This window comes from Paenibacillus sp. J22P218, from assembly GCF_056269195.1.
This window is the reverse complement of record NZ_JBWDNL010000010.1, coordinates 1-57,671: the sequence shown is the minus strand read 5'-3', so window position 1 is coordinate 57,671 and position 57,671 is coordinate 1. Positions and strand designations below refer to the sequence as shown.

The window sequence follows — 57,671 nt, the reverse complement described above, 5'->3', positions numbered from 1 at the left end:
CATTTGACAATGGCGATCACGATTTTGCTCAGTAAAAAGTAATATACGATGACGCCGATAGCTAGTCCAATGAATACGTACGCCCGCACCTCGCCATTGTTGCTTGCGTACAGTACCCGAAATACGGCCAGTGCCGCGGCCATCCAATAAACGATGTCGAGCACCGGCAGCCACCAGCGAGGGAACTTCAGCTCGTTCGATACGACGCGATATCCGTCGAAGACGACGCCCATCCCAATCCCCGACAGCAGCATGGCGGCCATCGTCATCCATTGTACGGTTAAGGTCACTTGAACAGCTTGCCGAACAAGCCTTTGGTCTTCGTAGAGGCGTTGCCGTCCAGATAGGCGAGCGAATGGACGAGCCCCTCGATGGCTACAAGGCCTTGCTCAAGGCTTAAATGCTTCATATGCAGGTTCTGTCCCTTGACCGTTAAGAAGCCTAGCTCGGTCTCTAACAGAAACTCCTCGCTATCAAAGCTCTCTACGTTAATGACGCCGGTCAGCTCCAGCAGCTTGCGGTTTAACATCTTCACTTCCTGACGCTTCTGGCTCTTGTTTTGGTCCACCATAGACTCGTCCTCCGCTAATCGCTATATTTTAAATTCGCCGTTTACGCTTGAGACTAGCTTATGGGCGTGGGACGAGTTTTAGAACTAGCTTTGACATGCTTAAGCTGGGCAACGATGATGACGCTGATGACGATCAGCAGAAACCAGGAGCTGATCTTGCTCAAATGGACGAGCGTCCACGCCTTCTGCTGATCGGGGTATGTCCATGCGCCCAGCAGCGTTGATATATTTTCGGCGATCCATATGAACAGCCCGATAAGAGCGAATGACAACACCATCGGCATCCGATAGATTCGTTTATCCACCGTATAGGAAACCGTCGTCCGCCAGAACACGAGCAGCAGCGCCCCCGTCAGCAGCCAGCGGAAATCCGGCAAATAATGATGCGTGAAGAAGTTAGCGTATATCGCCGCGCAGAGCGGAACGGATAAGTAAAACGGAGGCCAGTGCTTCAACTTCAGATCCATGCGCCTCCATGCCTGGCAGAGGTAGCTTGCGACGCTCGCATACATGAAACCCGAATAGAGCGGTACGCCGAACAGCTTCGTCCAACCTTCATCGGGGTATGACCACGAGCCCATATGGACTTTATACAACTCAAGAGCAAGGCCGATGAGATGGAACACGCATATAACCTTCAGCTCGTCGATCGTCTCCAACTTCGTAAGCACCATAACCGCTTGCATCAATAGGCAGACGAGCAAAAGGAAGTCGTAACGAGGTATGTACGGGACATCGACCACCTTGGTGAAGGCCATAGCCGCAAAGATTACGACAGGAAACAAACAGGACAACGCCTCCTGCCAGCCAAAATGAACGAGAAAGCGGAATGCTTTTTTTTTAGACGGCATTGTTGCTCAGCTCCTCCCTATCTAACATGCTTACGCTGTTCCACAAGTAGGGAGTACGCTCTGTATGGAAAGAAGTCGCATTTTTTGTGGGAGAGGAGGCCGATTGGCTGGTGACGTCGGGCTGACAGCTTAATTTTAACTTTAATGGCATTTTGGGCAACTAATTGGGGGTATGCGGTTGGCAGATGTCGTTTAGTTCGATTTGGGGACGTTAAATTCGAGTTCTTCGGCTTATTAGGCGGGAAAGTGAAAATTAGTTCGATGAAATGCAGCTATTCACCGCATATTCCGAATTCGCTCTGATTTAGTTCGACAAAATGCCACTACAGAGACTTGGGCGCTTGGAGATATAAAAAAACCGCCCGGCAAACGTAACGTTTACCAGGCGGTTCCCTGCGCATAAGCGCTTATCGTCTTATTTCTCCCACTCAAGAACATTCTCGCGCGGGCGCTGCTCTTCTTTCACCAAAGTGTACAGCTCTCCGGCTTCATCCTTCCGGGTCGATTCCGAGATCCGCTCAACGCGTACCGTCACAATCTTCTGCCCGTACTGGATTTGGAGCTCATCCCCCACCTTAACGGCGCTGCTCGCTTTCGCTTCGCGGCCATTGATCCATACGCGACCCTGCTCGGATACATCCTTCGCAACGGTGCGGCGTTTGATCAACCGGGACACTTTGAGAAACTTATCAAGGCGCATTAGACTACTTGATAGCTTCTTTCAGCTTGTTGCCTGCTTTGAAAGCAGGGATTTTCGCTTCAGCGATCGTGATTGGATCGCCAGTTTGCGGGTTGCGACCAACGCGGCCGGAACGCTTGCGAGTTTCGAAAGTACCGAAGCCGATCAATTGTACTTTGTCGCCGCCAGCAAGTGCGTCAGTTACTTCGCCAAGAAAGCCGTTAAGTACAGCTTCTACGTCACGTTTAGTCAATCCGCTTTTTTCTGCAATGTTGTTGATCAGGTCTGTTTTGTTCATCATTAAATCCTCCTAATTTCATACCGTTATTTGGGGTCAGCGTTCTGCACGCCGCCATGGTTGGAAATTTTTACTCCACATGCAGAATACATATTCTGCTCGAGAGCAAAAAAATCCTGCCGCTATTTGAAATTTTTTTGTACATAGTGAGGAATAAAGGCGATTTGTGACGAAACAAGCGTAAACGGCAGTGCCGACGTTAGAAGGCACAAGCTTTCGTTTCGCGTAGAATTCTATGGCTTTTATAAGATTGAAACTTATAAATGCGTAGAATTCAAGCTATCGTTTCGCAAGAAATATAAGCACGGTATAGACACCAAATCTATACTTTCTCTTATATTTGAGAGCTATGATTGGCGCTTTGCCTCTTCCCACCAGCGATCCATTTCTGTTAAATCAGTTTGGTCAAATTGTTTGCCGCTTATACGAAGCTGCTCCTCAATATACGAAAATCTGCTATAAAATTTTTTGTTCGTACGAGAGAGAGCCTCCTCGGGATCGGCATGGATGAATCGCGATGCGTTCACAACGGCGAACAATAGATCGCCGAGTTCCGCAGCCTGCTCCTCCTGCGACTTGTCCGTAATCGCTTCGCGAAGCTCAGCGAGCTCCTCCTCGATCTTGGCAAGCACAGGGCCGAGCTCATCCCAATCAAAACCGACTTTAGCCGCTTTTTTCTGCAGCTTATAAGCCTTCATAAGAGCTGGAAGATCGGACGGAATGCCGTCGAGCACCGATTTGCGGCTAGCATCGGTCCCTTTCATCCGCTTCTCTTCAGCCTTCATTTGCTCCCAATTGCCTAGCGCTTCCTCGGCATCGTCCGCGTTCTCGTCGCCGAACACATGCGGATGGCGGAATATGAGCTTCTCGTTCAACGACTGGATCACATCGTAAACGGAGAACGCGCCCATCTCCTCTTCCATCTGGCTATGCAGCATCACTTGGAGAATAACGTCGCCGAATTCCTCCTGCATGCCGTCCGGGTCATCGTTATCGATCGCTTCAAGCGCCTCGTAAAGCTCCTCGATAAAGTTTTTCCGGATCGACTGATGCGTCTGCTCTTTGTCCCATGGACAACCTCCGGGACTGCGAAGAATCGACACGATCTCATGCAGCCGCTCAAACGTGCGGTTGCGAAGCGAGGCGTCGTCCGAACGCGGAATCCAGATGAGCGACAGGTTGCCGAAGCCCGGCGTACGGTCAAGCTCATAGAGCGGAACACGAACGATCTGCTGCTGGCCAGATACGCCAAGAGCATGGCCTACGACGACTTCAAAATCGTCGGGATAGCGCTCCATTAAGGCAAGCTTCACGTCGGAAGCAGTAAAAGCATCATACACTTGTCCAATAACAGTATGCAACTGCGGCTGCACCATTGACGGCTGCAAATCGGTCGCGTCGAGCAGCGCAAACCCTTCAATCGGGTCGAATCCAAGGCTCACGAATGCTTGGTCGAGGAAGCTCTCGCCTCCTAGAATAAGCAGCTCAACTCCTGCTTCCGGACAGTTCTCGCGCAGCAATTGAACGGTACGCTCGGCGACCATTGGATGACCGGGAACGGCGTATACGATCGGTGTTCCCGCACTCGCCTCGCGTATAAGCGTATCTGCAATGGCTGCGTACACATCGGGGAACGATTCAAGCTGCTCGTAAATGGAGTCGAATGACTCGAACTGGATATTGTTATCCCGAAGCATTGCCATCATCGGGTGCTCAGCGGTACGGACATAGAGGCGCTCCGCTTGCTGCAGTCTGCGGAATGCGCCGAGCGTCAGTTGATCGGGATCTCCCGATCCAAGCCCGATGACCGTAATTGAAGTTGTTGCCATATGTAACAGCCTCCTAAATTCAGTTCGTATTGTGAAACGTATGGTGAAGCGGCAACGATGGTCAACACCCGCTATTGATGGCGGATGTAACTAGTTGTCGCTACGTGTCGGTGATGATGATAACGTTGGTGGTGCTGACGGTAAATAGCGAAAGTTTGTTTCGTTATTTCGGCTGAGACAGATGGGCTGGGCGGAGTGTGCCGCCCCGAAAGGGAGCTAGCGCGCTGGCGGGATCAGCCGCCAGCGCCTCAGCCGGGCGGCCCATTCGCCGCCGCCCGGCAACGCGCGCCATTCGCGCGCGCTAACAGCGCCGCCGCGCAATGCCGCGGCGCTGAAGGCGCAAGCGCCGACGGCTACGCACGTCAGCGCAAGCGCAGCCGCTGCCGCCCGAGGCGGCAGCAAGCCTCCGAGCGCGGCGCCCAGCGCGCGCTCGATCAGCACGAGCGCCGCGGCCATGACCGCGAGCGCGAGCATAAGGGCGGCGGCGGAACGCACGCCGGCCCGTGCCTTTGCTGCGCGCGCCGCCGACACCGGCGCGCTGCCTGCGCTTCCGGCGGCGAACATTCGCCAGCCGATCCGCGCGCCTGCTTGCGCGGCGGCATAGCGCACCGCAGCAGCGCTTAGCAGCGCTGTCGCGCCTAGTGCGGCAATGCCCGCAACTGCCGCCCCTTCTGCTCCATAGGCGGGCACAAGCGCCGCATTAAGAACAACCTTGAACAGTGCCGCGGTTAACAGCAGCAGCGCCGGAGCCCGCACAGCGCCGAGACTCTGAAGCACCGGCGTAGCTATCGCATTGACGCTGCCAGCGAGCGCCGTAACGCTTACGAGCATGAATATAACCGTTCCTTTCGAATCGGCATACAGCATAACATTAAGCGGCTCTGCCAACAAGACTAGACCAAGGCATGCCGCAGCTCCTATTCCCCAAGCCGCGCGCATGGTTACGGCAAGCTGCCGGCTTAACTGCCCATACGCCCCGCGCATTCTGGCGAGCGCTAAACCCGGCACGATTGCCGCTGCAGCCGCTCCCGCCATCATGACAACGAGCTGGACGAGCGGCTGCGCTCGGCTGTAGACGCCGAATACGCTCATCGCTTCCGCCTCGGACATGCCGCTCTCATGCAGCAATCTCGGTACAGTGAACGCGTCCACCACGCCAACCGCCGGCACAACGATCGCGCCTAAAGCCGCGGGCATCGCAACAACCGCCAGCCGCTTCATATCCCTCCACAGAGTTCCACCTTCACGCGGAATACGCCCCTTACTCCCATCGCGCCACGCATACAGCGCCAGGAACAGAAGCGCTGCGACGCCTCCAACGGCCGAACCGCTCATCACACCCGCCGCAATATCAGCCTCTCCCCACCCTGCCGTCCAGCTCAGCCATAATACGAATACCATAACGCCAACACGAATAAGCTGCTCAACAAGCTGCGACATCGCCGACAACGACATTCGGCCATATCCTTGAACATAACCTCGCAAAGCTGCAACAAGCGGAACGAACAGCAACGCAGTCGATACCGCGCGGATCGCCCTTGCCGTCTCCCTGTCGCCTATCAGCACGGATAGCTCGTCCGCTCCCGCCCATGTCAGACCAAATACGATAATGCCCGTACATCCAAGCAACAGCATCGCCGCTTGCAAAATCCCCCGTACACCGCCGGAATCCTCGCCTCTGCGAAGCCTCTCTGCAATTAGCAGCGATACAGCCGTAGGCAGACCCGCCGTTGCCAGCACAGCCGCAAGCTGGTAGAACGGATAAACGGCGTTATAAATGCCGAATACCCTGTCCCCTGCGATATTTTGCAACGGTATTTTCTGAAATACTCCGATAAGCTTGGATAAAAGGGCCGCCCCGGCCATAAGCATGACGCCGTTCTTCCAAAACCTGCCGGCCGGCTTACGATCCATTGTTCCACGCCCCCGCCTGTCGATCCTGTATAGTTAGTTAAAGCCTATTATACCTCACAAAAGGGGGTTATGAGCAAAGCAACAACGGTCAGCCGAACGTCCTTTTTCATGCAATAACAGGAATATCTCCTGTTAAAATCCGGATTCTCTCCCCTCCGATCTACATTAGCTGGAATATATCCTGTTATTTTCTGCAAAATTCGACCCTAAACCGCCACCAAACCATATTAACTGGACAATTTCCATCTATTATTTAATTCTTAGCATTTTCTCGATAAATAACAGGAGGTTTTCCCGTTAAAGCATCGCTACTATGAACCGGTATGGCCGCATTCATTCATACCAACCCCATTTCAAAGCTAAATAGAAAAAAAAGCCCCCCGGCTCAGATTGCTCTGTTCCGAAGAAGCTGTTCTCTCGCCCGCTTATGTGCTTGTACGCCGCTTTCTATTCTGTATAGCCCCCGGCCACCATTCAGCCAACAAGGCTGACTATGTTCCAACCCTCTGCCTAGCTGTAGAGGAGCCGCTGCTGCTCCATCTGCAACCCAGTGAGGCTGGGCTACTGCTACTGCTCCATCTGTTTTGCTAGGAAGCCCGCCGCTGTCTCCGCCATCTTCGTTTCCATATTTGCCATCTTCACAGATTCGTCCTTGCTTAGCAAGACGACCGTGCCGATCGGATCACCGCCCGCGATGATCGGCGCTGCTACGACGGAGCTATACGTCTCTTGCAAATCCTTCACGACCTCGAATGTGCCTCCGCTCGCTTCAACGAGCGTTTTCCGGTTTTCCATACAGCTCTCCAGAACCGAGCCGATCTGCTTGTCCAACAACTCTTTCTTGGAAGCACCGGCGACGGCAATGACCGTGTCTCTGTCGGTAATCATCGTAACATGGTTCGTGCTTTCGAACAACGACTCGGCATACTCCTTCGCGAAGTCGCCAAGCTCGCCAATCGGCGAATACTTCTTCAATATAACTTCTCCATCTCGGTCTACAAATATTTCCAGAGGGTCTCCCTCGCGAATACGCAATGTACGGCGGATCTCCTTCGGAATCACCACACGCCCGAGATCATCGATGCGACGTACAATTCCAGTTGCTTTCATTTCATGTTGCCCCGCTTTCCTAGAGGATTTTGAGTCTACTGGACATCTGCTGCTCGTTTATAACGAAGAGGAAAGATCCTTGAAAGTGATTTTGAATCTGACCATAGTATTCATCGACTCCCATATTCTTATGCACGCCGCTCGGTTGCAGCCAATCGCCCCATATTTCTGCAAAAGGCTCTATTTAAGCCTATTTTTAAGGCTTTATTGTCCCAATGAAGGTGCTGGAAAATCAAGGCTTAGCGCTAGTGCAGCCCGCCTAGGGAATTCACTTCGATTTATCCTGCTGTGAAGCCTGCTGATCCCGCTTGTCCCCCGCATTGTACTGTACCTGCTGCTCGCTCCTCACCATTAGCTTCCAAATGTGCTGCGCGGCTTCAAGCACCGTCTTCGGCTTCAAGCCGCCTGTGCCCTGAAGCACGCGGAAGGGCCGCGCAAGCCGCGGAAGATGAAGATCGGCTTTCGACAGCAAGCTGTCGTCGAATAGCAGATCGGTCGTCCCTTCGGCCAGCAGTCCGCCGTCCTTAAGCAGCAGCACACGCTGCGCCCATTCCGCGGCGAAATCAACATCATGTGTTGCAACGATAAGCGTGATGCCCGTTTCATGCATCGCCTCAAGCAGCCCCTGAAGGTCGTCCCTGCTCTTCGGATCGAGGAAAGCCATCGGCTCATCGAGCACGATAATGTCCGGCTCCATCGCAAGCACGCCCGCAATTGCCACCCGCCGCTTCTGACCGTAGCTGAGCTCGAACGGCGAACGGTGTCGATACTCCAGCATATGGACAGCCCCTAGAGCCTTCTCCACGCGCTGCCTGATCTGCTCATCCGTCAGCCCCATATTGCCCGGACCGAATGCAACGTCCTCCTCGACGGTAGTCGAAAATATTTGATCGTCGGGATCTTGGAATACAACGCCGAGACGGCTTCTAAGCCGCTTCACTCCGCCTTCGGCCAGCGATTCGCCCAGCAGTCCAACTGATCCCTCAGACGGCTGCTCAAGACCGCTGAGCAAGGATATGAGCGTTGACTTGCCCGCTCCGTTAGGTCCCATCAAGGCGACCTTTTCTCCTTGTTCGATACGGAAGCTGACGTTATGCAGCGCCTCTACAGCGCCATATCGATAGGAAACGCCGATCACCTCAATAGCCGCCTCCTTGTCTCCCCTCTCCAGCATGCCCAATCTTCCCCTTTCGCTTGCATCATCATGGCCGGCGAATCCACCTCGTGCCATGATTGAGCGGTATATCCGCTCACTCCGTCCTTGCGAGCGAAGGAAAAGGACGCCGAGCAGCTCTCCGAAACGCTTATACGTTCTACGGCTCCATAACCAGCCGTCAAGGACAAGACCTCGTGAGCGCTGCGCCTTCACCATGCTCTGAGCCTCCGCTTTAAGCAAATAGAAGTAGCGCAGCATCAGACTAATAATTTCGATCAGCACAGCCGGAATGCCGACAGCCCGCAAGCTCTTAATCAACAGAAACTGGGGCGTCGTTGCGCTCAAATACGTAATGAGCAGATTAGCGCACACAATCTTCAATAAAATCAATTCCGCTTGGCGAATGCCTTCCGCGCTCGCCGTCTGACCGAGTAGAGTAAATACCGGCTCTCCAGCCGTATGGAACGGCAGCAGCACGACCGCGCCAAGCCCAAAAGGAATAATGAGCAGCAGCCGCTTCACGATTATCCGAAGCGAAACTCCCGCCCAGAGCAGCCCAAATAGAAAACATCCTGCCGCCCCCAATAGAGCCGCAGGATGTCGCAACAACACAGCTACAACTAATAATCCGAATACCGTCAATAAACGCCGCTTTGCTTGCCTTAGCGTAGATCGTGTTGCCTCAGAGCCGTCCCGCTCCATCTCCATGTGACTGTGCATTCGCTCTCCCCCTCCGTGACGCCAGCCCCTTCATCGAAGCCCACAGAACGACGGCCATAATGCCCGCGCCGATCACACCTGCTAATCCAACGCGAACCGCCGTCCACGGTATGCCCGCTACCTCGTAATCGGGAATCGGCGCCCATTCATGAACAGCTCCCGCTTGATCAATGAAGCCATGGTCTTCCGCCACCCGCTCCAGACCGTCCGGATGCGGCGATGCCCAAGGCGACAGCAGCCCTGCCGTAACGAGTGTAATGATTAGCAGCATGATCCACTTGCCTTTACTTGCCGTAATTTGGAATTCACTCATTGCAATGCCGCTCCCTTCACTTGCACTTTGCTTCGCTCGAGCAAATAGCCTGTTACGAGCGTCGTAATGAGGCCTTCTCCTAAGCCGATCAACATATGCCAGCCGACCATCGCTTTCAGCGCCAAGCCAAGCTCGAACGTGCCCGACCAGGCGAGCAGCAGTCCTACCCCTGCCGATGCCGCTACGATAGACAGCCATGAAGCCATGAACGTAATGAATATCCGACCTTTGCCGCCAAACAGCTTCATGCCTGCCTTATATACGCCATAACCGACAAAACAACCGATGAAGCCCGTACACAAAATATTCGCGCCAAGCACCGTAATGCCTCCGTCTTGGAATACAAGCGCCTGAATAATTAATACGGCGGCCATGACGATCGTCCCGATCCAAGGCCCGAACAAAATACTCGTTAACGCTCCGCCGAGAAAATGCCCCGATGTCGCACCGGCAATCGGGAAGTTGATCATTTGCGCCGCGAAAACAAAAGATCCGATCAGCGCCACCATCGGCACCTGCTTGGACGACGATACCGCTAATTTTGTTTTATTCAAACTATAGGCTACCGCGGCAGCCCCCACCGCTGTCGTCGTAATCCATGCCTTTGCATCCAAAAATCCGTCAGGTATATGCAATTGAAATCCCCTTTCCAGTATCGGCATGTCATCTTTCATGACACCCTTCTTTTTCCTTATTATCAGTTAGGCGGATTTTTTCGTCAAGACATATCCAAGTGGGGAAGTGTGAGCCGAAGAGGCCGCATCTATTTCATTTGAAACTGAGGGAGTAGAGGAAAGAAAGTCTGACATTATGAATTAAATTCACGCTTAGCAACTTATTAGGCTAACCTCGCGTCTATACACGTATCCAATTTTGTTAATTTAAGGAGACCCTATGAGAAAATTATACGCACTAATCGCTATCCTTCTTTCCGCCTCCTTGCTCTCAAGCGGGAACAGCACCTTCGTGTATGCCGCGAAGACAACGATGTTCACCTCATTGCCGCTCACCGGCATCATCGATATCGATGACCGAAGCCATGCCGACAACTTCTACGCGCTTCAAAACGACGGAACCATTTGGATTGGAAACGGCAGCAAACCAGCCATAAGAGGTCCGCAAGTTCCCGGCGCTGTCAAAATTTCCGGTCAGCTTGTTCTTACCTCAGCCGGCGAAGTATGGACATGGGAGAACGCTGGGGATACGCCGAAGCGTATTGTCGAATTGTCCGGTATAAAAGCTATAAGCTCACGGGATGCCAGCATGGCTATTAACAACAAGGGGCAGGTTTACGTTTGGGGCAATACTTGCCTAACTTCTCTCATAAGACCTGACTTTGAGGATAATCGGGGTCTATGCGCTAACGCCTACCACAACAGCCCGACCCCGGCCGATGATAAGCTGGCGAGCATGCCTAAACTCGCCATTGAGGGAGCGAAAGGGATTAAAGCATCCCTGCAATATATAATGATTCTAATGGCCGACGGCAAAACGGTTAAGGTATACGGCAATACCACAAGTATGAGTTACGGTATGTATGAACGTGTTTTCGATAAACCGGTCGTCGATTTCGACGGTTACGACAAAGACTATACCGGTTACTCCACCTACATCACCATTCCTAATGACATCTCGAAAAATGCGGGCAACTATGTCCAGGTGAGCCAAGCCTATGGAGGCAGCTATAAGCTTCTATTGCACAAAGACGGTACCGTATGGGGCGATTCGGTCTGGAGTGAAGACACTACACGGCGCATAGCTCCGCTCAAGGATATCATTAAGGTTGCGGCTGTCGCCTATAATAGCGGTACGGCCTTGGACAAATACGGAAAAGTATGGACATGGGGCACCCGCACCAACATTCCGTACCAAGAAACGTCAGAGAAACTGCTGACTAACGTCAACGCTAAGCCCTCTCAGAAACAGCTGTCCCTACGGATCAACGGCAAGTTCATCGTTACCGATCCCGGCCCAATCCAAACGAACGGAACGACCTTCGTGCCGATACGCTCTTTATTCGAATCAATTGGCGCGAAGATCGGCTACAACAACGATAACATCACCGTCTCTTACCGTAAGCAACTGCTTGCCTTCAAGGTATACGATACGAAAGCGACCCTCGATGGCAAGAGCGTTGTGATGCCTGCAGCGTCACTCTCTTATCAAGGAAGGACCTACGTGCCTCTCCGCTTCCTGGCGCAAGCGTTCGGCGCTAAGGTGCAATGGAACAACAACATTGACGGCGTTGATGTGCAGTTCCCTGCGGCGGGCTAGCTTATCAATCCAAAAGGCGCGGCTGCGCATGTTCCGCATGAAGCGGAATTTGTGCAGCCGCGCCTCTTTCATTAGCCATCCAGCTTCAGAATGACAATAACCTTGAACAAGTCTCCGTCTGTCTCGATAACGAGACGACCCTCATGGAGATCGACGATCGACTTGGCGATCGCCAGACCAAGGCCCGAGCCATCCGTATGCCGGGACGTGTCGCCGCGTTTGAACCGTTCAAGCAGCTCCTCGCCATCCTCGCTATACTCATATTTGGATATATTTTTGAATGTGACATGTACGTGTTGGTCTTCTGTACGTATCGCTATATAGGCTCGCGAGTGGTCCAATGAGTACTTCACCATATTGCCGATCAAGTTGTCGAACACGCGCCACAGCTTTTGGCCATCTACCCTCGCATACAGCGGCGTTTCAGGCATAGAGATGCGGAAATGAACGCTAGAGCCTTCGATAACATCGTTATATTCACCGAGCGCCTGCTGCAATAACTGGACAAGATCGGCCTGCGCAAGGGTCAATTCCACGTTGCCGCTTGCCATCTTCGACACTTCGAACAGATCGTCGATCAGCACCTTCAGCCGCTTCGACTTCTGATCGATGATATCGATATAAGCCAATCTTTCCTCGCTCGATACGTCTTCCGCTTTCAATAGTCCCGTATAAGTAATGATCGATGTAAGCGGCGTCCGCAGATCATGGCTTACATTCGTTATTAGCTCTGTCTTAAGCCGCTCGCTCCGCGCCTGTTCATTCTGCAGCGTCCGAACGCCTCGTTTCAATACGTTCATATTGGCAGCCATCGCAGCGAGCATCGATTTGCCGCTTACCGGCAGCTCCTGTCCCATGCTGCCTGCTGCCAATTCGTCTGCCGCTCTCGCTACTCGGTTCAGGTAGCCTACTTTCTTCACGAGGACAATGACAACAGGAATTCCTATGAATGCAAGCAGAGCCAAATAAACAATTGCCGTAGCGGAATCTAATTTAAAATAGCTGCCATAGAACAGCAAGTTGCTGGCGGCGCCCAAACCAAATACAATCAGCAACAAAATCACGAGCAGCACACCTGTGCTTTTGATGAGAAATGCATCTTTCATACCATTGTATAGGTGTACGAAGTAAGACCTCACATGCTTGCCTGCCCGGTATGACAAGCCTTGCTTCCATTGCTGCTTGGCACTCTCTCTATCCAGTCGCTCTGCCGCCAGCAGTTGCGCTTGCATGATTACAGCAGCCCAGCATAAGGAGGCCATTATGATTATGACGGTAAGCTTCCTGCCGTAGATCCATGGCTGCTCGAATATCATTTGGAATTGTTCCGACACGATAACGAGCAGCCCCATTGCGAGTAACCCCGTTGCCAAGAGCAGCAGACCTTTGGCATCGATAGGCAGCTTGCTGTAATAGAGCGCCCAGCTTCCTTGCTCTGCCGGCATTGCCTTCACCTTCTTGAAGTGATAGACACATCCGATAAACGCCGCTAAGCCGAACACGGCATAGAGAAGCAATAGGATTTGTTCCTGCCGATAACGATCTGCTTCGTCAACGATGCGACTCTTATCCGACACCCCTACAATCCCTTCATACGAGTCGAATGGGGGGTGGATCAGATCATGGTTCGAAATCCATTCATGAAAGGGTAGATTCGAAGATACCGTATAGCTGGTCGTGAACTTGTCGTCAGCAATCATCTTGCGGTTAGCTAATTGTTCCTGCAGAATGCCAAGATTCGTAACCACTTTCCCGTTCATGCTGTTTTTGAAGTAATAATCGAACTGCATCTTGAAGTCGTTATATTCGCCGCGGAAGTTTTCCCGCTCCTCATAATAGATTTCAATCCTTTGTAACTTATCTTTCATGAGTACGGATCTGACATACTCGTCATCTTGAAAGGCCCTTGTGGCTTCTTTTATTCTCTGATCCCGCTCCGCCGTGTAGAAATCTACCGCTTCTTGATTGCCCGCCGCCAGCGCTTCTTCAATCCGAGGTTCGTATTCGATCTTGACATTAGCCATCGTATCGGTGAACGAACCAAGCCCGTTGCGATACTCGTAGATCTCATCCTCGCTAACCGCAATAGACGCCTTCGCATCCTCGGGCGATACCGCATTCAGCTCGAACAAGTTCAAAAATTGAGCGAACCCGTCCAGTTGGTTTTGAAATTCCGGCGTATGGTAATAATTGCGATGCATATAGTTGTCGCTCAAGGAGATCAATGTCAACGGTCCGCTTAGGCCGACAATGAATAACAGCGCGTAGACAAACACGGTTAATCTATTTCTCCATTTTGTATCCAATTCCCCACACCACCTTCAAGTATCTCGGATTTTTGGGATCGATTTCGATTTTTTCGCGGATTTTGCGGATATGTACGGCAACGGTATTCTCAGCATTGTAGCCTTGCTCATTCCATACGCGCTCGTAGATCTCGTTAATGGAGAAGACCCGCCCGGCATTCGTCATAAGCAGCTCCACAATTTTATATTCGATCGGCGTCAGTTTGACCGGCTCACCGTGAACGGTCACTGCCTTAGCCTCCTTATCGAGGCCAAGTCCGTTCAGATCAATCGCCTTGCGTATACCTTCATAAGCTCCTAAGTTCACATATCTGCGCAATAGCGACTTTACGCGGGCTACAAGCTCCATTGGATTAAACGGCTTCGTCACGTAATCGTCCGCCCCTACGTGAAGCCCTAATATTTTGTCGACATCCTCGCTCTTAGCGCTCAAGATAAGAATCGGTATATTCTTTTTCTCGCGAATCTTATAGGTAGCAGCTATTCCGTCCAATCTAGGCATCATAATGTCCAAAATAATAAGGTGAACAGGATGCTCATTAATTACATCCAGAGCTTCCATACCGTCCTTCGCCTTGCGTACGGAGACGCCCTCATTCTTCAAATAAATCTCGATCGCATCGCGTATTTCCTGATCATCGTCTACGACAAGCACAACGTACTGCTCCATGCCCTTCCTCGCTTTCCCAGCAGCTATTCTCTTTCCATATTTTAATAGTAATCGAGATTTCTTAATATCCTTTCACGATAATTATGAAGAACTTCTTAATAAAAAGAAAAACGAGCCTGGAATTGCTTCCAAAGCTCGTTTCTTGTTGATTCAACCTAAATACCCGCTACTCCGCCTGCACGGCATCGCTCTTCTGTCTGAACTCCGATGGCGTTTCGCCGTATTTCTTGCGGAATAGCTGGGAGAAGTGTCGGATATCCTGGTATCCAATTCGTTCCGCGACGTCGGCAAGCTTAAGTTTCCGATTAAGCAGCAGCTGCTTCGCCTGCTCCATTCGCAGACCGATGACATATTCCTTAAAGCCCAGGCCCGTCTTCTGCTTGAACAGCTGGCTGAAGTAGACCGGATTCAAGTAAACGATAGAAGCCACCTTCTCAAGCGACAGATCGGCATGATAATGGGTGCGGATATATTGCTGGGCGACTTCAATGGCTTGATCGCCTCCGCTCGCATAATGCTCATATACCTGTGTCGAGGAAGCCTGCCTCATCCGGTGCACCTCGGTCGGTATCGCATTAACATCCTCGATCTGTTCCGTATGCATGATCTGGAAAGGGACGCGCAAATATTTGATGAGGTGTGAACGCAATTCCTCGAGCAGCGAAGCCAGCGTATGCCCCTCCTCAAGCGTAATGAGACCGAGCAAGCTCTTATTATCATGAATAGTCACGAAACCCTTGCCGTAACGACCGATCAGCTCGCTAAGCACATTCTCGATAATGAAATGCTCCAAGTGGACTACCTTCTCGCTATCCATCTTCACCATAATGAGATGAAAGTGAGGATGGCTTTCCATGAACGGGTTTACATCGATACGCCCAATGTCGAGTCCCGACGCCCAGCGCTGGAACACCGCCTCGCGCAAGTAGTTGCGGTTCACCTTCAGAAGCTCGGCGTCCAGCGTCAATTCCTTCTCGCGCATAATTTCCTCGCCCAGCTTCTCGATCATCTCAATCAATATTTCTTTACCGATCGGCTTGAGCAAATAATTTTTTGCGCCAAGCCGAACCGCTTCCTGGGCATATGCGAATTCAGAATGAGCCGAGATGACGACCCACTTCATATGCGAATAGTTGTCTGCCGTCAGCTTCATCAGCTCCAGCCCCGACATGCCCGGCATCAATATATCGGTTAGCACGACATCGATCCGGTCACTGCGCAGCCGCATCACCGCTTCTTCCGGGTTGCTCGCCAGAAATACCGCATGATCTTTAAAGTGGTTCTCAAGCGTCCGCTTGATCCCCTCCCTGATTACCTTCTCGTCATCTACAATCAAAATATTCATCTTACCATCCTCCTTCCTATAAGACGGGAAGCGGCATAACGATTACAACCGTCGTCCCTTCCTCCTGTACGCTATCAATGCGAAGCCCGTAAGACTCGCCGAACATTATGACCAGCCTATGATGAACGTTCGGAAGACCAATCCCGCGCCTTACAGGCTCGATCCCCGGTTCGCTCTGCGTACTTCTGCCGAATACCGGCTCTTTAATCAATCGTCTAATATGTTCAAGCGTTTCCTCGCTCATGCCTATTCCGTTATCAGATATAACGATGCGCAGCTCTCTAGCTTCCTCATCCGCCTCCGCGTATACCCGCAATATACCCGGCCGACCCTGATCAAGCGGTTCAAGACCGCTCTTCACCGCATTCTCGATAATCGGCTGCAGCGTCATCTTCGGCATCGGCGCGTCGAGCCAGCGGTCCTCGACCTCGATCTCCGTCGTTACCCGGCCTTCAAGCCGATTCTCAATAATGGTCATATAATGACGCATCTGATCAAGCTCCTGCCGCAGCGTCGTCTTGGATGCTTCCTCCCAGTGGCTGCTGTAGCGGAACATTTGCGACAAAGAAAGAATCACGCGTCCGAGACGGTCATTCTCCCGCTCGTCCAGCATCCAGTAAATCATATCAAGCGTGTTATATAGAAAATGCGGGTTCACCTGCGACTGCAGCGCCTGCAGCTCTGCGTTCTTCTCACTAATAGAGGAGAGTGTTATTCGTTCGATCAATTCGTCCATCCGCAGCACCATCCGATTGAAGGACGATACGAGGCTGTTGATCTCCTCGTACGAATTAACGTTCACCGCACCGCGGAAGTTACCCATCTCGACTTGTCTCATCTCACGAATGAGCAGCTTGAGGGGCTTCGCGATATTGCGCGAGATTAAGCTTGCCAGCACTGTAGACAGAACGATGACGGCCGCTATAACGATCAATAAATATAGTCTAGTCTGTGCAAGCTCCGCGCTTATATCCGCTTTCGGGGTTAATCCGAATACGGTCCAATTAGCCATCGCCGCGTTAGCCGATACAATAAGCTGATCCGTTCCGTTGTCGATGACGATTTCGTTTCCGATTGGCCTAGGCAACCCGTTGAAGGACGGATACTGCTTCTGCTTATCATCGTCGGTGGAGATACCTGGATCGGTCGTCGCAATGACACGATTGTCGGGATCTACGATATAAACTCTACTATTGGGACTGATCGTAACGTTAGACAGGGCCGACATAATCGGCTTCGGATCGGTCTCGATTAGAAGGATGCCGATTGGCTTGTAATTGTTGAAATCATACAGCTGACGACCAAAAACGAATACGGTATCCTGCTGCAAAATGCTATTAATCAACGATCCCTGCGACAACCCGAGCCAAACCATTTTCCCGTTCGATTCGACGAGCTTCCGGTACCAATCGGTCGAGCTGTAGTTGCGATCGACGATGCCGGCGAATCGGCGTTCATAGCTGTACACCTTGCCGCCCGTCGATATAATATGAATGCCGATAATATCATCCCGCGAGTAATACGCCGCACCGAGCAAATTCGTAATCGATCGTTCGCTAATAAATCCAACCTCGCCGTTAGCCTCTTCCTTATCCTTCTCCATAATGAGCCGCGTCAGTTCTGAGTTGCTGCTCAGCGACTTCGTGACACTGTCATAGCCCTCCAACAGCAGATTGAACAGTCCAACCGTCTGCGAAATATTTTTCTCAGCAAGATCGCTGATCTTGGAATGAATGATTTGGGTCGTCTTCTGGTAATAGAGCACGCATACGAGAATGAGGAGGGTCATCGTCGATATGAGAAATAACAGAAATAGCCGGCTTCGAATGGAATGCCGGTTCCACCTTCGCAACATGTCCGCTCCCCCTCTCTATTGCTGGTTGAAATATAAGCCTAGTATAAGAACATAATATTATACTATCTTATATTTGCACAAAAGCCGCACGACATGTGCAGCTCACGGCCTTGCTGAAACGACAAAAACGGCGAAGGGGATTAACCCTTCACCGCACCTGCTACCATGCCCTTCGTAATCTTGTCGGCAAGTAGGAAGTAGATAATGATTACCGGCAACGCGCCGAGTACGAGGAACGCCCCGATGGCACCGTAGTTGACGGAATATTGGCTGACGAAGCTGTTCACCCCGAACGGCAGCGTCTTAAGCGCTTCGGACGAAATGAATGTGGATGCGAGTATATATTCGTTCCAGATGTTGATGAACGTTAAGATACATACGGTCATCATCGGCGGTATCGATACCGGCAGGATGATGTTCCAGAAGATCCGGAACACGCCCGCTCCGTCCACAACGGCCGATTCCTCGATCTCATGAGGAATGGTTCTCATGAAGCCGCTGAGAATGAACACGGCAATCGGTGTTTGGAATGCGATATAAGGCAAAATGATCGATGCATGCGTATTAAGAATATGGATGTTCTTGAAAATCAACATCAGCGGAAGCAGCGTCGCTTGCATCGGAATCATCATCCCGATCAAGAAGATCAGCATGACCGCCTGCCCGTATTTCCAACGGAAGCGGCTAATTGCGAACGATACGAGCGAGGCTAACAGCAATACCCCGACCATTGTAATCGTCGTAACGAACAAGCTGTTGTACAAATATTTGAAGTAATTGCCCGACTCGACAGCATTGGTGAAATTGACCCATTGCGGCGATGCCGGAAGGGCGAAGAAGCTGCCCGACAATATTTCCTCATTACTCTTAAGCGAATATATGGCTAGCCAGAGGAGCGGATACAACTGGGTAACGAGCAGAATGCCGAACAAAATATACGATACGATTTTGCCGATACTAAAGCTCCGTTTCCCTCTCACTCTCGCCTGTGGCTTAATTGCGCCGGCCCCGATTGATTGACTCATGGTTGTTCCCTCCTTACGTTACGTGTATTTCCGTTCTACTTTGTTGAAGACGAAGTTGATAATGAACGTTGCGACCAAGCAGACAAGGACTAGGAATGCCGCAATAGCACTTCCGTAACCGTACTTCATCGACAGGAACGACATATTGTACATGTGTGTCGAGATGAGGTCGGTCGCATGCGCTGGACCGCCGCCCGTCATAACCATCGTTAAGTCGAACGCTTGTAGGGAACCTATAAATGCAAGAACGATCGATATCTTAAAGATCGGAATATTCATTGGGAAGGTGATGTACCAATCGGCTTTGAGCCCGTCGGCACCATCGATCTTAGCCGCCTCGTACACATCGGCCGGAATGTTCTGAATACCAGTAAATTGAATGAGCAAGTGGTAGCCGAAGTATTGCCATAGGGCTACGAAATACAAGCTGTACATCGCAATGCTCGGATCTGTGAGCCAAGCCTGCGTCCAAGAGCCTAATCCAACTGCTTCTAGAACCTGATTGAGCATACCGCCCATCGAAGCCGGGTTATAGATGGTTTTCCATAGTTGCCCGATAATAACGACCGACAAAATAATCGGCAGAAAATAACTCGACACGAGGAAATTCGGTTTTTTCACGTAACGGTTCAACAAAATAGCAATAAACAGCACGACTGGAATCTCCGCCATAGAGAATACGGCGAACATCAATGTGCGGCGCACAGACGGCCAGAATACGGCATCGTCAAAAAACATCGTTTTAAAGTTGGCCAAGCCGACGAACTTCGATTCTCCAATACCGTTCCAATCCAGCAAGCCGCTGTACATCGATACGATTATGGGAACGAATACAAGCAGTACGTATAGCAGCAAACATGGCAGTACGAACAGCGCAATTGTAAATTTAGAAACCTTCAGTACGTTCATCTCGCGCTCCTCCTTATAGAAAAATGACAAAAACAATCCATCACAGTTATGGTTCGCTTACGGGCGAAATGTGTATACACGATAACGGAGGGGGTCTTAAAACAAGAACCCCTCCGCTCCGCGTTATCTCTACTTTTTTTTGTTTAAAGCTTAGTCTTATTTCTTGTTGCTTTCGTAAGCCGATTGATGCTCTTTGGATACTTTTGCGGACTCGACTTTTTGAACGAACAGGTTTTGGATGCTCGTCAAGTGACCTTGAGCTGTACCAGGGTTCATCGTGTTATCGAACGCAAGGTCTCCGCCTTTAACGTCTTTGAACATGCCCAGAACTTCCATTGCCATATCGGAGTAGCCGGCAGCTTTGAAGTCGCCTTCTACTTTTTGTGCAAGACCTACTGCGCCTTTAACTTCGAAAGCTTCTTTAGGGAAGTTCAGCATGAAGTAGTTCAAGAAATCTTTTGTTTCTTCCAGGTGCTTGCTGTCTGCCGAGATCGCGAACGCGCTGCCTGGTGCAAGCATGAATTCGTTAGGATCGCCTTTGCCGTTTACGGTAGGGAATTTGAATACGCCCACTTTGCCGTTAACGGACGAAGTTTCGATACCGCCAGTTGCCCAGCTGCCCATGTAGTACATAGCTGCTTTGCCTGTTTTGAACAGGTTCTCGCCGGCATTGTAGTCGAACGATGTTGCGCCTTCTTGGAATGCGCCAGCTTGGATCAAGCTTTGGAATGCTTCAACAGCTTCCGTGAATGCTGGATCTTCGAACGTTTTCTTGCCGTCAATAACTTCTTGCAGGAAGCCAGGGCCGTTCGTGCGAAGCAATACGTTCATGAACAAGAACGAACCTGTCCAAGTGTCTTTCTCGCCGATTGCCATTGGCTGAATGCCTTTAGCTTTCAAATCTTTAACGACTTGTACCATTTCTTCGAACGTTGTTGGCACTTTCACGCCAGCTTGGTCGAACAGCTCTTTATTGTAGTACACAAGGCCGATGTTGTTGCCGTCCGGCAAAGCGTACAGGTTGTCGTCGAACGAGTAGAAATCAAGAATACCTTCTTGGAACGTGTCCTTCAGACCATTCTCCGCTACCATGTCGTTCAGTGGAGCGAACAGCTTCGCATCTACGAAAGGTTGCATTTGTGCAGCAGGGTTAACGACCGTAATGTCTGGAACTTCACGGGAAGCTGCTTGTGTTTTGAGCTTCACTTTTTGTTGGTCCGTATTTAGCGAGTCGAGTTCGATCTTCACGCCCGGATGATCTTTTTCGTATTGAGCTACGATTTTTTTCATCATGCCGTTTTTCGGATCGGTAGGGTCCGGATAAATGTTTTGGAACGTGATTGTGATGTTGTCTTTCTTACCGCCGTTGTCGGTACCACCGTTCGTGCCAGTGTTCGTGCCTTCGTTGTTGCCGTTGTTAGCTCCGCATGCCGCAAGGCTAAGCGCCAGCGTACCTGCCATAGCTACTTTCAATATGCCATTCATTTTGTTCATTTGTGTATCCCCCTTATTTGTGGATGTGTTCATTATGCTCTGATCTGCAACCCCTTACAATGCGCGAACTTAGGATAAGAGGTGTGTTTTCTTTAGGTCGTTTCGTTTTCCCACATTACATAAATAGTATTGTTGTGAGGCCTTTGCAATATGCGGGAATAATGTAATGTCTGTCCGTTCCAATATTTGAAAATAAAAAAAGACAGGTGACCGATTAGGTTTCGGTCACCTGTCTTCTCTTTCAATTTCAAGCTTGATGCTCTTCATCTGAATCGCTCGGAGGCATAGGAGGACGTGCAGCCTTCAACCGGCCCGCCTTGCCTAACGCCTCGCGCAGCAGAAACTCAATATGGCCGTTCACGCTGCGGAATTCGTCCGCAGCCCATAGCTCAAGCGCGCGATGGAGTTCGGGATCTAATCGGAGCGCGAATGCTTTCTTTTCTTTTCCCATTCGATTGGCCCGTTAGGTGTAGAGCGATCCCGTATTAATTACCGGGGTAGCCGAACGATCCGATACGATCGCTACCATCAGATTGTTGACCATTGCCGCGCGCCGCTCCGTATCAAGCTCGATTCCGTTCTCCTCCAACTGCTTAAGCGCCATATCCACCATACCGACCGCCCCTTCGACGATCTTCTGTCTTGCTGCTACGATAGCCATTGCCTGCTGCCGCTGAAGCATGGCGCTTGCAATCTCAGGCGCATAAGCAAGATGCGTAAGTCTCGTCTCCAGCACTTGTACGCCTGCAACAACTAGCCTTGTTTGCAGCTCTTTAAGCAGCTCGGCTGCTACCTCATCCGCATTGCCGCGCAGCGACAAGACGTCATCCGATCCATAGGTGTCATACGGATATTGAGCCGCAATATGCCGCACCGCCGTCTCGCTTTGAATCTCGACGAAGCGTTCGTAATTATCGACGTCGAATGTCGCGCTCGCCGTATCCTGTACTTTGAAGACAACGACTGCTCCAATCTCGACCGGATTGCCTTCGGCATCATTGACCTTAAGCGTCTGGCTATTGAAGTTGCGCACCTTAAGCGACACTTTTCTCTTGTTTGTCAGCGGTGCTACCATCCATAGCCCACTCTCCACGATTGTTCCCAAGTAGGTCCCGAAGAACGTTATAACCTTAGCTTCGTTAGGCTGTACAATCGTTAAAGACGTCAAACAGATTATCGCAAAAAAGAAAAGAAAAATCCCGATGCCGATCAGCAATGGAGACGGATCGATTTCCGAAGCTCCGTTAGCGATCAGTACAATGCCGCCAATTACAGCTATTATCGAGACCAGCAATGCCATATATCCGCTTACGTACCACGACTTTTTCTCTTTCATAAGCGCCACCCCTTATATTCATATTGTTTTGATATTTTTATGATATCACTTTTTACAAATAGTTGCAAATGGTTTCGTTGATCAAATTTAGCGAGGGCTCGGAGCACGATTGTTGCTCGTTTGCTGGCGAATAGCGAAATTATGTTTCGCTATTTCGACGTAGAGGCATTGGTTGGTGCAAATAGCGAAAAGGGTTTTTCGCTATTGAGGTCAAGGTGGGGGCTCGGAGCTCCATTTGTGCTCGTTTGTTGGCGAATAGCGTAAATTTATTTCGCTATTTCAACGTAGATGATTAGGTTGGTCCAAATAGTGAAAGGGTTTTTCGCTATTATGGCCAAGGCGGGAACTCGGAGGGCGATTGGAGCTCGATTACGCGCGAATAGCGTAAATTTGTTTCGCTATTTCGACGTAGAGGCTTTGGTTGGTGCAAATAGCGAAAGGGTTTTTCGCTATTGTGGCCAAGGCCATACTCGAAGCGCGACTGGAGCTCATTCGCAATAGTAACGCCGAAATAGCCAGCAAAAAAATCTATTGACCCTGACAGTAATGTCAGCGTTTATACTTACATTAAACCATTCCAGGCATGAGGCGTTTTAGACGCCTCATTGTTTGGAACGTCATACCCCGGGGGCTTTTTATGATGCAAATTGGTCAATTATCGCGTGAGACGGGAGTCAGCATCCGTTCCTTGCGCTACTACGAGCAAAAAGGGCTTATTACGCCTATTCGCCAAACAAACGGCTATCGCGAATACTCGCCGCTTACCGTCCAAACCGTTGAGACGATCAAGCTGTATTTAAATTTGGGCTTGTCGACGGAACAGATCGCCAGCTTCCTTACGTGCGTCCTTCAAAATAAAGAGGCATTCTGCACACAGGTGATGCCAATCTATCAGCGAAAGCTTGAAGAAATCGAGCGTCAGATTGTTGAGCTTAATCAAATTAAAGCGAATTTGATCGATCGAATCGCTTCGCTTCAGCAAGATACAACACCATAACCATCTTTCAATGAAAGGAACGTGATTACAATGGGTCTTCTGAATGCCGAGAACGAAGCCGTTCTACGCGCAACCATTAACGAAGGAGTTACTCTTGTTGACTATAACGCACCTTGGTGCCCGCCTTGCAAACCATTGATACCTATATTGGAGGAGCTAAACGAGGCCTACGCTGATTCCATCCGCATCATTAAAGTAAACTGCGACGATCTACCCGGCGCTGCGTCGGAAGCAGGGGTGATGAGCATGCCGACCGTTATTCTCTACAAAGACGGAGTGCCGATGGAGAAACTCATTGGGCTGCGGCCGAAAGCTGCCTATCAAGCCATAATCGACAAGCATTTATGATCGGCTTCCCTAAAATACACAAAGAGCGCCGCCCCTATCCAAGGAGTGGCGCTCTTCCTATTCCCGCAACGATCATACCGTCAAATATTTGCGAACAACCTCGTCATTCAACGCATCCAGTCCGCCTTCCCAAGCGATAGCGCCCTTCTCCAAAATGTAGAAGTAATCACCGATGCTCTTGACGAACTCCAAGCTCTGCTCCACGAGCAGCACGGCGGTCTTGCCGTCAGACTTGATCGAGCGGATAACGTCGCGAATATCATCGACGATTGACGGCTGAATACCTTCGCATGGCTCATCAAGCAGAAGCACTTCCGGCTTAGAGGCCAACGCCCTTGCGAACGCAAGCTGCTGCTGCTGCCCGCCGCTTAGATCACCGCCGCGCCGCGTGTACATGGTCGGCAATACCGGAAACTTCGCAATCGCTTCTTCGGGAATCGAAGTCACCTTCGTCTTCGATGCTTCCAGCCCAAGCAGCAGATTCTCATATACCGAGAGCTGCGCGAATATTTCCCGGCCTTGCGGAACGTAGCCGATGCCGCTTTTCGCCCGCTGCCCAGGAGCACGCTTCGTCAGATCCGCTCCATTATAGGCAACAGAGCCGCCGCGCGCTTTTAACAACCCCATAATGCTCTTCATTAGTGTCGTCTTACCGACGCCGTTGCGGCCGAGCAGACAAACAACTTGCCCCGGCTTCACCTTAAGCGTCACATTGCGCAAAATAATGCTTTCGCCATAACCCGCCTCAAGCTGTTGAACGGCTAACATCGGCATCCCGCCTTTTCCCTAAATACACTTCCGCTACCCGGTCATCCCGCTGCACCTCATCCATCGAACCTTCCTTGAGCAGCCTGCCCTCGTGCATAACCGTCACTTTGCTGGCGAAGTTGCGGACAAACTCCATGTCATGCTCCACAACTACGATTGAACGCATGCGGGCAATCTCATGCAGCAGTTCGCCCGTCTTATCCGTTTCCTTATCGGTCATTCCGGCTACAGGCTCGTCAAGCAGCAAGATCTCCGGCTCCTGGAGCAGCATCATGCCGATCTCCAGCCACTGCTTCTCTCCATGCGACAAGCCGCCGGCGCGCCAGGACGCCTTGTTCTGCAGACCGATCATCTCTAATTGATGATCGATCCGCGACCGCTCGTCATCGCCCATCTTCGCGAACATCGTCGCGAACACAGATCGCCTCTGGCGCATCGCAATCTCCAAATTCTCGTGCACCGTCATTGAAGGAAAAATCGATGGCGCTTGGAACTTGCGCCCGATGCCGAGCTCGGCAATCTGATGTTCTTTCTTCCGCGTAATATCGATCTTCCCGTCAAACGTAACCTTACCGCTGGAAGGGCGAACTTTACCGCAGATCACATCCAGCATCGTTGTCTTGCCTGCTCCGTTAGGCCCGATCAAGAAACGAAGCTCTCCCTTCTCCAGCTTGAGATCCATTCCTTGAATCGCCTTGAAGCCGTCAAACTCCACCGTCACATCATCACACTGCAGGATTGCGGACTCCCTCATGCTCCTTCTCCTTCCTTTTGTTGCGGAATTTTATTTGACTGATTAAGCCCGAAATGCCTTTTGGCATAAATACGACGACGACAACGAATAATCCACCCATGAAGAACAGCCAGCCTTCCGGATATGCGGTACTGAATTCGCTTTTTGCCCAGTTCATAACGATAGCTCCCAGCGCAGCGCCGATCAGCGTGCCCCGTCCTCCAATCGCTACCCATAGCACCATCTCAATCGACGGTACAATGCCAAGCATGGATGGAGAAATAATGCCGACATGAAGGATGAACAGCATGCCCGCAATACCCGCGATGCCCGCAGAGATCGTGAAGATGACCATTTGATAAATCGCCGGATTGTATCCGATGAACCGTACGCGGTTCTCACCGTCACGAATCGCGCGCAGCACCTTGCCGAAGCGGCTGCCGACAATATAACGGCATAGGATGAACACGGCGATCAGCACGGCGGCCGTAATCCAATACAGCACGCGCTTCGTATCCGCAGATCCAAGGGATGCGCCAAGAATCGTCGAATAACCCGTAATCCCGTTCGTCCCCCCTGTGAAGGCTTGTTGTCCCACGAGCAGCGTCGTCGTAATAATAACGAGCGCTTGGGTCAGAATCGTGAAGTACACACCTTTAATCCGATTACGGAAGGTAACATAGCCGAGCACAAGCGCGAGAACCGACGGAATGAGTATCCCCATGGCGACCGCAAAGCCGAAGTTCTCGAACGGTTTCCAAAATAACGGAAGCTCTCGCAGGCCGCTCCAGCCCATGAAGTCAGGCGGCTTGCCCCCGCTTGCCTCCAGCTTCAAGTACATGCCCATCGCATAAGCGCCAAGACCGAAGAAAATGCCGTGACCGAGACTTAAGATGCCGGTATAGCCCCATATGAGATCAAGGCCGAGCGCCACAATCGCAAAGGCCAGAAATTTCGCAAGTAAGTTGAGTCGAAAATCGCTTGCGAACATCGGAGCAGAAAATAATGCCGCCGCCGCTGCTGCGTATCCGACTAATAACCAAATGCGCTGAGGTGTCCATTTTTGCTGCAGCATATGGTTTCCGCCTTTCTATCCGTATTTAATCGAGTGAGCGAGAGCGCATAGCGACGAATCCCATCGGTCTCCATTGCAGGAAAGCTACGATGCAGACGAACACGAGCACTTTGCCAAGCGATGCGTTGGTCCAATATTCGAACAGTGTATTGAACATGCCTATTCCCATTGCGCCGAGCACCGTGCCGACCAGCTTGCCGACACCGCCAAGGACGACGACCATAAAAGCATCGACGATATAATACGTGCCTAGGGAAGGACCAATCGAGCCCATCAGCGTGAGCGCACAGCCTGCAATGCCTGCAATACCCGATCCGATCGCGAATGTCATCGCATCTACGCGGCGGGTCGATACGCCAAGACAAGCAGCCATATCTCGGTTTTGCATAACCGCTCGCATTCTTCTGCCTTCATGACTGCGATAAATATAGAAGTACATGGCGACGAGGCAGGCAATAACGAGCCCAATAATGAACAGCCTCTTGTACGGCAACAGCGTGCCGTCCATAATCTGTAATCCTCCATCGAGCCAGGAAGGGCTCGTTACAGCAACATTCGGCGCGCCGAAGATCGAGCGAGCGAGCTGCTGCAGAACGAGACCGACACCCCATGTAGCGAGCAAGCTGTCGAGCGGCCTGCCATATAGGAAGCGAATAAGCGACATTTCGAGAATAAGGCCGAAAACGAATGCGATTGCGAAGCTTATCGGAATGGCGAGCACGAAGTACCAATCGAACATCGACGAAGGGAGATATTCCTTGAATAGATTTTGGGTTAAATACGTGGAATAAGCGCCGATCATAATAAGCTCGCCATGCGCCATATTAATGACCTTCATAAGGCCGAACGTAATGGCGAGCCCAAGAGCGACCAGCAGTAGAATCGAGCTGATGCTCAGCCCATTGAATAACTGCAGAAGATACACATCCATAATACCGCCCCTTGGTTGTCATCTTGGTTATTAAAAACAGAGGGGAAGCATTCGAAGCTTCCGAATACTCCCCCATGTACTGCTGCGTCTAAGCGTAGAAGACGTTACTTATACCCTATTCGGTAGGTTGTATGCTTGCGGCCCAAGCGTAGCCTTTCAGGTATGGATCCGGTTTGACCGCTTCGCCTGAATTCCACAGCTCCTTGAACTGTCCATCCGACTGAACTTCCCCAATCCGCACCGTTTTGTAAATGTGTTGTGTCTCGCCATCGATCTTCACTTTACCTTCCGGAGCATCCCACTCGAGATCCTTCGCCGCTTCCTTGACCTTGGCTACGTCAGTCGAGCCTGCTTTCTCAACCGCTGCTGCCCACAGGTAAACGGCTGTGTATCCCGCTTCGATTGGATCCGCTGTTACGCGCTCGTCGCCGTATTTCTTTTTGTAGTTCTCAACGAACGTTTTGTTCGTTGGCGTATCTGTCGTTTGGTAGTAGTTCCAAGCAGCCAGATGGCCTTCCAGCACATCGACGCCGATACCGCGAATTTCTTCCTCTGCGACCGATACGGACAACGTTGTAATATCCTTCGAGGTAATGCCTGCATCCTTAAGCTGCTTGAAGAAAGCTACGTTGCTGTCGCCGTTAAGCGTGTTATACACGACATCCGGCTTCGCTTCCTTAATCTTGCTGATGATTGTTGCGTAATCCGTATGGCCGAGCGGCGTATACTCTTCGCCTACAAGCTCTCCGCCTTCAGCTTTCAATTGCTCTTTAATAATGAGGTTTGCCGTGCGAGGGAATACGTAATCCGAGCCGAGCAAGTAGAACTTCTTGCCCCGATTCTCAAGCAGCCACGATACGGAAGGTACGATTTGCTGGTTCGTCGTCGCCCCTGTATAGAAGATGTTCGGAGAAGCTTCAAGACCTTCATATTGCACCGGATACCAGAGCAGTCCGTTAAGCTCCTCGAATACCGGCTTCATCGCTTTCCGGCTTGCCGATGTCCAGCCTCCGAATACGGTTGCTACTTTATCTTCTGAGATGAGTTTGCGGGCTTTCTCTGCAAAAGTCGGCCAATCGGATGCGCCGTCTTCAAGAACGGGAATGATTTTTTTGCCTAGTACCCCGCCTGCTGCATTGATTTCATCGATTGCCATCATTTCTGCGTCGATTACCGAAACTTCGCTTATTGCCATCGTGCCGCTCTGGGAGTGAAGAATACCAACCTTAATGCCATCCTCTGCCGCTGCTGGAGCATTCGTCCCCTCCGACGATCCTTCATTCGTCGAAGCCGGCTCATTGTTATTGCCGCATCCTGCCAGCACCAACGTCAAAGCCACTAATAATAAGCCGAATTGATAAAACAACTTCTTTTTCATCTCTCCACTCCCCAGTTCTCTTTAATTTTTCTCTATTTTCCGAACGTTTCCATGGATTTCATTTCCATCGTTCGCATCCTTATCATAATATGGCCTCAGCTTTTATGTCAATATAGTTTACATTAAAAGTTTTAAATGAGTCTAAGTTACCAAAAAAGGATGCTGTTCACTAACAAATCATTGAATTTGTGTAACTTTAACTAACATAAATATGACCTTGGTCATGGTTTTATGATCAAATTCCGAACGATCGTGTATTTGTAAGCGCTCATTCCTATGCGGCGACACAAAAAAAAAGCTGCCCCATGATATGAAATCATGGAACAGCTTTATGTGGCTTATCCTATTGCATTATTTCGCTGCTGGAGCTTCGGTTGCTTTCGGAGCATCCGTTGCTGCCGGTGCGTCACTTGCCGCTGGAGCGTCGCTCGTTGCAGGAGCATCGCTTGCCGCAGGCGGTTCAGGAAGAGTTACCTTCACTTCGTAGCCAGGCAATTCATCCGTCATGAACTTGTCCATATGCGCATATGCGACAGCGTTCTTCACGGAGTCCTTCGTTGTTTCGTCCAGTTGGTCGAATGTTTTCACATCGCGTTTCTCAACTTGGATCAGGTGATAGCCGTATTCAACTTCAACCGGTTCGCCCAGCACGCCAATCTCTTGCTTGAACGCCGCTTCCTTGAACTGCTCTACCCATTTGCCTGCAACCTCGTTCTCATACAGGCCGCCTGTTTGGTTAGAACCGGGATCGTCGGAATATTCCTTCGCAAGCGCAGTCCAATCTCCGCCAGCTTTTAGCTTTTCTTTTACTTCGTTAACGCGTTTAAGAGCTTCTTCCTTCGTGCGAAGCTCTTTCTCCTCGCCGGTCGTCTGATCCTGCGTCGTTGTAGCGACTAGAATGTGGCGAGCACTAATCGTCGTGTAATCAGCCGTATTTGCCTCATACTCGGCTTTCGTCTCTTCGTCCGTTACTTTGGAATTCATATGAGAGACAACGGTAGCCGTCAACATTACGTATGTGGACATATCGTCATCGGAAACTTTTTGCTCTTCGATAGCGGTTTTTAGATCCGGATTATCTTTCAAAGCCGTCTCATAATCCTTCATTTGCGTAGCGACATCTTCGCGAGCCTTCGTAAGCGTCTCTTCGGAAGCCTGCGAAGCAATGATCTTGTACGATACGAATTGCTCAAGCAGCTGCTCCTTGAACGGCTGGTATGCATCGATGATCTGCGCGTAAGTAGGCTGCATAATTTTGAATACCGACAAGTAATTGTCGAACTCTTCCGCTGTAACCTTGCCGCCGTCCTTATAGGTTGCGACTACGTCACCTTTGCCTGCTCCCTTGAATTCCAAGGTATAATCGTCTTTTTTCTTGCCGCATGCCGCCATAACCGTCGTAGCAAGCACCACTGAAATAACGAGCAGTGCGCTTCTGCGCCATGCCGATTTGCGTGAACTTTGCAACATGTTGAATCCCCTTTCAAATTATGAACTTGTTTGTATTGTATCAGAAAAGGAACTCAAAAAGCGAATTCTCGCCTATGGTGTCACATTCTGCAACTGTGCTTGCGCGCGAAGCACATCCTTGTATGCCTGCAAAAATTGCTCCATCATATGAAGCTTCTGCTCCATCGCGAGGCCTTTGCCCCGCAGCATGACGGTCGGATATTCATCCTGCTCGCCGCCCTGCTTAAACCGGTTCTCGAACTTGTGACATAGCTTGTCGACCTTCGTCCGATCGATGCGCCGCTTCTCGCTCGCAGCGAACCGAAGCGTCAGATCGTCGCCCTTCTGGCTAATTTGCTCAATGCCGTACAAGCCGCCGTATACTTTCAGCCTTGCGACAGCCATTAAGTTCTGAACAGCCTGCGGCAAGTCGCCGAAGCGGTCCACAAGCTCTGCATCGAGATCATCCGATTCCTCGAAGGAGCGGATCGTCGCCACCTTCTTGTAGATCTCGATCTTCTGTATGCTGTCGTATATATAATCTGAAGGCAAGTACGCATCGATGCTGACATCGATCAGCGTGCTGACTTGCTTCTCCTCTACGATCTCTACGCCTTCCATCTCCGCCTTGCGCTTGGCAATCTCATCCGCCAGCATCTGCGAATACATATCGAAGCCAACCGATGCAATGAAGCCATGCTGCTCGGCACCGAGCAGATTACCCGCTCCGCGAATCGACAAATCGCGCATTGCGATCTTGAAGCCCGAGCCAAGCTCGGTGAACTCCTTGATGGACTGCAGGCGCTTCTCCGCTACTTCCGTCAGCACCTTGTCGCGCTGATACGTAAAGTAAGCGTAAGCGATTCGATTGGACCGGCCTACACGTCCGCGCAGCTGATACAGCTGCGATAGACCCATTTTGTCCGCATCATGAACGATAAGCGTGTTGACATTCGGAATGTCGACGCCTGTCTCGATGATACTTGTGCTTACCAGAACGTCGGACTCCCCGTCAAGGAAGTCGAGAATCGTTTTCTCCAGCTCCTGCTCAGACATCTGTCCATGGCCGACGGCCACTCTAGCATCAGGTACAAGCGCGTTAATCTGCTCAGCCATCTGATAGATGCCTTGTACACGATTAAAGAGATAATAGACTTGCCCGCCGCGCGCAAGCTCGCGCTCGATGGACTCCCGCACAAGGGCAGGGCTGTATTCGACCACGTACGTCTGCACCGGAAAACGGTTCTCAGGCGGCGTCTCGATGACCGACAGATCGCGCACCCCAAGCATGGACATATGCAGCGTTCTCGGAATCGGCGTCGCAGTCAGCGTCAGCACGTCCACATTCGTCTTAAGCTTCTTCAGCTTCTCCTTATGGGACACGCCAAATCGCTGCTCCTCATCGACGATAAGCAAGCCTAGCGATTTGAAGATTACATCTTGCGACAGCAAGCGATGCGTCCCGATCACGACATCGACTCGGCCGTCCTTGAGCCCTTTCATCGTGTCGTTCTGCTCCTTGCGGGAACGGAAGCGGCTCATAACCTGTACGTTGATCGGATACCCGGAGAAGCGCTCCTTGAACGTCTCGTAATGCTGCTGAGCGAGGATCGTCGTAGGAACAAGCACAGCGACTTGCTTGCTGTCCATCGCCGCTTTGAAAGCCGCGCGGATCGCAACCTCTGTCTTGCCATATCCGACATCGCCGCACAGAAGACGGTCCATCGGCTGGTTCTTCTCCATATCCTTCTTAATCTCTTCGATTGCTCGAAGCTGATCGCGTGTCTCATCATAAGGGAACATCGCTTCGAATTCCTGCTGATATGACGTATCTTGTCCGAAGGAATAACCAGGCGCTGCCTGACGCTGCGCATACAGCTTGATCAAATCATCGGCAATATCCTGCACCGACGCTCTGGCCTTATTCTTCGCGCGCGTCCATTCGCTGCCGCCAAGCTTATTAACCTTCGGCTCCCGCTCCTCCGAGCCGACATACTTCTGAATCATATCTACTTGCTCAATCGGAACAGACAGCTTATCGCCGCCAGCGTATAGAATATGGAGGTAATCCTTATGAATGCCGGCAATCTCAAGCGTGCCGATGCCAACGTATTTGCCTATCCCGTGATTCTGATGTACGACATAGTCGCCGACCTTAAGCTCCGTATAGCTCTTAATTCGCTCGGCGTTGTCTACCTTCTTGTCAATACGGCGCGCCTTGCGCTGCTTCTGCGAGAACATCTCGCCCTCTGTAATGACGACCAAATGCGAAGAAGGCAGCTCAAAGCCCGATTGCAGGTTGCCCTCAATGAGCATCGGCGGTTCAATGCTGTAATCCTGAAGCACGCGGCGCATGCGCTCCATCCGCTCGGCGCCTCCGGCAAGCATAATAACGTTCGCACCGGTCTTCTTCCAGCGATCCATCTCCGCCTTCAGCACATTCATCTGGCCGTGGAAATTCTGCATCGAACGACTCGTCATGTTCAAAATGTTCTGCGGCTGCGTATGCGGAATTTGGCGCAGGAACAGCGATAAGAACAAGGTAGGGAACGGACGGGTATGAAGAATCTCCTCCGTAGCGCGCGCAAGCGAAAGGCCAGGCAACGACTTGCCGTTCTGCAGCAGATGCAGCGACCATTCCGCCTCATCCCGCTCGAGCTGCTTAGCCGTCTCTATTAACCGCGTCGGCTCGTCTAGCAATAGCAGCGTATCGCTTGGCATATAGTCAAGAATCGTCTGACGTTCCGGGTACAATAACGAAATATATTTATAAATTTCAGGGAAATACACATGCTCGCGCAGACGCTCCAGTTCGCCGCCAATTTCCGCACGCAGACGTTCCTTCGCCATACGGTCAGTCATCTTAGCAAGCTGCTGTTCAAGCAGTCCTTGCGCATGGCGCTCAGCCGCTTCCATCCGCTTATCGTCAGCCAATATTTCTTGGCAAGGCGGCACGATAAACGCTTGCAGCCGATCCTGTGAGCGCTGGTCTGCGGGATCGAACGTACGGATCGAATCAATATCGTCTCCGAACCATTCAATTCGGTACGCCCCAGTAGTCGTCAGCGGATAGAAGTCCACAATACCGCCGCGCACACTCATCTCGCCGCGCGATTCTACGCGATCGGCGCGCACATAACCGAGCGACATCATTTGACGCAGGAACGCCTCGAGAGGAATTGAATCTCCTACTTTAACCTCTATTTGCGCTTCAGCCATCACACTGCTGATCGGCAAGTAGCGGCGAACGCCGGAGAATGGCACGACAACAATCCCGCGATAGCCTTTGGACAGCTTGATCAGCACATCCATGCGCTGCGCCAGCGTCTCGGGACTCGAGATCGCTGCTTCGGCAGCCATAAGCTCATTCGCGGGATATAACAATACTTGTTCTTGCGAGAGACATTCTTGCAGATCCTCCGCAATCTTCTGAGCGGAGAACATATTATGTGTCACGACCAGCATCGGGCGGCCCACATCTTCCTGCAGCGCTGCGATGAGCACCTGACGGGAAGATCCGGCTAGCCCCGAAATCATCTGCTCGCGCATGCCTTTGCGAATACCGGAAATAATTGACTGTACATCCGAATCCGCGGCAAAAGCTTTAATCAGCGCTTTCAACGTTTGCGGCACCCCGTTTCTATACACGATCGGCTGGTCATGAAGCGCTGAGAGGAACGTGATCCGCTCAACCTGCTTCAAACCTCCGATTGCATTAACACAAGCAGACTTGCAAGGTATGAGAGCGCATCTATAGTAGAAGACAGCTGCAACCGTCTCTACAAGCGCTCAACATGAATTCAACCCTAAATGACTTCGCCGTCATATAGGCGGCGAAGTGATTGTCTTGAATATGGAGCATCAACGACGATCGCCATTGACGCCATGACATAAAACACAAGTCTGGTTATAAGACGAAATCTATTTCAAAAAAAAGCCTTAACCATGGTCAAGGCTCTTGTCCGTCTCATCTACAACCAATCAACGAACCCATTATTGCAGCGGGCTCGTTACGAGAGAAAGTTCCGGGTTAGCATCAAGCGCCTCCCGGCAGTAATCGCATACGACCTTTACGGTCACATCCCCGCTTGGGTCATACGCTATTATATCGCTGCGCTCCTCGGGGGTCAAGAAATGGAAACCGAGCTGCTGCTCCGTTATTTCCGCCGTCGATATGGTGCCGATCGATGTTTTGCAATGCCGGCAAATATAGTTTACAGCCATATGTATGCCTCCTGAAGAGTCGTTATTACCCTTCAGTATGCCCAGCAGGGGCAGATTCTAACAGGCTAGCGGTTAAACTTTGCCATCGTCTCCTCGAAGGGAGCCTTAAGTCCGAACTCAACAGCGTCGCAGGTCTGTTCAATCATCGCTGCCAGCTTATCTTGCTCGCTCTTCGGGAAATTGGACAACACATAATCGGCAATGTTCATGCCCGGCTGCGGACGCGATACACCCATACGGATTCGATTGAATGATTGTGTGCCCAAGTGCTGAATGAGCGACTTAATGCCGTTGTGGCCGCCTGCGCTTCCTTGATAGCGAAGCCTAATCTTGCCTATCTCCGTATCCAGGTCATCATACAGAATCAAACCTTCTGCCGGATCGGCCTTGAAATAGTCGAGGAACCCGCGTACCGACTCCCCTGACAGATTCATATACGTCATTGGCTTAATAAGTACAACCTTGGTGCCTTGCACGTTACCTTCTCCGATTAACGCCCTGCATTTATTCGTCGTGACTGAGATTCCCCAGCGTCTAGCCAGTTCGTCGATAGCCATGAAACCGACATTATGGCGTGTCCCTTGATATTGCGTTCCGGGATTGCCTAGTCCTACGATCCACTTCATCGTTAGCTGTACTCCTTTTAACGTTATCTATAAGTGCTCCCCTATAAAAGGCTCTTGCTCTTTTAAACGAATCATAAGTTTATTTTCGACTTTACGCAAGCTATCTTCAACGTATCGGTACCCATTAGCCTTCTAGGGTGCAAAAAACTGCCCTGAGTTTAACTCAGGACAGCCTCTCGCATCTCTATATGCCTTGCGCTTCATAGCGAACTTGAAAAAGAATCAGATCGTTTTCAAGTCCTCCAGCTGCGCTTCCTTCGATCTCGACTCCGCCTCGGCCAGCTCGACCGCCGCATCCTCTCTCTCTTCCTCGCTCAGCTCTTTCTGAGGCGCAAGGACGGTCACGACAACCATCTCCGGCTCAGACTTCGCCTCTACGCCTTGCGGAAGCTGCAGATCGCGTACGAGCAAGCTCTCGCCTACGCCAAGCGACGAAATATCAACCGTAATCGCCTCCGGAATATCTCCCGGCAAGCATTGCACCTCTAGCTCATGGAGAATGACTTGCAGGATGCCGCCTTCGCGAACGCCCGTCGAATCGCCTTCCGCTTCAATACGGACATGAGCCCTTACGTTCTCATTCATATTGACCTGATGGAAATCGACGTGAAGCATTTGACGGTTCAGAGAGTCTCTCTGCACTTCGGAGATCATCACGGAATGTTTGCCCTGTGCCCCAATCTCAATTTCCACAACCGCATTCGGATGCGTGCGAAGCAATCCTTGCAGTTCCTTCTCATCGACTGCCACAAGGGCAGATGAGCTCAATTGCTTGCCGTAGACAACGCCCGGGATTTTACCCTGTTGCCGCAGCTCGCGCAACTCGCCTTTCGTGGAAATATTCCTTTGGTCTGCCTTCATTGCTATCGCCATATGGGTATCCTCCTAAAATGGATATTCCATATAGCTTTACCCATTCATGCCGTATATTAATCACCAAGGTGAAGCTCTTACTTCTGGGAGCGTTCCTTCTTCGCTTTCGCGCGCGAACGAATCTTCTCCGCATAACCCGGCTTATTCTCCTGGCGCGCTCTTGCGATGGACAGATCGCCAGCAGGCACGTCATGGGTAATCGTCGAGCCAGCGACGACGTAAGCACCCTCTCCGATCTTCACAGGAGCGATCAGGTTCACGTTGCTGCCGACGAACGCATTGTCGGCGATCTCCGTAACCGCCTTGTTGAAGCCGTCATAATTGACCGTAATCGCGCCGCAGCCGATATTAACGTCCTTGCCGACCTTCGCATCGCCAACATAGCTAAGATGCGATACTTTGCTTCCGTCATCCAGTGTCGCGTTCTTAAGCTCGACGAAGTCGCCGATCTTACAGCCGCGTCCAAGTTTCGAGCCGGGACGCAGGTTCGCATAAGGGCCAACCGTGCTCTCATCGCCTACAACCGAATCGGCAACTACCGAATATTTTACCGCTGCGCCGTTTCCTAGCACACTATTCGTAATGTCTGCCTGCGGTCCAATGACGCAATCTTCGCCGATAACCGTATTGCCGCGCAGCATCGTACCCGGATACAGAATCGTATCCGCCCCAATCTGAACGCCAGCCTCAATATACGTCGAAGCCGGGTCGATGATCGTTACGCCGCCAATAAGATGCTCACGATTAATTCGCGAACGCATATAGCCCTCAGCCTCGGCAAGCGCCACACGATCGTTCACGCCGATGGCTTCCGCCAAGTCAGCCGTGCAGTAGCCTTGCACCGACTGTCCCGCTTCGCGGAAGATACCGATCACATCAGTCAAATAATATTCGCCTTGCGCGTTGTTGCTCGTTACCTTAGACAGCGCATCGAACAGCTTGCGATTATCGAAGCAATATGTCCCCGTGTTGATTTCTTTCACTGCCGCTTCAGTCGGCGAACAGTCCTTCTGCTCCACAATGCGCTGTACGGCGCCATCTTCGCCGCGAATAACCCGACCATAACCTGTCGGGACGTCGAAGGAAGCCGTCAGCACAGTTGCCGCCGCGCCGGACGACGCATGCAGCTCCAGCATCGCTTCTATCGTAGACGCCTTCACGAGCGGCGTATCGCCGCAGATGACGATCGTCGTGCCTTCTTCGCCGCCAAGCAGCGCTTCAGCCTGACGAACCGCATGTCCTGTGCCAAGCTGCTGCTCCTGCAGCACGTATTCAGTCGCATCGCCTAAATACGACTTAACGGTTTCCGCGCCGTGACCAACAATAACAACCGTCCGCTCACAGGAAGCCGCCTTTACTACATCAACGACATGTCCTACCATCGGTTTGCCGCATACCGGATGGAGCACCTTATATAATTTCGATTTCATACGTTTGCCCTGACCAGCAGCAAGCACAATCGCCATAACCTTCAACGTAAACAACCTCCCAAGCCTCATTAACGAACTTCTTTTATGACTATATCCCATTATACGAATGCCGACAACTATCGCTCACAATCCGATCAGACAATTAGAATGGCTAGTATACAAAAGAGAAGAGAGCCGTATGGCCCTCTCCTCCAAAAAAAATATTAATTGTGAAGCCCCTTGATTAAGCGCCTTCTTCGATTTCAATAACAACTTCCTCTGCTGCGCGCTCGTATTCAGCCAATACGGCAGCTTGGATTTTCTCCCGGGTGGTTGAAGAGATCGGATGAGCGATATCCCGAAACTCTCCGTCCGGAGTACGTTTGCTTGGCATTGCGACGAACATACCATTGTTACCATCAATCACGCGGATATCGTGAACGACGAATTCATTGTCAATGGTAATGGAAGCGATTGCCTTCATACGCCCTTCGGAATTTACACGGCGGAGTCTGACATCAGTAATTTGCACTTGTGTTCACCACCTTTGCCTATCAGAGACTTGGTGTATACTTCCACGTTTTTGTGCAAAATCCTTCTATTTTTTTGGTAAAATCATGCTAATTTAAAAATATTTTTTTGTACATGAATGTTTTTCGTTGTCATTCGACATTTGTCGATGAAATGACTTCGATTTCGACAAGAACATCCTTCGGAAGCCGCGCCACTTCTACCGCCGAACGCGCTGGCTTATGGTCGCCAAAATACGAAGCATAGATGCCGTTGACCGTTGCAAAATCGTTCATGTCTTTCATAAATACGGTCGCTTTCACCACATCTTTGAACGTTGCTCCAGCAGCTGCGAGCACCGCTTCAAGATTGCGGAACACTTGATGAGCTTGCTCCTCAATACCGCCTTCGACCAATTGGCCGGATGCGTCGAGAGGAATCTGTCCGGAAGTAAATAATAGTCCCCCTAGCTTGATCGCTTGCGAATAAGGGCCAATCGCCGCAGGAGCTTTATCTGTAGCTACTACTTGCGGTACTTGTTTTGCAGTCACGCTTGTCACAGCCTCTCCGTTATTTGAAATAGTTGCCCGGAAGAACCGTCGTCTGCTTCGTCTTCATGTCCACAGCCGTCAGCTTCGCCAAGGAAACGTAGTCTTCCAATAGCCGTTCCTCCAGCTCAACCTCGCCAGATTCAACGAATACGCCGACACCGGCTACTGTGGCCTTGAACTCGTAGAGCAGATCCATCATTCCTTGGATCGTGCCTCCCGCCTTCATGAAGTCGTCAATAATTAGCACGCGTGATTGCTCCTTGAGCGCTCTGCGGGCAAGCGACATCGTCTGAATACGCTTCGTCGAGCCCGATACGTAGTTAATACTAACGGCAGATCCTTCCGTAACCTTATTGTCGCGTCTAACGATTACAACCGGAATATTGAGACAGGATGCGGTCGCATAAGCGAGAGGAATCCCCTTCGTCTCGACCGTCATAATGACATCGATTCTGCGGTCGGCGAACGCTGTTGCGAACATTCTGCCAACGTCAGCCAGCATCTCCGGTTGTCCGAGCATATCCGTCATATACAAATAGCCGCCGGGCAATACCCTCTCGGGCTGTTCCAACTGACGGCAAATACCATTCATAATCGATAAAGCGGTCTCTTCCTTCATCTTGGGCGTATACTTCACGCCGCCTGCAGCCCCGGCATGCGTATGCAGCTCGCCGAAACCTTCCTCTTCGAACACTTCTTTAATAATGGCTAAGTCTTCACTTATCGATGACTTCGCCGACTGATAACGATCAGCGAAAGCTGTCAACGAAATTAACGTGTGGGGACGACTTAGCAGGTATTGGGTCATTTCTACCAATCTTGCGCTACGTTTCAATTTCTTCAAACACATCTCCCCCCACTAAATCCGAATAATATAATGTCAATATAACATTTTTATACGGATTTAATCAAGAAGAACGTCAACCCTATGTAAGCATTCTTACCACATAGACTTCTTTGCAAAATCCGCGCAAGCCGTTATAGATACGAGGAAGCTTGGCTTCCTTCGATACGAGTCCGAATACGGTCGGTCCGCTTCCCGACATGAGCACGCCGTCTGCACCAAGACGAATCATGCTTTCTTTAATCTGCTGTACTTCCGGATGAACCTCCAGCGTCACGTCCTCCAGAACGTTGCCAAGCCCTTCGCAAATGTCATTGAATGAGCCTCTCGCAAGCGCATCTCTCATATTCGGAATCGAGGGATGCACCTTCAGCTCATTCGCTCTCAGCCTGCCGTATACATCAGCCGTCGATACGTTAATCGGAGGCTTCGCCAGTACGACCCAGCATTGCGGCGGGTTGTCGATATGCTCGAGCAGTTCGCCTCGTCCGCGGGCTATGGCCGTTCCGCCCGTTACGCAGTAAGGCACGTCCGAGCCGAGCTCTGCACCCAGCTCGCGCAGCTCCTGCTCGGAGATCCCGAGCTTCCATAGCCTGTTCAGGCCGCGCAGCGCAGCGGCTGCGTCACTGCTGCCGCCGGCGAGCCCTGCAGCAACCGGTATTTTCTTATCTAAATGAATATAGACGCCCTTACGCACGTCATAACGGTCTTTAATCAGTCTTGCCGCTTGGAAGGCAAGGTTCTTCTCATCTAGCGGTATATAGCCAACCTGGCTTGATATGATGATCGTATCGCGCGGGAGCTCTTCCATCTCCAGTCGGTCCGCAAGGTCAACCATCGTCATAATCATCTCGACCTCGTGGAAGCCGTCTTCGCGCTTGCGAAGCACGTCGAGCACTAAGTTTATTTTGGCAGAAGCCTTCTCATATATTTTCATAAAGGTGCGTTCTCCGTTCGTTCGTAAGCTTATCCCTCATTATAGCAAACGAACGCAATAAAAGCTAAGCTCTCTAAGCTAGCCATAGACTGGCCGCAGGAGGCTTAGCTTTAACCGGGGCGTAAAGCGAATTACGGCCGATTGGACTTGGCAGCAGCCTGCTCTGCAAGCTGAATGGCCCGCTTGATCATATTGCCCGCATCTTTGGCCTTGATACCTCCCCAGCCTTCCTGCTGCACGGTATCGTAGAAGCCCAAATCCTTCGCCAGCTCATATTTCAGTTCCTCCGACATGACACTTCGTCTTCTGCGGCTCATTCGCTATCCCTCCAAGTTGTGAATATGATGAACTCCAATAACGTCCCTCGTTACGACAGTAGTATGCTTCAAACGGCTGACGCTCATTCGGCATACAGTACCCCTGTACATCGTCCTTAAAACAGTGGACAAAAAAAAGACGCAGATGTGATCTGCGTCAACTAGCCGATTACGGCGTAGGTATATCAATCTATTGTTGAAGATAAGCGATTCGGACTTGACCTAGGCCTTCATCATTGCACACGGTCACTTCAACCGATTCGGTCAGAATATCCGCATAACTGTATGAGACACGCTTGAACGCGTGCTGTTCTTCATCCAGCTTGACAATGAAAACAGAAGGGTAGATTTCTTCTAACGTTCCGGTTCGTTCGATGGTCTTTCGTCGGCCACCGTTAGCTCGAAGACGGATTTTGGAACCAACATGAGCTTCCAAACTGCGTTTTATATCCAATAGCGCATTTTTTGCCATTGTCCACTACCACCTCTTTCCTTGTCCATTATAACCAAAAAAAGAGGGTTTGTCAAACAAAGCAAAATATTATATCAGCCTCATTATTTACTTGTCAACGGTGTTTTCACCCATTTTTTAAAAATCCATGCATAAATTATTTGGTTTTATCCATATTAAGAAGTTGTCGTAAACGCTGCGCATCAGAAATATGCCTCAAAAATCGCCGTGAAGAAAAAAATTATGGGTTCAATGTCGCTCCGACAGAAGTAATCTTGGGCTTCGGCAAGCCAACGCGGAATCGCCCTAATGTCTCAATGCCGCCTACACCGTCTATGCCGCTAATCGTGCCGTGTATGACATCGGACAGATTAACCGTATCGCGTATCGATGTATAGCTCGCCTTAATCGCGATGTAGACCGGGTCGAGCGCATGGATCAATATGCGGCCCGGGGAGCTTGCGAAGTTCGAGCCTGCCTGCAGCAGCGCCTCGAAATGCGATTGGCACGCGCCGGCAATAACGACGAGGCCGTCGCGGTTCTTCTCATATTCCCGCGCAACGCGAACAGCATTAACAAAGTTTTGCGAGTTTTTGTAGCTGCCTAGGCTATATAGGTCCTCTTGCATCCGATTTTTAAGCACGCCGTCATGACCGGTTATAACGACGATGTCCGGCTTCACTTGGGGAAGCAATCGGTACAGCACGTCAGCCATCTGAGATTCATGGACGTGCAGACCATGTGAGGGCACATGCATCGTGTTATAAAGCTGCATGCTCTTCTTCAAGTAGTTGTTGTCCCCATCCAGGTGCAGCACCTTTCCGGGCACTTCGAAGAAGGGCTGGCTCTCCTGCGTTGCAAGCCGGATATTATCGACGGTCCGGGCCGCCTGGCGTTCTCTCTGATTGTGCATGCGCTGCAGCGAATCATTAACTTTGATACGAACTTGCTGAACCGCTCTTGTCGACTCCGGGTCGCGAACGACCGACAGATCGGGAATAGGCGCATCCGCAAGCAATCGGTAGTCCGTGCCTTTCAGGACGGCATGATGTGTTCGAACAGCTTCAACTCGGAACAGCACGTCACCGCCATACGATTTGCGGACGACCAGGTCCCCTTGCTTCATGGGTAAATCACCTCTTCGTCTATCCTATGGGCAGACAGGGCGAATGGTGAGTATTATTATGTGCTGCGGCAGGCCGCAGATTGGGAGGAGAGCCTTAGGTTGCTTAGCCTCTCCAGCCCGCTTCCAGCATCGCGCGGCTAACGCTTGCGAATTCCTCCAAGGACAGCGTCTCTCCGCGACGCGTAGGGTCAATTCCAATACCTGTGAGCAGCGCTGTCAGCGCCTCACGGTTGTCCTTGCCAACGAAAGCGGTCAAGTTGTTGAACAGCGTCTTGCGGCGCTGGGCGAAGCTGGCTTGAACGACGCGGAAGAAATGGTCCTCATCCGGCACGTCAACAGCCGGCTTGTCGCGCAGCGACAGCTTGATGACCGCCGAATCAACGTTCGGCTGCGGAATGAATACCGTATGCGGCACAATGCATACGACCTTCGGCACGCAGTAATATTGCACGGCTACGCTGAGGCTGCCATATTCCTTGCCGCCCGGCTTCGCCGCCATCCGATCGGCGACCTCCTTCTGAATCATAACGACGATATGCTCCAGCGGCAGGCGCTCCTCGAGCAGCTTCATTAAGATCGGCGTTGTCACGTAATAAGGCAGGTTAGCAACGACGCTAACGCCGCTTACTTCGCTGAAGCGATCCTGAAATACTTGCTTCAGGTCCAGCTTCAGCACATCGCCGTGAATAACCTCCGTATTCGTCTCTTCGGACAATACGTCACGCAGAATCGGAATAAGACGGTTGTCGATCTCGACCGCCGTTACAGTGCCCGCAGAAGCGGCTAGTCTTTGCGTAAGCGCTCCGATACCCGGGCCAATCTCCAGCGCGCCTTTCGTCTTGTCGAGTTCTGCTGCCTCGACAATCTTATTTAATATATTTTGATCGATCAGGAAGTTCTGGCCCAAGCTCTTCTTGAACGAAAAGCCGTACTTCGCAATAATTTCCTTCGTCCGCTTCGGTGTTGCCACTTCAATAGCCGCTCTGCCTGACGCTGCGGTATTTTCTTGTCCGTTCATATCGCTATCCCTCCAGTTGCTGTTCCATCTCGCGCATAGCTTCGTCGAACTCCGCCTTTGAGATGCGGAAGCTTGTACAACGCTTATAAAATTGCTTGCCGTTCGCGTAGCCAATACCAAGCAGCTTGCCTACCAGCAATCTGCGATTAGCCGCATCGGGATGCACGATCAATCCCGCTTCCATCAAGTGCTCCCAGGTCACCTCGCCAGCCGTATCCGTTGTCTCCGTTCGAAGCTCGGAGAGCGCCTGGCGAATAGCTTCGGGACTCGCGTTCTCAATACCGATATCACCCTTGTACAGCGCCTTCTCCTGCGGTAGGAACGCATGTTTGCAGCCCGGCGCATGCCTTGCCACAATCTTACGGATGCGTTCCCCTGCATGATCGGGATCCGTGAATATAATTACGCCGCGGCGTTCATTCGCAAGCGCTATGCGGCGCAGCACCTCATCGCCTATCGCCGAGCCGTTCGTCTCAATCGTATCGGCTTCTACTGCGCGCTTCACCGCAACGGTATCATCCTTGCCCTCTACGACAATGATCTCCTTAATCACTAAGATCATTCCCTTCCTCATTTACTCAAGCGTAAACGGCTATCGCCATCCTAAGCGGCAAAAGCAAACGTTTCGCGGTGAAATATAGGCCTAGTATAAGTGTGAATTTTATACTTTCCTATATTTTAAATAGCTGCAACAATTGCTGCCTGAATTGCGTCAATAAAACTACAAAAAGAAGAGGCTTAGCCTCTTCTTATGATGGCATATTTAATTGTACATTACGATAAGATGATGATAAACAGTTAGCTGCCGATAAAGCACTAAGTGGATGACGGTTTGTTCGGTCCAATAACGTACACGGTGTAACCCTTCTTGCGTCCGAACTTCTCCGCAGTCTTCTGACTACCGAAATACACGTCGATCTTATTGCCCTTTATTGCGCTTCCCGTATCCTCTGCCCGGCGGAATCCGATGCCTTCGATGAAGACCCACCAGCCGATCGGGATTACCTTCGGATCAACCGCGATCGTTCTGCCTTCCGTCACTTTCGTTCCGGACGCCGTAATGCCGTATTGAGGGTGGCTTTCGTCCTTGCCCGTCGATTCCACGCCTGCGGAATACGCAGTTAACGTGACGTTCTTCAAGATGCTCTTCGCCTTAAGCGTTACACCGTTTTTCGTCAACGTCTCCACGGTAGGACTACTATTAGAGAGCACGGTTACTTTCGGCTCAGGCTTCTTCGTACCGACTGCCACGACTTGATCGACAGCAGCGGTCTCGATTACTTTGCTGACCATTTGCTTAGAAACAAGCACGCCATCCTCGTACTGCTTCTGAATATGCTCAACGATAAGGCCTTGCTTACCGGTCTGGATCAGCTTCTCCTTGCCGACCTCCAGCGTCGGATCTTCTTTCTTCACGATAGAGAATGGCATCGCCCGCTCGCTTTCCGATACTTTCGTATCGACGCGTACAACGGTTACCGACATATCCTCTTCGACAGATGAGTTAAGCGACGGTACTACTTTATCATGATTACGAACAGAAATATTTAATTGCTCGATCGCCGCCTGCACAGTTCCTTCTGTCGTGTACACCGTTGATGTCTTGCCATCCGCCGTTACATTGACCGCCACCGCGTGATTAATTTCAACGCGATCGCCGTCTTTAATGGCTGCATTCAGAGGCACCGAAACCTCGTCATGCTCGCCAATCGTAATAGCTTGTTCATCCAGTAGGCGTTGCAGGACCCATTGCTTTGTTTCTACAACGGTTTCTTGTCCATTCACTACTACGGAGACGCTTTTGACAGCCGTTCCGTACAACAACACCAGTAACATGAAAGTCATAGCGATTGAGATAATAGCACTGAGTAGTATCAAACGCAAATTTTCATGCTTCCATCGCATTGCGAAAGACATGCTGGATGATCGTTTCCCATGGGTGTCCTTTACCTGGATTGTGCCCATTTCATCGGTCCTCCTTCATAGCCCCGCCGCCAAGTGTTACGCATGATTACAACTGACGCGACTATAGTATATTGGCGTGCGAGCACGCAATCCAGTAATTCTACTTCTTTTCTCGATCCTCTCACCTCCATGACTAACCCTATGACGACGATTTCCCGATTATTCGAAAATAAAAAGAAGCCGTCGACAGAGGATCTGTATCGTGGCTTCTCGGATGTCTACACGAGATATCATAAAAATGGGTGCACGAGGTTGATCGCTCTCTATGAACGCTTACGAGGTTAGCTGACGGATTCGGGCAAGAGAGCTGCCCTATTCGAAATCGCAATGCTCATGGCAATGGCTTCGAAATTCACCCCTGAAAAGATCAAAGCACGGTCCTTCAAATACCCGCACTTGGGTCCCCCGTTCTCCTTTCGGAGATTAAGCGCAAACTGGAAATCCAATACAAAAAGTAATAACTCTGAAATGAATCATACCTTCACGGGCGGTCTGTTGTAAAGAAGCGATAAAAGACGATTTAAGCGAAAAAGCTGGTTAAAGTCGGAAAAGATTAAAGATTTCCTGAACAAAATCCAGTTTTATCGCCCAAAAGGTCATTGAATCTCTCGTTTCCTACCGTTTTTAAACAATACCAAAACATTTTTTACCGTTTTCGGTCGTAATTTTGGCTATTTCTTCCACGGATTTGCCCAATAGCTCGGCTGCAGACTGGGCGACAAGAGAGACGTAAGCGGACTCATTTCGCTTCCCCCGGAACGGGTGAGGGGTCAAATAAGGGGCGTCCGTTTCGATCAATAATCGGTCCAAAGGAACCTGCTTCAGCACCTCTTTTGGCACGCGTGCATTTTGGAATGTAACCGGTCCCCCGAACGAGATATAGAAGTTCATATCGAGGCAGGCTTTGGCCGTCTCCCAGCTGCCGGAATAGCAGTGCATGACGCCTCCAACCTCTGCCGCATTCTCCTCGCGCAAGATCTTAACGATATCCTCATGCGCATCCCGATTGTGGATGACGATCGGCTTCTTCACCTTTCGCGCCAGCCTAATCTGCTCCCGAAATACACGATGCTGCACATCCTTAGGTGAAGTGTCCCAATGGTAATCAAGGCCTATCTCACCGATTGCGACAACTTTCGGATGCTCGCATAGACGTTCAATCCATTCCAAGTCGTCTGGCGTCATATCGATGCTGTCGACAGGGTGCCAGCCAACCGCTGCGTAGATAAAGTCATAAGCTTCAGCAAGCGCAATCGTTGTCGGGATCGTCTCCCGGTTGAAGCCGATATTGAGCAGCATATCAACGCCCGCTTCTCTCGCTCGCTCAATTACCTCTTTACGGTCCTCGTCGAACTTATGTGAGTCTAGATGGGTATGCGTATCAAATAAATATGTCATGTTGATGTTATACTCCTTCATTAAGCTGAAATAGTTGTTTCAAATGAGGACTAATCTGCGAAATATTCATCCTGAGCGGCTCCTCTGGAAAATACAAATGATACTGTCCCTGATGTAAACCGGTGATCGATCTAACTATGTCGGATTTAGCCGATATTTCACTTATTTCATCCTGATGATCCAACAACAAAATCGGCGCTTTTTCTTTCTTTTCTCCCTCTTGTCTGTCGGGACGATACACGTCATACGGAAGATCGAACGGGAAATCCAGCTCCATATGGTACTCCGGATTCATGCCGATCGAGAGGAACAGCAAACGTATTTCTTCTAATAAAGTAGGCTCAGGATCATCGATCGTTATGTACTTGTATAATCGACGATTCAGGAAGCGGTCGCATAGGTCGGCCAGCAGTGAATCATCCTCTTCGGCCCATTGCATGAAAGCCGTCTGCGCAAGCGCTTCATCCAGCTTTAAATAATCGCTGACGGCCATCGTATTATCGAGCAGCCGCTTGACCGACTCTGGCATCCATAAGAAGGAATAACCCTTCTCGTAAAGCTCCTTCGCCCGGCGGAAAATTTGCCTCAAAATAATTTCCGAGCTCCTCGTAACCGGATGGAAGTAAATCTGCCAATACATCTGGTAACGCGACATCAAATAATGCTCCACCGCATGCATGCCGCTTTCCTTAACCACAATTTGCCCTTTGTAAGGCCGCATCACACGCAAAATGCGCTCCAAATCAAAATTACCGTAATTTACTCCCGTAAAATAAGCATCTCGGAGCAAATAATCCATTCGATCCGCGTCCATTTGGCTGGATATCAAGCTGACAACGATCGGTTTTGGATATTTTTTCTGAATGACGGCAGCGACATGGCTCGGAAAATCTTCGGATACGGCTCGCAATACACGATTGATTTCTGTATCCTCCAAAATAATTTTGCACGTCCACTCCTCATGATCGGTATCGAACACCTCTTCAAGCGAATGGGAGAACGGACCGTGACCGACATCATGGAGCAGCGCAGCGCATAATGATACGAGCCGCTCTTCCTTCGGCCAGTCATGGAAACTATTGCGCTCGAACTGCGAAATAATTTTTCTCGTAATTTCATATACGCCCAGCGAATGGGAGAAACGGCTGTGCTCTGCGCCATGGAATGTTAAGTAGGACGTCCCTAATTGCCGAATTCGGCGCAAACGCTGAAATTCTTTGGTGTTAATAAGGTCCCAAATCGTTTGGTCTTGTACGTATATATAATGATGTACGGGATCCTTGAATACCTTCTCTTCCTGAAGCGGCTCTCTCATTTTATGATCATCTCCTTCGTTCATAGTTTCGACACATTATGTCGAATTAATGTCGAATAGTGTCGTTTAATAGTTTCCAAATTGTCGAAGCTGTTGTATTCTATTACAGAGTAGTATGCCCCCATTTCGTAGTCAAATGCCCGTAAATACGGATATTTATAGTAAATTTTTAGGTTGACTATTTTGGGAATCGTTGGTATTATTATAGACATAAACCTAAGAAACATGTCGAACGATGGCGAAACAATTTATCTAAGAGAGGGATTGATAGATCATGATGAAATCAACAGGGATTGTCCGTAAAGTGGACGAATTGGGACGAGTTGTTATTCCGATTGAATTGCGCCGTACGCTAGGAATCGGAGAGAAGGATGCGCTAGAGATTTACGTGGACGGAGAGCGCATCATGTTGAAGAAATACGAGCCTGCATGTATCTTCTGTGGTAATGCAGAGAACGTTTCTTACTTCAAAGGAAAAATAGTTTGCCATATTTGTTTATCAGAAATGCCTTCTCCTGTGACAAAATAAAAAAAATAGGTTATAATCATTTATATCCACATGTTAATTCTAACCTTTTTATACTCCTTGATGCCTTCCTGCGCTAGAACCCGGCCAGGAAGGTCTTTTTTTGTCCACTTATCCACAGTCCCGATTCTAGCGATTAACCTCGTTATAGACATCCCGCTTCGGCAAGCCGCGATCGACAGCCGCCCTCTTAATCGCTTCCTTGCGATCCATGTCTCTCTCATAATGCGCAACATGCGCAGCAATATCAAGTTCGGACCACCAAGCACCTTCTGCTTCTTGTTCACTCGCCTCAGATTCGCTTAATCCTGCAATAACGATTACGAATTCGCCGAGCGGCGGATGTTCTGCGAACCAAGCTATACATTCGCTCACCGTTCCACGCACTGCTTCTTCATGACGCTTCGTCAATTCGCGAACTAATGCAATCTGGCGATCGCCAAGACTGTCCAATATGACGTCCAGCGTCTTCGTAACGCGATGCGGTGATTCGTAGAGCAGCAGTGTGTCACGCTTTCCGCCCCGCTCCTGCAGCCACTTCGTAAGCGATTTGCGGTCACGCGGGGGAAATCCGGCGAACGTGAAGCTGTCCGTCGGGAGCCCGGACATAATAAGCGCCGAAAGCGCAGCATTAGCGCCAGGAATCGGAATTACCGCTATACCATTATCGATCGCATCGCGTACGAGATCGGCGCCTGGATCGGATATGGCTGGCAACCCTGCATCGCTTACCAGTGCAATGGACTGTCCATCCTGCAGCAGCCGGATCAATTCCGGTCCGCTCGCGTTTTTGTTATGCTCATGGTAACTTACCGTTCGTGTGCTGATTTCGAAATGCGTGAGAAGCTTTCGCGTCTGCCTCGTATCCTCGGCTGCAATAAGCTGTACTTCCTTCAACGTCCGAATTGCACGATACGTCATATCCTCCAAGTTGCCGATTGGCGTACCTACGAGATATAAGCTGCCATAAGGCTGTTTGGCGCTGTCCTTTTCAAAGCTCTTCTGTACGTTCATACGATTTGCACCCCGTTCTCATACACCATTATCGGCGGCAAAAGCTTAATATCAGGCTTCCCGTCACGCATGGCTTCTATTAATATCATATTCGCCTCCGCATTCGCGTGAGGATGGACGAATTGTATCCGTTTCGGCTCCAGCTTCCACTTGCGCATCGTCTCTACGATATCAAGCAGCCTTGAAGGGCGATGTACCATCGCTACCTTGCCCCCAGGGCGCACTAGTCTGGCGCTCGCCTGCATCACATCGTTCAACGTGCAATGAATTTCATGCCTAGCAATCGCATAATGCTCATTCTCGTTCTGATCGCCTGCCGTTACAGGCATGTACGGCGGATTGACCGTAACCGCATCATAGACGCCGTTACCCGCTTCCTTCGCATAAACCCGCAAATCCTGCTCGATGACCCGTATCTGCTCCTGCAGTCCGTTCATCTCGATACTCCGCCTTGCCATATCAGCCAATCGCGGCTGAATTTCGACTGCGTCGATCTGTGCTTTCGTCCGTGTGCTTAGTAGCATCGGAATTACACCATTGCCTGTACATAGGTCAACAATCTTGCCCCGTTTCGGAATATTGGCGAAGCGTGACAGTAGCACTGCGTCAAGCGAGAAGCTGAACACTTCCCTGCTCTGTATAATTTTCAACCCATTCTCCGTCATTAAATCATCTAGACGTTCATTAGACGCCAAGATTACAGATTCAGACACGTCAATGCCTCTCCTTTATTAACCCTTAAAATTTAAAGTACACATTCTGATGTGGTAATAAAAATGCCGCCCTTTGCGGTAAGGACGGCTTGTCAATACGGATTGCATTATTTATTTAGAAAGGATAGACAAAACAAGCAATCTCCCTCGGTCCGCAAATGCCCGTAATACACATTGCAAATATGGAAGCCCTCATGATACAGCCGCGCTAAATTATCATGGCCTTCTCCTACAGCGTTGCCTGCCGCAATTAGAACATCCTCATGGGCAGTCTGCGACTCGAAGAGTACAGGCTCACGTTCAGCGCCGACAGGCTTCAGCAGCGCTTCTCGCGCTGGCGCAGTTTCGCGCTTGAATACTTTACGGAGCTGGTGGTTCTCCATGCTTAAGCGTTTGTTCTCCTCCAGCAGCTCTTTCATCTCCTGCTTCAGATCATTCAGCTCTTCATGGAACTTAGCGAACCTTGTATCCAACTCATCGATCTGTACGATTATATCTTTCTTCTCCAAGTTCCCACCCCAGAGCTTCCAGCATAAGCATCTCTGGCAGCCTATGCCTTCTATTTAATAACGACATCGTCAAACGGCAGTTCCTTCGGCTTGCCCGGTGTATCAAACAAACTTACGAATACACTCTTCGCTTGCGCATTAATGCCTGTTACTTTTCCTTCACCAAGTGAGGTAATGACGATTTTCCCTACCGCCGGCAGTTCCTCACGAACACTCTCGTAATTGTCATGCTCATATTTCAAGCAGCACATGAGGCGACCGCATAATCCGGATATTTTCGTAGGATTGAGCGATAGGTTCTGGTCTTTGGCCATCTTGATGGATACAGGCTCGAAGTCGCCCAGCCAAGAGGAGCAGCATAGAACTCGTCCACACGGACCGATGCCGCCAAGCATCTTCGCTTCGTCGCGGACACCGATTTGTCTAAGCTCGATTCGCGTGCGAAACACGCTTGCGAGATCCTTGACGAGTTCACGGAAGTCCACTCTGCCTTCTGCCGTAAAGTAAAAAATAATTTTGTTGCGATCGAAAGTAAACTCTACGTCAACCAGCTTCATTCTAAGCTGATGGCCTTTGATCTTGTCCAGGCACGTAGTGAATGCGTTCTTAGCCGCTGCGCGGTTCTCGTCGACGACTTTGGCATCGACATCGTTAGCAACGCGTATCACTTTCTTAAGAGGAAGGACGACATCCGATTCACCAACTTGCTTCTGTCCCACCACCACTTTACCGTATTCGATCCCCCGCGCTGTTTCAACAATAACATGCTGGTCCTTGTTCACGGGATGCTCGACCGGATCAAAGTAATAGATCTTGCCCGCTTTCTTGAAGCGGACACCGACGACATTATACAAGGATTAGCCCTCCTGTAGGTTTACCAATAGTTGCTCAAACGCGAGCTGAGGCGTGACATTCGCTCGTATACGCTTGCTCGCTTCAAGCGTATGCTCAATGCAGGACACCCAGCCTGCAAATGATCGATTAAAAGCATTTTTGCCTATCCAATCCAACTGATCTATAAAAACGATATTTCCTTGCCTTCCGGCTTGGAACTGTATCAAATCTTTAAACCATAATACAAACATCGACAGCAGCAATTGTGTATGCTCTGTAAGTTCTGTCTTAAATAACTGTTGCCCAGCAGTGATCATCGCCGTGGTGAATCGGGTTGAACTCTCCTTGCCTAATTGTATCACTAGATTTCTTATTTCTGCAAACTGATTCTGCTGGAGAAATTGTCTAGCGCCATCGAGTCCCGAGCTCATCTGCACAGCCGTCCGCGCAAGCAGAGCAGGCGCCCCTTCCGCAACTAGCGCTTCCAGCATAGCCTCTGGCGACATAGGGAGAAATGGTACCCACTGCGTCCGTGAGCGAATCGTAGGCAATACCGCTTGTCCATTATCGGTTATTAATATGGCCACAACAGGCGATACCGGCTCTTCAAGAAACTTAAGCAAGCTGTTAGCAGCCGCCTGCGTCATCTTGTCTGCCTGCTCGATCATATAGATTTTCCACTTCGTACCGCTATTCCGATAAGACATATCACGCTGCAGCTCGCGAATCTGATCAATCTTAATGGATTGACCGTCAGGCGCGATCGTAATGAGATCCGTCTGATTGCCATGCTCGAACTTACGGCATTCGAGGCATAGACCGCATGCATCATCTCCGCCTGCCGTACAGAACAGCGCCTTGGCGAAAGCGCGAGCCATAGCCATTCGTCCCGTACCGGACGGCCCGTGGAACAAATACGCATGCGATATTTTGCCGCTGCCTAGGGCATGCTTTAGAATACGCAGCGCTTTCCATTGGTCGCTCATTTGATCAAGACTCATAACTACTCCTTACCTTTCTATCAGAACAACAGGTTAATCAGCATTCCGCGAATCTCGCCGATCTTACTCAGAAGATCGATTCGTCCTTCCTCGCTTTCGAGCAGCTCCTCTGCCATTGCGATAAGAGACTCATCAATCTCGTCGAGAAGCTTATAACGCTTCACGCGTCCTCTGCGATCGAACCCTTTAATTTCTTTCAATACGACTCCGCGTCTGACCGTATCCTCTAGAAACGACTTCACCATCTGGCGGTACAGCTTGAGCTCCCGCACCGTCATTAGCTTTGCAAGACGCTCGCCTTGACGATGAATGTCCTGCAGCTTTTGCTGCATCTGCTCTTGCGTGCGCTGGTCGTTCTGCTGCACCATCACATCACCGAAGCTCTTCGCCTGCACTGGCTTAGAAGTTTGGTCCGCATTCGTTCTATTCTGTCCGACGGGTCGGAATCCATGATCTATCTTCATCTTTTAATCACGCCCAATCAGAAATGTTCGAACCGCTCGACCGGAATGACGAATACTGCTGCACCGCCAACCTGTACTTCAACAGGGAATGGGATGTAAGAATCCGTTGAGCCGCCCATAGGCGATACCGGCGTAACCAACTGATCGCGCACCTTACAGTTCGATCCAATGACCTGCAGCACCTCATGAACGCGCTCATCCTCGATACCGATCATGAATGTTGTATTGCCCGCTCTCAAGAATCCACCCGTACTTGCCAGCTTCGTCGCTCTAAAGCCTTCACGAACAAGAGCATTCGACAGTCGATTGCTGTCCTTATCCTGAATAACCGCAATAACTAATTTCATCTTCATTCCCCCTTGATTACTATTAGATTACGTTATTTCATTCTTCTTGATCTTCTTAAAGTTTGACATCGGTTGCAAAAAATCCTTCAAAACGACGATCAACGACATCCAAAACGTCCATAAACACATTTTCGGGCGTTTGCTCGGCATTCACTCGCACCATACGATCCGGGTACTTCTGCAACAGCTGTATATATCCCTCGCGTACACGTTCATGGAAAGACTGCTTCTCCAGGTCGAGCCGATTCACTTCTCTCTCCGCCGACTGCGCGATCCGTGCTAGGCCTACTTCCGGCGAGATATCCATATAAACCGTCAATTGCGGCATCAGCTCTTGAATAGCGAAGAGGTTAATGTTCCATACCTCTTCAACGCCCAGTCCCCGTGCGTAGCCTTGATAAGCAAGACTGCTGTCAACAAAGCGATCACAGATGACCGCTTTGCCTGCTTCAAGCGCAGGCAGCACCTTTTCCACCAAATGCTGACGCCTTGCAGCCGCGTAAAGCAGTGCCTCCGTTCTTGCATCCATCGCTACGTTGCTCCGGTCCAAAATAACGGTGCGGATCTGCTCGGCTATCGGGATGCCGCCAGGCTCGCGCGTAATGACGACTTCCTTCCCTCTCTGCAGCATCGTATGCGCCAGCCGTTCAATCAGTGTCGTCTTGCCGGCGCCTTCGCCGCCTTCTATTGTAATGAATACACCTTGTTTCAATCTAAGGCTTCTCCTAACCATAAAATAATATTGTCTATCCTAACAGCGGCATATTGTCCGCTTCCTTCCATTCTAACAAAGCGTTCCAGCCAGTACAATGAACAATTACTCATATACGCCTATTGTATTCATAACCGGATCAGCCGCACCTTGAAACTTAGCTCCTGCAGTCGCCAACCGCGCTATCTGATCGATCAACGCTCTTGTAAGCTTCTCCCCCGGATATACAATAGGAATGCCTGGAGGATAGGGAATGACCATCTCCGCTGCCCTATAGTTCTCCGCCTCGCTTAACGATATACGTTTTTGCTTCGCATGCTTAGATATTGATCTTGCCAATGAAACCGGTTGTGAGATACGCTCAGCCCAATTCGATGTATGCACCATGCTGTTAGGCGATGTGTCGGGCTTCTTACCAGCTGTATCATCATCGGGTAAGGTTGGCTTGCACAGCTTGGAAATCGCTGATATAGCCTCCTTGAGCCTGCTCGTATGCTCAGAAGAGATATGAATACCAAAGATAAGGACTACATGTCTCGGATCAGCCATCTCCGCCCAGCAGCCATGCTGCTCCAATTGCTTCTGCAGCTCGAATCCGGTCCAAGTGCCGCTGCGATCATACATAACGATTCTAAGAGGGTCGCAATAGCTTATTGCAGCGGTGTGAGGATCACTGTCGGTCAATACATCCATTACTTCTAGCGGAGAACCATATTCACTGGCCCAGCTACGGAACGATGCGGCTTGCTCCAGTGCCCCTGCGAATAGAGAGGGACCGAAACGATCAATCATTGCTCGGGAAATATCGAGCGACGATAGGATTGGAAACGATGGGCTAGAGCTTTGAATCATCGCCAGCGATTCCCTTAATGCTTGCCTAGGCAAACGTTCCCCCTGTACATGAAGCATCGCGCCCATTGTAAGAGCTGGCAATGTCTTGTGCGTGGATTGTACGACCGCGTCAGCCCCAGCAACGATCGCCGAAGTAGGAAGCTCAGGATGCAACCCATAATGCGCTCCATGAGCTTCATCGACGACTAACAGCTTATCGCAGCGATGTATGGCTTCAGCATAAGCGCTTAGATCTACGCCCATCCCGTAATAGTTCGGATTAGTAAGAAACACACCTTTAGCGTCAGGATATTGCTTAAGCGCCCATTCAACATCCTGGAGTGAGGGGATTACCGCTAGAGCAGATCGCTGCTCATATTGCGGCGTCAGGAAGATCGCTTTTGCTCCAGCAAGCTTCAACCCATTTATAACAGACTTATGTACATTGCGCTGAACAATGATTTCATCGCCCGGCTCACAAATAGCAAGCAACAGCGCTATATTGCCAGACGTACTGCCGCCTACAAGAAAGAATGTCTCCTCCGAGCCGAAGCAACTCGCTGCGAGCAGTTGCGCTTCTTGAATAGAACCCTCCGGATGATGCAAATCATCGGTAGAGGATAGCTCCGTCACATCGAGCTTCATTATTTCATGATAATAAGCTATATATGACTCATCATTCTCATCACTATCATTCACCGCAGCTATCGCTTGACCGCCGCGATGTCCGGGAACGTGCAGGCTAACCGGATCTGTATTGGCATGTTTCCTTAAATTTTCAAATAAAGGCGCAATAAATGGCTTCATTATAATAAGACGATCCTTTCCATCATAGCTGCTCGATTAAAATGCTCTATACGCTCTATTGTAGCTTATCGGCACGCAAAAAAAAGAGCAACTCTCTGTAGCAAGAGGCTGCTCATGCATTTTTTTCAATAAAAATTTGCTTCATCTGGTGAATGAAGAAAGGATACTTCGCATCCTTCACATCCGTTCTCACCATCTCGTTCTCGCAGTCGGTACAAATAAATTCGGATACAATTCGAATCCCTTCGCCCTCGGCCTTATGTTGACCGCAAATAATGCAATGAAGATCGCGATTATCATTCATTATAATCCCCGCTTTCTGATGCCTGCCTATATAGCTACTATTATGTCGCATAATCTATCTTTTTATACTTGTTTCATAGCCCATTTCAAATATTTATATATCGTATGCGCCCACTCCGCAGATGGTTCGCCATTTCGGTCAAAAATGTTTACTGCTCGCTCTCCATATACGTGTACAATAGGCCGATATAATAACGAGAATGTATGATTCACACCGAAAGGACGTTCGTGAATGCGCCAATCGCTAACCGATCAACGAAACGCTACAATTTATCAGTATATGCTCGTTAAACGCCAGGTTATTCGGCCTGAGCTGATCATGAGCCACCTTCTTATATCGGGCTTATTGCTCGCTTTCCAAATGCTCATGTATCAAATGGACGGGCTTTTCTCATGGTTATTCGGCTTTGCTGTCGTACAAGTGTTGCATATCGTTATTATGCTGCTCACGTTTATTAAAGTAGAGGAAGCTGCCGATCGCAAATGGATCTGGAGAATTAATCCGCCATGGATCGGTTTCAAGCCCGCTAGCGATATTACATTGCTCGTCTACCGGCGCGTTCATCGTCAAATGTTCTGGCTCGGCCTCTGCATCATCGGCCTCCTGTATCCGTGGATTAACGAATCGCTAATGATTAGCATCGTATGCTGGCATCTATGGCTTCTCATACCAAGGCTGATGTTATCCTTCGCCCTTCGCAAGCAACGCAAGGACGGCGTTGTAAGGCTCGACTCCAAGGAAGCCTCGTATTATCATCGTTAACTCATATCATACCGCGGGGGCATCTCGTCCCCTTTCCTGGCTAACGAATCCAGATATCTCTATTCATCATTTCCCTACACAGTTGAGCACTTAACGAATCTAGAGGTCGCTATTCTGTAACTTTAAAGCATATTAGGGAACTCGGAAGACCAATAAGGTAATCAGAGTTCTTTAGCGTGCTCAAATAACCTTATTTAGAACAATTAAGGTTCGTAGGATTCGTTAGCATATGCTTTAAAATCAAAATCCTACCTTATACTTACTTCGAGCTCGGCATCTGAAACCTCCTCTATGGCCGGGCCTGCTTCCTCGTCTTTTCATCGATCAAAAGTTGAGTTACTCTCCCAGGCTGGGAGAGGTAGCTCGCCGCTTCTGCGCACAACAAAAAACCAACCGCATCACATGCGGTTGGTTCCTCGTGCTTGGCGACGGCCATTCCGCACCGGCTGAATAGACTACTTGTGCTTCCTTCGAGGTCGGCATCTGAACCTTCCTCTATGGCCGGGCCTGCTTCCTCGCCCTTTTATCGATCGAAGGTTCAGTTACTCTCCCAGGCTGGGAGGGGTAAGTCGCCGCTTCTGCGCACAACAAAAAACCAACCGCATGTACATGCGGTTGGTTCCTCGTGCTTGGCGACGTCCTACTCTCCCAGGACCCTGCGGTCCAAGTACCATTGGCGCTGGAGGGCTTAACGGTCGTGTTCGGTATGGGAACGCGTGGTTCCCCTCCGCCATCGCCACCAAACGGTGTTTTTCGATGATTATGCTTCCCGAATCACTTCAGAAAAGACACAACCATGATCTCAGAGGCATTGCGCCCTGAAAACTGGATACGAAAGATGTTGCTGCTGAACTTTAGCTGTTGCCTATAGGTTGTATGGACCATATAAGCCTTTTAGGATAAGCCCTCGACCGATTAGTATTCGTCAGCTACACACATTGCTGTGCTT

General features: G+C 50.4%; 58 protein-coding genes, 1 rRNA gene and 1 riboswitch (1 of these 60 running past the window's edge). Of the genes, 5 read left to right on the top strand and 54 right to left on the bottom strand.

All coding sequences use genetic code 11. The features are described 5' to 3' along the window. The 11 genes from yabQ to AC0YN0_RS29840 all read right to left on the bottom strand — a co-directional run. A protein-coding gene (gene yabQ / locus AC0YN0_RS29890) for a spore cortex biosynthesis protein YabQ (RefSeq protein WP_442050035.1) crosses the window boundary here: on the bottom strand, positions 1-290 show its start. 331 nt of this gene lie to the left of the window's left edge; only the first 290 of its 621 coding nucleotides appear in the window; the start codon lies at positions 288-290; its stop codon lies beyond the left edge, outside the window. Then, positions 287-571, bottom strand: coding sequence for a sporulation protein YabP (gene yabP / locus AC0YN0_RS29885; RefSeq protein ID WP_442050036.1), 285 nt, complete (start codon positions 569-571; stop codon positions 287-289). The genes yabQ and yabP overlap by 4 nt, the downstream gene beginning before the upstream one ends. Positions 572-624: 53 nt before the next feature. Further along, a complete protein-coding gene (locus AC0YN0_RS29880) occupies positions 625-1,422 on the bottom strand; it encodes a DUF817 domain-containing protein (RefSeq protein WP_475824560.1) in 798 nt (265 codons plus the stop codon). Between the two features lie 415 nt (positions 1,423-1,837). Beyond that, complete coding sequence (locus tag AC0YN0_RS29875; protein ID WP_337103158.1) at positions 1,838-2,122, bottom strand: RNA-binding S4 domain-containing protein; 285 nt, start codon at positions 2,120-2,122, stop codon at positions 1,838-1,840. Between the two features lie 4 nt (positions 2,123-2,126). Beyond that, on the bottom strand, positions 2,127-2,399 hold the full coding sequence (locus tag AC0YN0_RS29870; protein ID WP_307207965.1) for an HU family DNA-binding protein: 273 nt from the start codon (positions 2,397-2,399) through the stop codon (positions 2,127-2,129). Positions 2,400-2,746: 347 nt separating this feature from the next. Then, on the bottom strand, positions 2,747-4,228 hold the full coding sequence (gene yabN, locus AC0YN0_RS29865) for a bifunctional methyltransferase/pyrophosphohydrolase YabN (RefSeq protein ID WP_475824559.1): 1,482 nt from the start codon (positions 4,226-4,228) through the stop codon (positions 2,747-2,749). A gap of 216 nt (positions 4,229-4,444) precedes the next feature. Continuing rightward, entirely contained in the window at positions 4,445-6,142 is a 1,698-nt protein-coding gene (locus AC0YN0_RS29860; protein ID WP_475824558.1) for a polysaccharide biosynthesis protein, read from the bottom strand. Between the two features lie 567 nt (positions 6,143-6,709). Next, complete coding sequence (gene spoVT / locus AC0YN0_RS29855; RefSeq protein WP_442050040.1) at positions 6,710-7,252, bottom strand: stage V sporulation protein T; 543 nt, start codon at positions 7,250-7,252, stop codon at positions 6,710-6,712. 268 nt (positions 7,253-7,520) lie between these two features. Beyond that, a complete protein-coding gene (gene cbiQ, locus AC0YN0_RS29850) occupies positions 7,521-9,128 on the bottom strand; it encodes a cobalt ECF transporter T component CbiQ (RefSeq protein WP_475824557.1) in 1,608 nt (535 codons plus the stop codon). Next, positions 9,091-9,441 carry a PDGLE domain-containing protein gene (locus AC0YN0_RS29845; protein ID WP_475824556.1) on the bottom strand — a complete coding sequence of 117 codons (351 nt, stop codon included), beginning with the start codon at positions 9,439-9,441 and terminating at the stop codon, positions 9,091-9,093. Before AC0YN0_RS29845 ends, cbiQ begins: the two co-directional genes overlap by 38 nt. Further along, positions 9,438-10,115, bottom strand: coding sequence for an energy-coupling factor ABC transporter permease (locus AC0YN0_RS29840; protein WP_475824555.1), 678 nt, complete (start codon positions 10,113-10,115; stop codon positions 9,438-9,440). The genes AC0YN0_RS29845 and AC0YN0_RS29840 overlap by 4 nt, the downstream gene beginning before the upstream one ends. 220 nt (positions 10,116-10,335) lie before the next feature. Between AC0YN0_RS29840 and AC0YN0_RS29835 the strand changes: the two genes are divergently transcribed. After that, a complete protein-coding gene (locus AC0YN0_RS29835; protein WP_475824554.1) occupies positions 10,336-11,715 on the top strand; it encodes a stalk domain-containing protein in 1,380 nt (459 codons plus the stop codon). 71 nt (positions 11,716-11,786) lie between these two features. Here the strand turns inward: AC0YN0_RS29835 and AC0YN0_RS29830 are convergent, their stop codons facing one another. The 9 genes from AC0YN0_RS29830 to AC0YN0_RS29790 form a co-directional block, all read right to left on the bottom strand. Further along, a complete protein-coding gene (locus AC0YN0_RS29830; RefSeq protein WP_475824553.1) occupies positions 11,787-14,021 on the bottom strand; it encodes a sensor histidine kinase in 2,235 nt (744 codons plus the stop codon). Beyond that, positions 13,999-14,691: a response regulator transcription factor gene (locus tag AC0YN0_RS29825; RefSeq protein WP_475824552.1), complete on the bottom strand. Its 693-nt coding sequence runs from the start codon at positions 14,689-14,691 to the stop codon at positions 13,999-14,001. Before AC0YN0_RS29825 ends, AC0YN0_RS29830 begins: the two co-directional genes overlap by 23 nt. Before the next feature lie 166 nt (positions 14,692-14,857). Continuing rightward, positions 14,858-16,036: a response regulator gene (locus AC0YN0_RS29820; protein WP_475824551.1), complete on the bottom strand. Its 1,179-nt coding sequence runs from the start codon at positions 16,034-16,036 to the stop codon at positions 14,858-14,860. Between the two features lie 16 nt (positions 16,037-16,052). Continuing rightward, positions 16,053-17,891, bottom strand: a complete 1,839-nt coding sequence (locus tag AC0YN0_RS29815) for a sensor histidine kinase (RefSeq protein ID WP_475824550.1) — start codon at positions 17,889-17,891, stop codon at positions 16,053-16,055. A 140-nt stretch (positions 17,892-18,031) separates the two neighbouring features. Continuing rightward, positions 18,032-18,916, bottom strand: coding sequence for a carbohydrate ABC transporter permease (locus AC0YN0_RS29810; protein WP_442050050.1), 885 nt, complete (start codon positions 18,914-18,916; stop codon positions 18,032-18,034). Positions 18,917-18,934: 18 nt separating this feature from the next. Beyond that, complete coding sequence (locus AC0YN0_RS29805; protein ID WP_337103145.1) at positions 18,935-19,825, bottom strand: carbohydrate ABC transporter permease; 891 nt, start codon at positions 19,823-19,825, stop codon at positions 18,935-18,937. 156 nt (positions 19,826-19,981) lie between these two features. Continuing rightward, complete coding sequence (locus AC0YN0_RS29800; RefSeq protein WP_442050052.1) at positions 19,982-21,319, bottom strand: extracellular solute-binding protein; 1,338 nt, start codon at positions 21,317-21,319, stop codon at positions 19,982-19,984. A 247-nt stretch (positions 21,320-21,566) separates the two neighbouring features. Then, positions 21,567-21,770: a type II toxin-antitoxin system antitoxin gene (locus tag AC0YN0_RS29795; RefSeq protein ID WP_475824549.1), complete on the bottom strand. Its 204-nt coding sequence runs from the start codon at positions 21,768-21,770 to the stop codon at positions 21,567-21,569. A gap of 12 nt (positions 21,771-21,782) precedes the next feature. Then, positions 21,783-22,655, bottom strand: coding sequence for an SPFH domain-containing protein (locus AC0YN0_RS29790; RefSeq protein WP_475824548.1), 873 nt, complete (start codon positions 22,653-22,655; stop codon positions 21,783-21,785). Positions 22,656-23,295: 640 nt separating this feature from the next. Here AC0YN0_RS29790 and AC0YN0_RS29785 point away from each other — a divergent pair. Both AC0YN0_RS29785 and AC0YN0_RS29780 read left to right on the top strand, forming a co-directional pair. Next, positions 23,296-23,652 carry a MerR family transcriptional regulator gene (locus tag AC0YN0_RS29785; RefSeq protein WP_442050081.1) on the top strand — a complete coding sequence of 119 codons (357 nt, stop codon included), beginning with the start codon at positions 23,296-23,298 and terminating at the stop codon, positions 23,650-23,652. A 30-nt stretch (positions 23,653-23,682) separates the two neighbouring features. Beyond that, positions 23,683-24,000 carry a thioredoxin family protein gene (locus tag AC0YN0_RS29780; protein WP_475824547.1) on the top strand — a complete coding sequence of 106 codons (318 nt, stop codon included), beginning with the start codon at positions 23,683-23,685 and terminating at the stop codon, positions 23,998-24,000. A 72-nt stretch (positions 24,001-24,072) separates the two neighbouring features. Here AC0YN0_RS29780 and urtE read toward each other — a convergent pair whose 3' ends face one another. The 23 genes from urtE to AC0YN0_RS29665 form a co-directional block, all read right to left on the bottom strand. After that, positions 24,073-24,768: an urea ABC transporter ATP-binding subunit UrtE gene (gene urtE / locus AC0YN0_RS29775; RefSeq protein WP_475824546.1), complete on the bottom strand. Its 696-nt coding sequence runs from the start codon at positions 24,766-24,768 to the stop codon at positions 24,073-24,075. After that, positions 24,746-25,522 (bottom strand): urea ABC transporter ATP-binding protein UrtD, encoded by a 777-nt coding sequence (gene urtD / locus AC0YN0_RS29770; protein WP_475824545.1) that lies wholly within the window; start codon positions 25,520-25,522, stop codon positions 24,746-24,748. The genes urtE and urtD overlap by 23 nt, the downstream gene beginning before the upstream one ends. Then, the gene (gene urtC, locus AC0YN0_RS29765) at positions 25,494-26,576 is read right to left on the bottom strand and encodes an urea ABC transporter permease subunit UrtC (RefSeq protein ID WP_475824544.1); all 1,083 of its coding nucleotides are present in this window, start codon (positions 26,574-26,576) and stop codon (positions 25,494-25,496) included. Before urtC ends, urtD begins: the two co-directional genes overlap by 29 nt. Before the next feature lie 25 nt (positions 26,577-26,601). Then, positions 26,602-27,507: an urea ABC transporter permease subunit UrtB gene (gene urtB / locus AC0YN0_RS29760; protein ID WP_475824543.1), complete on the bottom strand. Its 906-nt coding sequence runs from the start codon at positions 27,505-27,507 to the stop codon at positions 26,602-26,604. A 115-nt stretch (positions 27,508-27,622) separates the two neighbouring features. Beyond that, positions 27,623-28,885 (bottom strand): urea ABC transporter substrate-binding protein, encoded by a 1,263-nt coding sequence (gene urtA, locus AC0YN0_RS29755; RefSeq protein WP_475824542.1) that lies wholly within the window; start codon positions 28,883-28,885, stop codon positions 27,623-27,625. Between the two features lie 351 nt (positions 28,886-29,236). Continuing rightward, positions 29,237-30,355: a peptidylprolyl isomerase gene (locus tag AC0YN0_RS29750; protein ID WP_475824541.1), complete on the bottom strand. Its 1,119-nt coding sequence runs from the start codon at positions 30,353-30,355 to the stop codon at positions 29,237-29,239. Positions 30,356-30,427: 72 nt separating this feature from the next. Further along, entirely contained in the window at positions 30,428-33,955 is a 3,528-nt protein-coding gene (gene mfd, locus AC0YN0_RS29745) for a transcription-repair coupling factor (RefSeq protein WP_475824581.1), read from the bottom strand. Positions 33,956-34,327: 372 nt separating this feature from the next. Next, complete coding sequence (locus AC0YN0_RS29740) at positions 34,328-34,558, bottom strand: anti-sigma-F factor Fin family protein (protein ID WP_337103133.1); 231 nt, start codon at positions 34,556-34,558, stop codon at positions 34,328-34,330. 65 nt (positions 34,559-34,623) lie between these two features. Next, complete coding sequence (gene pth / locus AC0YN0_RS29735; RefSeq protein ID WP_337103132.1) at positions 34,624-35,184, bottom strand: aminoacyl-tRNA hydrolase; 561 nt, start codon at positions 35,182-35,184, stop codon at positions 34,624-34,626. 222 nt (positions 35,185-35,406) lie between these two features. Then, positions 35,407-36,057, bottom strand: a complete 651-nt coding sequence (locus AC0YN0_RS29730) for a 50S ribosomal protein L25/general stress protein Ctc (RefSeq protein ID WP_475824540.1) — start codon at positions 36,055-36,057, stop codon at positions 35,407-35,409. A 77-nt stretch (positions 36,058-36,134) separates the two neighbouring features. Further along, entirely contained in the window at positions 36,135-37,532 is a 1,398-nt protein-coding gene (glmU, locus tag AC0YN0_RS29725) for a bifunctional UDP-N-acetylglucosamine diphosphorylase/glucosamine-1-phosphate N-acetyltransferase GlmU (RefSeq protein WP_475824539.1), read from the bottom strand. A 178-nt stretch (positions 37,533-37,710) separates the two neighbouring features. Further along, on the bottom strand, positions 37,711-37,998 hold the full coding sequence (spoVG, locus tag AC0YN0_RS29720; protein ID WP_307208009.1) for a septation regulator SpoVG: 288 nt from the start codon (positions 37,996-37,998) through the stop codon (positions 37,711-37,713). Between the two features lie 130 nt (positions 37,999-38,128). After that, positions 38,129-38,527, bottom strand: coding sequence for a RidA family protein (locus AC0YN0_RS29715; protein ID WP_442050063.1), 399 nt, complete (start codon positions 38,525-38,527; stop codon positions 38,129-38,131). 19 nt (positions 38,528-38,546) lie between these two features. Beyond that, positions 38,547-39,371: a pur operon repressor gene (gene purR / locus AC0YN0_RS29710; protein WP_337103127.1), complete on the bottom strand. Its 825-nt coding sequence runs from the start codon at positions 39,369-39,371 to the stop codon at positions 38,547-38,549. Between the two features lie 82 nt (positions 39,372-39,453). Further along, positions 39,454-40,308: a 4-(cytidine 5'-diphospho)-2-C-methyl-D-erythritol kinase gene (gene ispE, locus AC0YN0_RS29705; protein ID WP_337103126.1), complete on the bottom strand. Its 855-nt coding sequence runs from the start codon at positions 40,306-40,308 to the stop codon at positions 39,454-39,456. Positions 40,309-40,439: 131 nt separating this feature from the next. Next, positions 40,440-40,625, bottom strand: a complete 186-nt coding sequence (locus tag AC0YN0_RS29700) for a small, acid-soluble spore protein, alpha/beta type (RefSeq protein WP_475824538.1) — start codon at positions 40,623-40,625, stop codon at positions 40,440-40,442. A 190-nt stretch (positions 40,626-40,815) separates the two neighbouring features. Further along, positions 40,816-41,097, bottom strand: coding sequence for a biofilm formation stimulator Veg (gene veg, locus AC0YN0_RS29695; RefSeq protein ID WP_307208015.1), 282 nt, complete (start codon positions 41,095-41,097; stop codon positions 40,816-40,818). Between the two features lie 220 nt (positions 41,098-41,317). After that, positions 41,318-42,202, bottom strand: coding sequence for a sporulation peptidase YabG (yabG, locus tag AC0YN0_RS29690; protein ID WP_442050065.1), 885 nt, complete (start codon positions 42,200-42,202; stop codon positions 41,318-41,320). A 103-nt stretch (positions 42,203-42,305) separates the two neighbouring features. Beyond that, positions 42,306-43,220 (bottom strand): 16S rRNA (adenine(1518)-N(6)/adenine(1519)-N(6))-dimethyltransferase RsmA, encoded by a 915-nt coding sequence (rsmA, locus tag AC0YN0_RS29685; protein ID WP_475824537.1) that lies wholly within the window; start codon positions 43,218-43,220, stop codon positions 42,306-42,308. Positions 43,221-43,224: 4 nt separating this feature from the next. Then, complete coding sequence (gene rnmV / locus AC0YN0_RS29680; protein ID WP_442050084.1) at positions 43,225-43,773, bottom strand: ribonuclease M5; 549 nt, start codon at positions 43,771-43,773, stop codon at positions 43,225-43,227. 263 nt (positions 43,774-44,036) lie between these two features. After that, positions 44,037-45,185 carry a ubiquitin-like domain-containing protein gene (locus AC0YN0_RS29675; protein ID WP_337103121.1) on the bottom strand — a complete coding sequence of 383 codons (1,149 nt, stop codon included), beginning with the start codon at positions 45,183-45,185 and terminating at the stop codon, positions 44,037-44,039. Between the two features lie 254 nt (positions 45,186-45,439). Beyond that, a riboswitch (cyclic di-AMP (ydaO/yuaA leader) is annotated at positions 45,440-45,625 on the bottom strand. A 184-nt stretch (positions 45,626-45,809) separates the two neighbouring features. Beyond that, the gene (locus AC0YN0_RS29670; protein ID WP_475824536.1) at positions 45,810-46,583 is read right to left on the bottom strand and encodes a TatD family hydrolase; all 774 of its coding nucleotides are present in this window, start codon (positions 46,581-46,583) and stop codon (positions 45,810-45,812) included. Positions 46,584-46,590: 7 nt separating this feature from the next. Then, a complete protein-coding gene (locus AC0YN0_RS29665; RefSeq protein WP_475824535.1) occupies positions 46,591-47,898 on the bottom strand; it encodes an HD domain-containing protein in 1,308 nt (435 codons plus the stop codon). A gap of 274 nt (positions 47,899-48,172) precedes the next feature. Here AC0YN0_RS29665 and AC0YN0_RS29660 point away from each other — a divergent pair, with 274 nt between their 5' ends. Then, on the top strand, positions 48,173-48,427 hold the full coding sequence (locus AC0YN0_RS29660) for an AbrB/MazE/SpoVT family DNA-binding domain-containing protein (protein WP_012772023.1): 255 nt from the start codon (positions 48,173-48,175) through the stop codon (positions 48,425-48,427). A gap of 126 nt (positions 48,428-48,553) precedes the next feature. Here the strand turns inward: AC0YN0_RS29660 and rsmI are convergent, their stop codons facing one another. The 10 genes from rsmI to AC0YN0_RS29610 form a co-directional block, all read right to left on the bottom strand. After that, positions 48,554-49,438 carry a 16S rRNA (cytidine(1402)-2'-O)-methyltransferase gene (gene rsmI, locus AC0YN0_RS29655; protein WP_475824534.1) on the bottom strand — a complete coding sequence of 295 codons (885 nt, stop codon included), beginning with the start codon at positions 49,436-49,438 and terminating at the stop codon, positions 48,554-48,556. Further along, on the bottom strand, positions 49,435-50,103 hold the full coding sequence (locus tag AC0YN0_RS29650; RefSeq protein ID WP_475824580.1) for a tRNA1(Val) (adenine(37)-N6)-methyltransferase: 669 nt from the start codon (positions 50,101-50,103) through the stop codon (positions 49,435-49,437). Before AC0YN0_RS29650 ends, rsmI begins: the two co-directional genes overlap by 4 nt. Positions 50,104-50,258: 155 nt before the next feature. Continuing rightward, positions 50,259-50,660 carry an initiation-control protein YabA gene (locus AC0YN0_RS29645; RefSeq protein ID WP_475824533.1) on the bottom strand — a complete coding sequence of 134 codons (402 nt, stop codon included), beginning with the start codon at positions 50,658-50,660 and terminating at the stop codon, positions 50,259-50,261. A gap of 50 nt (positions 50,661-50,710) precedes the next feature. Further along, positions 50,711-51,514 carry a PSP1 domain-containing protein gene (locus AC0YN0_RS29640; RefSeq protein WP_475824532.1) on the bottom strand — a complete coding sequence of 268 codons (804 nt, stop codon included), beginning with the start codon at positions 51,512-51,514 and terminating at the stop codon, positions 50,711-50,713. Between the two features lie 3 nt (positions 51,515-51,517). Next, positions 51,518-52,495: a DNA polymerase III subunit delta' gene (holB, locus tag AC0YN0_RS29635; protein WP_475824531.1), complete on the bottom strand. Its 978-nt coding sequence runs from the start codon at positions 52,493-52,495 to the stop codon at positions 51,518-51,520. Between the two features lie 20 nt (positions 52,496-52,515). Further along, positions 52,516-52,959, bottom strand: a complete 444-nt coding sequence (locus AC0YN0_RS29630; RefSeq protein ID WP_442050074.1) for a YaaR family protein — start codon at positions 52,957-52,959, stop codon at positions 52,516-52,518. A gap of 17 nt (positions 52,960-52,976) precedes the next feature. Beyond that, positions 52,977-53,306: a cyclic-di-AMP receptor gene (locus AC0YN0_RS29625; RefSeq protein WP_337103113.1), complete on the bottom strand. Its 330-nt coding sequence runs from the start codon at positions 53,304-53,306 to the stop codon at positions 52,977-52,979. A gap of 55 nt (positions 53,307-53,361) precedes the next feature. After that, positions 53,362-54,018, bottom strand: a complete 657-nt coding sequence (gene tmk, locus AC0YN0_RS29620; RefSeq protein WP_475824530.1) for a dTMP kinase — start codon at positions 54,016-54,018, stop codon at positions 53,362-53,364. 105 nt (positions 54,019-54,123) lie between these two features. Next, the gene (locus AC0YN0_RS29615; RefSeq protein ID WP_475824529.1) at positions 54,124-55,656 is read right to left on the bottom strand and encodes an aminotransferase class I/II-fold pyridoxal phosphate-dependent enzyme; all 1,533 of its coding nucleotides are present in this window, start codon (positions 55,654-55,656) and stop codon (positions 54,124-54,126) included. 112 nt (positions 55,657-55,768) lie between these two features. Beyond that, positions 55,769-55,960, bottom strand: coding sequence for a sigma factor G inhibitor Gin (locus AC0YN0_RS29610; protein ID WP_337103110.1), 192 nt, complete (start codon positions 55,958-55,960; stop codon positions 55,769-55,771). A 231-nt stretch (positions 55,961-56,191) separates the two neighbouring features. Here AC0YN0_RS29610 and AC0YN0_RS29605 point away from each other — a divergent pair, with 231 nt between their 5' ends. Further along, a complete protein-coding gene (locus AC0YN0_RS29605) occupies positions 56,192-56,722 on the top strand; it encodes a transposase (RefSeq protein ID WP_442050077.1) in 531 nt (176 codons plus the stop codon). A gap of 627 nt (positions 56,723-57,349) precedes the next feature. On the opposite strand, the gene rrf is transcribed toward AC0YN0_RS29605, so the two are convergent. Next, positions 57,350-57,466 (bottom strand): 5S ribosomal RNA (rrf, locus tag AC0YN0_RS29600). Positions 57,467-57,671 lie beyond the last annotated feature (205 nt).

Excerpts from the sequence above, each read along its gene's own strand:
- pth (WP_337103132.1), bottom strand. The coding sequence starts at position 35,184 with ATGAAGTGGATCGTAGGACTAGGCAATCCCGGAACGCAATATCAAGGG.
- rsmI (WP_475824534.1), bottom strand. The coding sequence starts at position 49,438 with ATGAACGTACAGAAGAGCTTTGAAAAGGACAGCGCCAAACAGCCTTAT.
- yabN (WP_475824559.1), bottom strand. The coding sequence starts at position 4,228 with ATGGCAACAACTTCAATTACGGTCATCGGGCTTGGATCGGGAGATCCC.
- AC0YN0_RS29880 (WP_475824560.1), bottom strand. The coding sequence starts at position 1,422 with ATGCCGTCTAAAAAAAAAGCATTCCGCTTTCTCGTTCATTTTGGCTGG.
- AC0YN0_RS29730 (WP_475824540.1), bottom strand. The coding sequence starts at position 36,057 with ATGGCGATAGCAATGAAGGCAGACCAAAGGAATATTTCCACGAAAGGC.
- AC0YN0_RS29800 (WP_442050052.1), bottom strand. The coding sequence starts at position 21,319 with ATGAACAAAATGAATGGCATATTGAAAGTAGCTATGGCAGGTACGCTG.
- AC0YN0_RS29740 (WP_337103133.1), bottom strand. The coding sequence starts at position 34,558 with ATGGCTGTAAACTATATTTGCCGGCATTGCAAAACATCGATCGGCACC.
- AC0YN0_RS29610 (WP_337103110.1), bottom strand. The coding sequence starts at position 55,960 with ATGAATGATAATCGCGATCTTCATTGCATTATTTGCGGTCAACATAAG.
- urtC (WP_475824544.1), bottom strand. The coding sequence starts at position 26,576 with ATGCTGCAGCAAAAATGGACACCTCAGCGCATTTGGTTATTAGTCGGA.
- spoVT (WP_442050040.1), bottom strand. The coding sequence starts at position 7,252 with ATGAAAGCAACTGGAATTGTACGTCGCATCGATGATCTCGGGCGTGTG.
- AC0YN0_RS29675 (WP_337103121.1), bottom strand. The coding sequence starts at position 45,185 with ATGGGCACAATCCAGGTAAAGGACACCCATGGGAAACGATCATCCAGC.
- AC0YN0_RS29790 (WP_475824548.1), bottom strand. The coding sequence starts at position 22,655 with ATGAAAGAGAAAAAGTCGTGGTACGTAAGCGGATATATGGCATTGCTG.
- AC0YN0_RS29650 (WP_475824580.1), bottom strand. The coding sequence starts at position 50,103 with ATGACGGAGAATGGGTTGAAAATTATACAGAGCAGGGAAGTGTTCAGC.
- yabG (WP_442050065.1), bottom strand. The coding sequence starts at position 42,202 with ATGAAGCAAGGGGACCTGGTCGTCCGCAAATCGTATGGCGGTGACGTG.
- AC0YN0_RS29825 (WP_475824552.1), bottom strand. The coding sequence starts at position 14,691 with ATGGAGCAGTACGTTGTGCTTGTCGTAGACGATGATCAGGAAATACGC.
- AC0YN0_RS29810 (WP_442050050.1), bottom strand. The coding sequence starts at position 18,916 with ATGAGTCAATCAATCGGGGCCGGCGCAATTAAGCCACAGGCGAGAGTG.
- AC0YN0_RS29750 (WP_475824541.1), bottom strand. The coding sequence starts at position 30,355 with ATGTTGCAAAGTTCACGCAAATCGGCATGGCGCAGAAGCGCACTGCTC.
- AC0YN0_RS29845 (WP_475824556.1), bottom strand. The coding sequence starts at position 9,441 with ATGAGTGAATTCCAAATTACGGCAAGTAAAGGCAAGTGGATCATGCTG.
- AC0YN0_RS29860 (WP_475824558.1), bottom strand. The coding sequence starts at position 6,142 with ATGGATCGTAAGCCGGCCGGCAGGTTTTGGAAGAACGGCGTCATGCTT.
- AC0YN0_RS29785 (WP_442050081.1), top strand. The coding sequence starts at position 23,296 with ATGCAAATTGGTCAATTATCGCGTGAGACGGGAGTCAGCATCCGTTCC.
- urtA (WP_475824542.1), bottom strand. The coding sequence starts at position 28,885 with ATGAAAAAGAAGTTGTTTTATCAATTCGGCTTATTATTAGTGGCTTTG.
- holB (WP_475824531.1), bottom strand. The coding sequence starts at position 52,495 with ATGAGTCTTGATCAAATGAGCGACCAATGGAAAGCGCTGCGTATTCTA.
- AC0YN0_RS29875 (WP_337103158.1), bottom strand. The coding sequence starts at position 2,122 with ATGCGCCTTGATAAGTTTCTCAAAGTGTCCCGGTTGATCAAACGCCGC.
- AC0YN0_RS29820 (WP_475824551.1), bottom strand. The coding sequence starts at position 16,036 with ATGAATATTTTGATTGTAGATGACGAGAAGGTAATCAGGGAGGGGATC.
- urtB (WP_475824543.1), bottom strand. The coding sequence starts at position 27,507 with ATGGATGTGTATCTTCTGCAGTTATTCAATGGGCTGAGCATCAGCTCG.
- AC0YN0_RS29780 (WP_475824547.1), top strand. The coding sequence starts at position 23,683 with ATGGGTCTTCTGAATGCCGAGAACGAAGCCGTTCTACGCGCAACCATT.
- rsmA (WP_475824537.1), bottom strand. The coding sequence starts at position 43,220 with ATGAACGGACAAGAAAATACCGCAGCGTCAGGCAGAGCGGCTATTGAA.
- AC0YN0_RS29815 (WP_475824550.1), bottom strand. The coding sequence starts at position 17,891 with ATGTTGCGAAGGTGGAACCGGCATTCCATTCGAAGCCGGCTATTTCTG.
- AC0YN0_RS29805 (WP_337103145.1), bottom strand. The coding sequence starts at position 19,825 with ATGAACGTACTGAAGGTTTCTAAATTTACAATTGCGCTGTTCGTACTG.
- urtD (WP_475824545.1), bottom strand. The coding sequence starts at position 25,522 with ATGAGGGAGTCCGCAATCCTGCAGTGTGATGATGTGACGGTGGAGTTT.
- AC0YN0_RS29795 (WP_475824549.1), bottom strand. The coding sequence starts at position 21,770 with ATGGGAAAAGAAAAGAAAGCATTCGCGCTCCGATTAGATCCCGAACTC.
- yabP (WP_442050036.1), bottom strand. The coding sequence starts at position 571 with ATGGTGGACCAAAACAAGAGCCAGAAGCGTCAGGAAGTGAAGATGTTA.
- AC0YN0_RS29615 (WP_475824529.1), bottom strand. The coding sequence starts at position 55,656 with ATGAAGCCATTTATTGCGCCTTTATTTGAAAATTTAAGGAAACATGCC.
- AC0YN0_RS29660 (WP_012772023.1), top strand. The coding sequence starts at position 48,173 with ATGATGAAATCAACAGGGATTGTCCGTAAAGTGGACGAATTGGGACGA.
- ispE (WP_337103126.1), bottom strand. The coding sequence starts at position 40,308 with ATGAAAATATATGAGAAGGCTTCTGCCAAAATAAACTTAGTGCTCGAC.
- AC0YN0_RS29605 (WP_442050077.1), top strand. The coding sequence starts at position 56,192 with ATGCGCCAATCGCTAACCGATCAACGAAACGCTACAATTTATCAGTAT.
- AC0YN0_RS29700 (WP_475824538.1), bottom strand. The coding sequence starts at position 40,625 with ATGAGCCGCAGAAGACGAAGTGTCATGTCGGAGGAACTGAAATATGAG.
- AC0YN0_RS29835 (WP_475824554.1), top strand. The coding sequence starts at position 10,336 with ATGAGAAAATTATACGCACTAATCGCTATCCTTCTTTCCGCCTCCTTG.
- urtE (WP_475824546.1), bottom strand. The coding sequence starts at position 24,768 with ATGTTAGCCGTTCAACAGCTTGAGGCGGGTTATGGCGAAAGCATTATT.
- AC0YN0_RS29630 (WP_442050074.1), bottom strand. The coding sequence starts at position 52,959 with ATGAAGATAGATCATGGATTCCGACCCGTCGGACAGAATAGAACGAAT.
- AC0YN0_RS29665 (WP_475824535.1), bottom strand. The coding sequence starts at position 47,898 with ATGAGAGAGCCGCTTCAGGAAGAGAAGGTATTCAAGGATCCCGTACAT.
- AC0YN0_RS29840 (WP_475824555.1), bottom strand. The coding sequence starts at position 10,115 with ATGAAAGATGACATGCCGATACTGGAAAGGGGATTTCAATTGCATATA.
- AC0YN0_RS29625 (WP_337103113.1), bottom strand. The coding sequence starts at position 53,306 with ATGAAATTAGTTATTGCGGTTATTCAGGATAAGGACAGCAATCGACTG.
- AC0YN0_RS29670 (WP_475824536.1), bottom strand. The coding sequence starts at position 46,583 with ATGACATATTTATTTGATACGCATACCCATCTAGACTCACATAAGTTC.
- cbiQ (WP_475824557.1), bottom strand. The coding sequence starts at position 9,128 with ATGCACAGTCACATGGAGATGGAGCGGGACGGCTCTGAGGCAACACGA.
- AC0YN0_RS29870 (WP_307207965.1), bottom strand. The coding sequence starts at position 2,399 with ATGAACAAAACAGACCTGATCAACAACATTGCAGAAAAAAGCGGATTG.
- veg (WP_307208015.1), bottom strand. The coding sequence starts at position 41,097 with ATGGCAAAAAATGCGCTATTGGATATAAAACGCAGTTTGGAAGCTCAT.